The 55,877-nt window shown below is 43.4% G+C and carries 66 protein-coding genes and 2 tRNA genes (1 of these 68 running past the window's edge); 32 read left to right on the top strand and 36 right to left on the bottom strand.

Annotation, left to right across the window (positions count from 1 at the left end; all coding sequences use genetic code 11):
• Window positions 1-892, top strand: the 3' portion of a protein-coding gene (locus tag NWF01_09095; protein ID MCW4025173.1) for an NAD(P)/FAD-dependent oxidoreductase. It extends 590 nt beyond the left edge of the window; only the last 892 of its 1,482 coding nucleotides appear in the window; the start codon falls outside the window, past its left edge; the stop codon is at window positions 890-892.
• Here NWF01_09095 and NWF01_09090 read toward each other — a convergent pair.
• From NWF01_09090 to NWF01_09080, 3 genes are all read right to left on the bottom strand, one after another.
• Window positions 889-1,425: a flavodoxin domain-containing protein gene (locus NWF01_09090; protein MCW4025172.1), complete on the bottom strand. Its 537-nt coding sequence runs from the start codon at window positions 1,423-1,425 to the stop codon at window positions 889-891. The two genes, NWF01_09095 and NWF01_09090, sit on opposite strands and share 4 nt — an antisense overlap.
• 2 nt (window positions 1,426-1,427) lie before the next feature.
• Complete coding sequence (locus tag NWF01_09085; GenBank protein ID MCW4025171.1) at window positions 1,428-1,853, bottom strand: OsmC family protein; 426 nt, start codon at window positions 1,851-1,853, stop codon at window positions 1,428-1,430.
• A gap of 137 nt (window positions 1,854-1,990) precedes the next feature.
• Window positions 1,991-2,350, bottom strand: coding sequence for a hypothetical protein (locus NWF01_09080; protein ID MCW4025170.1), 360 nt, complete (start codon window positions 2,348-2,350; stop codon window positions 1,991-1,993).
• Window positions 2,351-2,466: 116 nt separating this feature from the next.
• Between NWF01_09080 and NWF01_09075 the strand changes: the two genes are divergently transcribed.
• The 3 genes from NWF01_09075 to NWF01_09065 all read left to right on the top strand — a co-directional run bounded on the left by NWF01_09075 (window position 2,467) and on the right by NWF01_09065 (window position 3,807).
• Window positions 2,467-2,805, top strand: coding sequence for a DUF134 domain-containing protein (locus NWF01_09075; protein MCW4025169.1), 339 nt, complete (start codon window positions 2,467-2,469; stop codon window positions 2,803-2,805).
• 106 nt (window positions 2,806-2,911) lie between these two features.
• Window positions 2,912-3,580 carry a peroxiredoxin gene (locus NWF01_09070; GenBank protein ID MCW4025168.1) on the top strand — a complete coding sequence of 223 codons (669 nt, stop codon included), beginning with the start codon at window positions 2,912-2,914 and terminating at the stop codon, window positions 3,578-3,580.
• A gap of 5 nt (window positions 3,581-3,585) precedes the next feature.
• Window positions 3,586-3,807 carry a hypothetical protein gene (locus NWF01_09065; protein MCW4025167.1) on the top strand — a complete coding sequence of 74 codons (222 nt, stop codon included), beginning with the start codon at window positions 3,586-3,588 and terminating at the stop codon, window positions 3,805-3,807.
• Between the two features lie 48 nt (window positions 3,808-3,855).
• On the opposite strand, the gene NWF01_09060 is transcribed toward NWF01_09065, so the two are convergent.
• Entirely contained in the window at window positions 3,856-4,143 is a 288-nt protein-coding gene (locus NWF01_09060; GenBank protein ID MCW4025166.1) for a rubrerythrin, read from the bottom strand.
• Window positions 4,144-4,296: 153 nt separating this feature from the next.
• On the opposite strand from NWF01_09060, the gene NWF01_09055 reads away from it, so the two are divergent.
• Entirely contained in the window at window positions 4,297-4,869 is a 573-nt protein-coding gene (locus tag NWF01_09055; GenBank protein ID MCW4025165.1) for a class I SAM-dependent methyltransferase, read from the top strand.
• A gap of 69 nt (window positions 4,870-4,938) precedes the next feature.
• On the top strand, window positions 4,939-5,355 hold the full coding sequence (locus NWF01_09050; protein MCW4025164.1) for a hypothetical protein: 417 nt from the start codon (window positions 4,939-4,941) through the stop codon (window positions 5,353-5,355).
• Between the two features lie 2 nt (window positions 5,356-5,357).
• Here NWF01_09050 and NWF01_09045 read toward each other — a convergent pair whose 3' ends face one another.
• From NWF01_09045 to NWF01_09025, 5 genes are read right to left on the bottom strand one after another with little or no spacing between them, the layout of a single operon-like run.
• Window positions 5,358-6,233 carry an ATP-binding protein gene (locus NWF01_09045; GenBank protein MCW4025163.1) on the bottom strand — a complete coding sequence of 292 codons (876 nt, stop codon included), beginning with the start codon at window positions 6,231-6,233 and terminating at the stop codon, window positions 5,358-5,360.
• A complete protein-coding gene (locus NWF01_09040; GenBank protein MCW4025162.1) occupies window positions 6,230-7,066 on the bottom strand; it encodes an ATP-binding protein in 837 nt (278 codons plus the stop codon). Before NWF01_09040 ends, NWF01_09045 begins: the two co-directional genes overlap by 4 nt.
• Before the next feature lie 54 nt (window positions 7,067-7,120).
• A complete protein-coding gene (locus NWF01_09035; GenBank protein MCW4025161.1) occupies window positions 7,121-7,495 on the bottom strand; it encodes a NifB/NifX family molybdenum-iron cluster-binding protein in 375 nt (124 codons plus the stop codon).
• 24 nt (window positions 7,496-7,519) lie between these two features.
• Window positions 7,520-7,888, bottom strand: a complete 369-nt coding sequence (locus NWF01_09030; protein ID MCW4025160.1) for a NifB/NifX family molybdenum-iron cluster-binding protein — start codon at window positions 7,886-7,888, stop codon at window positions 7,520-7,522.
• A complete protein-coding gene (locus NWF01_09025) occupies window positions 7,885-8,823 on the bottom strand; it encodes an Mrp/NBP35 family ATP-binding protein (protein MCW4025159.1) in 939 nt (312 codons plus the stop codon). The genes NWF01_09030 and NWF01_09025 overlap by 4 nt, the downstream gene beginning before the upstream one ends.
• A 97-nt stretch (window positions 8,824-8,920) precedes the next feature.
• Here NWF01_09025 and NWF01_09020 point away from each other — a divergent pair, with 97 nt between their 5' ends.
• The 4 genes from NWF01_09020 (at window position 8,921) to NWF01_09005 (ending at window position 13,193) form a co-directional block, all read left to right on the top strand.
• Complete coding sequence (locus tag NWF01_09020; protein ID MCW4025158.1) at window positions 8,921-9,490, top strand: winged helix-turn-helix transcriptional regulator; 570 nt, start codon at window positions 8,921-8,923, stop codon at window positions 9,488-9,490.
• A complete protein-coding gene (locus tag NWF01_09015) occupies window positions 9,491-10,444 on the top strand; it encodes an MBL fold metallo-hydrolase (GenBank protein ID MCW4025157.1) in 954 nt (317 codons plus the stop codon).
• Window positions 10,445-10,614: 170 nt separating this feature from the next.
• Window positions 10,615-11,253 carry an archaeal proteasome endopeptidase complex subunit beta gene (gene psmB, locus NWF01_09010; GenBank protein ID MCW4025156.1) on the top strand — a complete coding sequence of 213 codons (639 nt, stop codon included), beginning with the start codon at window positions 10,615-10,617 and terminating at the stop codon, window positions 11,251-11,253.
• A 14-nt stretch (window positions 11,254-11,267) separates the two neighbouring features.
• On the top strand, window positions 11,268-13,193 hold the full coding sequence (locus NWF01_09005; protein MCW4025155.1) for a beta-CASP ribonuclease aCPSF1: 1,926 nt from the start codon (window positions 11,268-11,270) through the stop codon (window positions 13,191-13,193).
• On the opposite strand, the gene NWF01_09000 is transcribed toward NWF01_09005, so the two are convergent.
• On the bottom strand, window positions 13,180-13,758 hold the full coding sequence (locus NWF01_09000; protein MCW4025154.1) for a cell division protein SepF: 579 nt from the start codon (window positions 13,756-13,758) through the stop codon (window positions 13,180-13,182). The genes NWF01_09005 and NWF01_09000 overlap by 14 nt on opposite strands.
• Window positions 13,759-13,955: 197 nt before the next feature.
• Here NWF01_09000 and NWF01_08995 point away from each other — a divergent pair, with 197 nt between their 5' ends.
• Window positions 13,956-14,507, top strand: coding sequence for a tRNA (pseudouridine(54)-N(1))-methyltransferase TrmY (locus NWF01_08995; protein ID MCW4025153.1), 552 nt, complete (start codon window positions 13,956-13,958; stop codon window positions 14,505-14,507).
• On the opposite strand, the gene thiL is transcribed toward NWF01_08995, so the two are convergent.
• Complete coding sequence (gene thiL, locus NWF01_08990) at window positions 14,504-15,514, bottom strand: thiamine-phosphate kinase (GenBank protein MCW4025152.1); 1,011 nt, start codon at window positions 15,512-15,514, stop codon at window positions 14,504-14,506. The two genes, NWF01_08995 and thiL, sit on opposite strands and share 4 nt — an antisense overlap.
• Before the next feature lie 102 nt (window positions 15,515-15,616).
• Here thiL and NWF01_08985 point away from each other — a divergent pair.
• A tRNA-Thr gene (locus NWF01_08985) sits at window positions 15,617-15,693 on the top strand.
• Between the two features lie 4 nt (window positions 15,694-15,697).
• On the opposite strand, the gene NWF01_08980 is transcribed toward NWF01_08985, so the two are convergent.
• On the bottom strand, window positions 15,698-16,594 hold the full coding sequence (locus NWF01_08980) for a polyphosphate kinase 2 family protein (protein MCW4025151.1): 897 nt from the start codon (window positions 16,592-16,594) through the stop codon (window positions 15,698-15,700).
• A 158-nt stretch (window positions 16,595-16,752) separates the two neighbouring features.
• On the opposite strand from NWF01_08980, the gene NWF01_08975 reads away from it, so the two are divergent.
• Together NWF01_08975 and NWF01_08970 are read left to right on the top strand one after the other, a co-directional pair.
• The gene (locus tag NWF01_08975; protein MCW4025150.1) at window positions 16,753-17,100 is read left to right on the top strand and encodes a hypothetical protein; all 348 of its coding nucleotides are present in this window, start codon (window positions 16,753-16,755) and stop codon (window positions 17,098-17,100) included.
• A gap of 60 nt (window positions 17,101-17,160) precedes the next feature.
• Window positions 17,161-18,201 (top strand): DUF4921 family protein, encoded by a 1,041-nt coding sequence (locus NWF01_08970; protein ID MCW4025149.1) that lies wholly within the window; start codon window positions 17,161-17,163, stop codon window positions 18,199-18,201.
• Here NWF01_08970 and NWF01_08965 read toward each other — a convergent pair.
• The 4 genes from NWF01_08965 to NWF01_08950 all read right to left on the bottom strand — a co-directional run bounded on the left by NWF01_08965 (window position 18,190) and on the right by NWF01_08950 (window position 23,679).
• Complete coding sequence (locus NWF01_08965) at window positions 18,190-20,241, bottom strand: glycogen debranching enzyme N-terminal domain-containing protein (GenBank protein ID MCW4025148.1); 2,052 nt, start codon at window positions 20,239-20,241, stop codon at window positions 18,190-18,192. The two genes, NWF01_08970 and NWF01_08965, sit on opposite strands and share 12 nt — an antisense overlap.
• Window positions 20,242-20,330: 89 nt before the next feature.
• The gene (locus NWF01_08960; GenBank protein ID MCW4025147.1) at window positions 20,331-21,221 is read right to left on the bottom strand and encodes an ARMT1-like domain-containing protein; all 891 of its coding nucleotides are present in this window, start codon (window positions 21,219-21,221) and stop codon (window positions 20,331-20,333) included.
• A gap of 10 nt (window positions 21,222-21,231) precedes the next feature.
• On the bottom strand, window positions 21,232-21,915 hold the full coding sequence (gene tpiA / locus NWF01_08955) for a triose-phosphate isomerase (protein MCW4025146.1): 684 nt from the start codon (window positions 21,913-21,915) through the stop codon (window positions 21,232-21,234).
• A gap of 72 nt (window positions 21,916-21,987) precedes the next feature.
• Window positions 21,988-23,679, bottom strand: coding sequence for a CBS domain-containing protein (locus tag NWF01_08950; GenBank protein MCW4025145.1), 1,692 nt, complete (start codon window positions 23,677-23,679; stop codon window positions 21,988-21,990).
• Between the two features lie 246 nt (window positions 23,680-23,925).
• Here NWF01_08950 and NWF01_08945 point away from each other — a divergent pair, with 246 nt between their 5' ends.
• Together NWF01_08945 and NWF01_08940 are read left to right on the top strand one after the other, a co-directional pair.
• Window positions 23,926-24,297: a response regulator gene (locus NWF01_08945; GenBank protein ID MCW4025144.1), complete on the top strand. Its 372-nt coding sequence runs from the start codon at window positions 23,926-23,928 to the stop codon at window positions 24,295-24,297.
• A gap of 83 nt (window positions 24,298-24,380) precedes the next feature.
• Window positions 24,381-24,647 carry a hypothetical protein gene (locus tag NWF01_08940; GenBank protein MCW4025143.1) on the top strand — a complete coding sequence of 89 codons (267 nt, stop codon included), beginning with the start codon at window positions 24,381-24,383 and terminating at the stop codon, window positions 24,645-24,647.
• Here NWF01_08940 and NWF01_08935 read toward each other — a convergent pair.
• Both NWF01_08935 and NWF01_08930 read right to left on the bottom strand, forming a co-directional pair.
• Window positions 24,644-25,765, bottom strand: coding sequence for a bifunctional phosphoglucose/phosphomannose isomerase (locus NWF01_08935; GenBank protein ID MCW4025142.1), 1,122 nt, complete (start codon window positions 25,763-25,765; stop codon window positions 24,644-24,646). The two genes, NWF01_08940 and NWF01_08935, sit on opposite strands and share 4 nt — an antisense overlap.
• A complete protein-coding gene (locus NWF01_08930) occupies window positions 25,749-25,943 on the bottom strand; it encodes a hypothetical protein (protein MCW4025141.1) in 195 nt (64 codons plus the stop codon). Before NWF01_08930 ends, NWF01_08935 begins: the two co-directional genes overlap by 17 nt.
• Window positions 25,944-26,081: 138 nt before the next feature.
• Here NWF01_08930 and NWF01_08925 point away from each other — a divergent pair, with 138 nt between their 5' ends.
• From NWF01_08925 to NWF01_08915, 3 genes are all read left to right on the top strand, one after another.
• Window positions 26,082-26,948, top strand: a complete 867-nt coding sequence (locus NWF01_08925) for an RNA methyltransferase (GenBank protein ID MCW4025140.1) — start codon at window positions 26,082-26,084, stop codon at window positions 26,946-26,948.
• Window positions 26,949-27,331: 383 nt separating this feature from the next.
• Entirely contained in the window at window positions 27,332-28,387 is a 1,056-nt protein-coding gene (locus tag NWF01_08920; GenBank protein MCW4025139.1) for a hypothetical protein, read from the top strand.
• A gap of 235 nt (window positions 28,388-28,622) precedes the next feature.
• Window positions 28,623-29,786 (top strand): hypothetical protein, encoded by a 1,164-nt coding sequence (locus NWF01_08915; GenBank protein ID MCW4025138.1) that lies wholly within the window; start codon window positions 28,623-28,625, stop codon window positions 29,784-29,786.
• 465 nt (window positions 29,787-30,251) lie between these two features.
• Here NWF01_08915 and rpl12p read toward each other — a convergent pair whose 3' ends face one another.
• On the bottom strand, window positions 30,252-30,563 hold the full coding sequence (rpl12p, locus tag NWF01_08910) for a 50S ribosomal protein P1 (protein MCW4025137.1): 312 nt from the start codon (window positions 30,561-30,563) through the stop codon (window positions 30,252-30,254).
• A gap of 317 nt (window positions 30,564-30,880) precedes the next feature.
• On the opposite strand from rpl12p, the gene NWF01_08905 reads away from it, so the two are divergent.
• The gene (locus NWF01_08905; protein ID MCW4025136.1) at window positions 30,881-33,631 is read left to right on the top strand and encodes a cation-translocating P-type ATPase; all 2,751 of its coding nucleotides are present in this window, start codon (window positions 30,881-30,883) and stop codon (window positions 33,629-33,631) included.
• An 84-nt stretch (window positions 33,632-33,715) separates the two neighbouring features.
• Window positions 33,716-34,033, top strand: a complete 318-nt coding sequence (locus NWF01_08900; protein ID MCW4025135.1) for a hypothetical protein — start codon at window positions 33,716-33,718, stop codon at window positions 34,031-34,033.
• An 82-nt stretch (window positions 34,034-34,115) separates the two neighbouring features.
• Here NWF01_08900 and NWF01_08895 read toward each other — a convergent pair whose 3' ends face one another.
• On the bottom strand, window positions 34,116-35,453 hold the full coding sequence (locus NWF01_08895; protein ID MCW4025134.1) for an OFA family MFS transporter: 1,338 nt from the start codon (window positions 35,451-35,453) through the stop codon (window positions 34,116-34,118).
• A 201-nt stretch (window positions 35,454-35,654) separates the two neighbouring features.
• Here NWF01_08895 and NWF01_08890 point away from each other — a divergent pair, with 201 nt between their 5' ends.
• Together NWF01_08890 and NWF01_08885 are read left to right on the top strand one after the other, a co-directional pair.
• A complete protein-coding gene (locus tag NWF01_08890; GenBank protein MCW4025133.1) occupies window positions 35,655-36,230 on the top strand; it encodes an acetate uptake transporter in 576 nt (191 codons plus the stop codon).
• A 182-nt stretch (window positions 36,231-36,412) separates the two neighbouring features.
• The gene (locus NWF01_08885) at window positions 36,413-36,826 is read left to right on the top strand and encodes a hypothetical protein (protein ID MCW4025132.1); all 414 of its coding nucleotides are present in this window, start codon (window positions 36,413-36,415) and stop codon (window positions 36,824-36,826) included.
• Window positions 36,827-36,843: 17 nt separating this feature from the next.
• Here the strand turns inward: NWF01_08885 and NWF01_08880 are convergent, their stop codons facing one another.
• The 4 genes from NWF01_08880 to NWF01_08865 all read right to left on the bottom strand — a co-directional run bounded on the left by NWF01_08880 (window position 36,844) and on the right by NWF01_08865 (window position 39,154).
• Window positions 36,844-37,335, bottom strand: a complete 492-nt coding sequence (locus NWF01_08880) for a zinc ribbon domain-containing protein (protein ID MCW4025131.1) — start codon at window positions 37,333-37,335, stop codon at window positions 36,844-36,846.
• Window positions 37,336-37,402: 67 nt separating this feature from the next.
• The gene (locus NWF01_08875; GenBank protein MCW4025130.1) at window positions 37,403-37,939 is read right to left on the bottom strand and encodes a 4Fe-4S dicluster domain-containing protein; all 537 of its coding nucleotides are present in this window, start codon (window positions 37,937-37,939) and stop codon (window positions 37,403-37,405) included.
• Window positions 37,940-38,093: 154 nt separating this feature from the next.
• The gene (locus NWF01_08870; GenBank protein ID MCW4025129.1) at window positions 38,094-38,933 is read right to left on the bottom strand and encodes a hypothetical protein; all 840 of its coding nucleotides are present in this window, start codon (window positions 38,931-38,933) and stop codon (window positions 38,094-38,096) included.
• Window positions 38,934-38,989: 56 nt separating this feature from the next.
• Window positions 38,990-39,154, bottom strand: a complete 165-nt coding sequence (locus tag NWF01_08865) for a hypothetical protein (GenBank protein MCW4025128.1) — start codon at window positions 39,152-39,154, stop codon at window positions 38,990-38,992.
• 160 nt (window positions 39,155-39,314) lie between these two features.
• Between NWF01_08865 and NWF01_08860 the strand changes: the two genes are divergently transcribed.
• The 7 genes from NWF01_08860 (at window position 39,315) to NWF01_08830 (ending at window position 45,039) form a co-directional block, all read left to right on the top strand.
• Window positions 39,315-40,379: an aminopeptidase P family protein gene (locus NWF01_08860; protein ID MCW4025127.1), complete on the top strand. Its 1,065-nt coding sequence runs from the start codon at window positions 39,315-39,317 to the stop codon at window positions 40,377-40,379.
• A 129-nt stretch (window positions 40,380-40,508) separates the two neighbouring features.
• Complete coding sequence (locus NWF01_08855) at window positions 40,509-41,666, top strand: 4Fe-4S binding protein (protein MCW4025126.1); 1,158 nt, start codon at window positions 40,509-40,511, stop codon at window positions 41,664-41,666.
• 67 nt (window positions 41,667-41,733) lie between these two features.
• Window positions 41,734-41,904, top strand: coding sequence for a hypothetical protein (locus NWF01_08850; GenBank protein ID MCW4025125.1), 171 nt, complete (start codon window positions 41,734-41,736; stop codon window positions 41,902-41,904).
• A gap of 204 nt (window positions 41,905-42,108) precedes the next feature.
• Window positions 42,109-42,951, top strand: a complete 843-nt coding sequence (locus tag NWF01_08845) for a trypsin-like peptidase domain-containing protein (protein MCW4025124.1) — start codon at window positions 42,109-42,111, stop codon at window positions 42,949-42,951.
• A gap of 136 nt (window positions 42,952-43,087) precedes the next feature.
• Window positions 43,088-43,864: a hypothetical protein gene (locus NWF01_08840; GenBank protein MCW4025123.1), complete on the top strand. Its 777-nt coding sequence runs from the start codon at window positions 43,088-43,090 to the stop codon at window positions 43,862-43,864.
• Window positions 43,865-43,896: 32 nt separating this feature from the next.
• On the top strand, window positions 43,897-44,352 hold the full coding sequence (locus NWF01_08835) for a hypothetical protein (GenBank protein MCW4025122.1): 456 nt from the start codon (window positions 43,897-43,899) through the stop codon (window positions 44,350-44,352).
• A 45-nt stretch (window positions 44,353-44,397) separates the two neighbouring features.
• The gene (locus tag NWF01_08830; GenBank protein MCW4025121.1) at window positions 44,398-45,039 is read left to right on the top strand and encodes a hypothetical protein; all 642 of its coding nucleotides are present in this window, start codon (window positions 44,398-44,400) and stop codon (window positions 45,037-45,039) included.
• Here NWF01_08830 and NWF01_08825 read toward each other — a convergent pair.
• Window positions 45,040-45,113 (bottom strand) — tRNA-Ile (locus tag NWF01_08825). It lies immediately after the preceding gene.
• Window positions 45,114-45,378: 265 nt separating this feature from the next.
• On the opposite strand from NWF01_08825, the gene radA reads away from it, so the two are divergent.
• Both radA and NWF01_08815 read left to right on the top strand, forming a co-directional pair.
• Window positions 45,379-46,425, top strand: coding sequence for a DNA repair and recombination protein RadA (gene radA, locus NWF01_08820; protein ID MCW4025120.1), 1,047 nt, complete (start codon window positions 45,379-45,381; stop codon window positions 46,423-46,425).
• Between the two features lie 5 nt (window positions 46,426-46,430).
• Window positions 46,431-46,877: a hypothetical protein gene (locus NWF01_08815; GenBank protein ID MCW4025119.1), complete on the top strand. Its 447-nt coding sequence runs from the start codon at window positions 46,431-46,433 to the stop codon at window positions 46,875-46,877.
• Here the strand turns inward: NWF01_08815 and NWF01_08810 are convergent.
• From NWF01_08810 to NWF01_08760, 11 genes are all read right to left on the bottom strand, one after another.
• The gene (locus NWF01_08810; GenBank protein MCW4025118.1) at window positions 46,858-47,196 is read right to left on the bottom strand and encodes a hypothetical protein; all 339 of its coding nucleotides are present in this window, start codon (window positions 47,194-47,196) and stop codon (window positions 46,858-46,860) included. The two genes, NWF01_08815 and NWF01_08810, sit on opposite strands and share 20 nt — an antisense overlap.
• Before the next feature lie 25 nt (window positions 47,197-47,221).
• Window positions 47,222-48,463, bottom strand: coding sequence for a hypothetical protein (locus NWF01_08805; protein MCW4025117.1), 1,242 nt, complete (start codon window positions 48,461-48,463; stop codon window positions 47,222-47,224).
• A gap of 562 nt (window positions 48,464-49,025) precedes the next feature.
• On the bottom strand, window positions 49,026-49,481 hold the full coding sequence (locus tag NWF01_08800; protein MCW4025116.1) for a hypothetical protein: 456 nt from the start codon (window positions 49,479-49,481) through the stop codon (window positions 49,026-49,028).
• 152 nt (window positions 49,482-49,633) lie between these two features.
• Entirely contained in the window at window positions 49,634-50,893 is a 1,260-nt protein-coding gene (locus NWF01_08795; protein MCW4025115.1) for a hypothetical protein, read from the bottom strand.
• 27 nt (window positions 50,894-50,920) lie between these two features.
• Window positions 50,921-52,789 (bottom strand): hypothetical protein, encoded by a 1,869-nt coding sequence (locus NWF01_08790; protein ID MCW4025114.1) that lies wholly within the window; start codon window positions 52,787-52,789, stop codon window positions 50,921-50,923.
• Between the two features lie 61 nt (window positions 52,790-52,850).
• Entirely contained in the window at window positions 52,851-53,117 is a 267-nt protein-coding gene (locus NWF01_08785) for a hypothetical protein (GenBank protein MCW4025113.1), read from the bottom strand.
• 147 nt (window positions 53,118-53,264) lie between these two features.
• Window positions 53,265-53,882 carry a hypothetical protein gene (locus NWF01_08780; protein ID MCW4025112.1) on the bottom strand — a complete coding sequence of 206 codons (618 nt, stop codon included), beginning with the start codon at window positions 53,880-53,882 and terminating at the stop codon, window positions 53,265-53,267.
• A 62-nt stretch (window positions 53,883-53,944) separates the two neighbouring features.
• Window positions 53,945-54,352, bottom strand: coding sequence for a hypothetical protein (locus NWF01_08775; GenBank protein ID MCW4025111.1), 408 nt, complete (start codon window positions 54,350-54,352; stop codon window positions 53,945-53,947).
• Window positions 54,345-54,857 carry a hypothetical protein gene (locus NWF01_08770; GenBank protein ID MCW4025110.1) on the bottom strand — a complete coding sequence of 171 codons (513 nt, stop codon included), beginning with the start codon at window positions 54,855-54,857 and terminating at the stop codon, window positions 54,345-54,347. Before NWF01_08770 ends, NWF01_08775 begins: the two co-directional genes overlap by 8 nt.
• Entirely contained in the window at window positions 54,841-55,122 is a 282-nt protein-coding gene (locus NWF01_08765; GenBank protein MCW4025109.1) for a hypothetical protein, read from the bottom strand. The genes NWF01_08770 and NWF01_08765 overlap by 17 nt, the downstream gene beginning before the upstream one ends.
• Before the next feature lie 39 nt (window positions 55,123-55,161).
• On the bottom strand, window positions 55,162-55,515 hold the full coding sequence (locus NWF01_08760; GenBank protein MCW4025108.1) for a hypothetical protein: 354 nt from the start codon (window positions 55,513-55,515) through the stop codon (window positions 55,162-55,164).
• Window positions 55,516-55,877: the final 362 nt, after the last annotated feature.

Here is a 55,877-nt window from a genome sequence, read left to right as displayed (position 1 = left end):
AGGTGCAGCGAATCAGGGAGGCGTATATTATAATGATGATGATTTTGTGGGTTACAGCTGGATTTTCCCCTTAGACATGAACCGCGCCAATGTGGGCATCGGCTTGCTTACTGATGTTACACCAGCAACCAAAACACCCAAAGAATTGCTTATGGAGCACATAAAAAATGATGAAGGCATGAAAAAACGCCTTGAAAAAGCAGAATTAAAAGGCGAACTCAAAGTCTCAGAGCTAAACATGTATGATTCTACAATGCCTCTTGTGTCTGACCGCGTCATGCTGACAGGTGAAGCAGCAGGACTAATTAACGGATTTAACGGTGAAGGCACATACTTTGCTCTGCTCAGCGGTAAATGGGCTGCAGAAACCGCAATAAAGTGCCTCTTAAAAAACAACCTATCAAAAGCTGCTCTGTCAGTATACCCTGAATGCGTTGACGCCGAGTTAGGGTATGGTCTTAAAGTTTCAAATCTTATGCTCAGTTTAGTGCGTAACCGTAGCCTTAGTCCAGTTTGGATGAAAACATTAGAGATTATGGGAGACAGAAGCAGAAAAGACCCCGAATACGCAAAAATTACTGGTGCAATTCTTTCAGGGATGGTTTTTCCAAATCAGCAAGTCACCTACAAAATTTTAGTAGGGGTTATTCAAGAAGCAGCAACATCAACTGGTTTTGAAGCCCTTGCGGAAATGCTCAAAAACCCAGAAACAAGTCCAAACAACATGCTAAAAATGACTCAGGTAGGAATTAACGTTGCAAAAGACGCTATAGAAAACCCAGTTGACTTTATGGAGTGGGGGCTTGGGAGTGCAGTTCGAATGTTTGAGTTTGCAACTGAAGTTTCCAAGAAATTGATTGAGCAGGCAAAAAAAGAAGATGGCGAAGCTTAAAGCTTAGCCGCTAACTTTTTTGTATCTTTTTTAATTTTCTCTAAATCTTCCACGGTAGGTTTACCCCTTATATCACCCATTCTGCCCATTGTACTATGCTCAAGAGAACCGTGAAACTCACCCAACACATACCATTCTGCAATAACCGAGAAGCCTATATGCTCAAAATATTGCCCAATATCTTTGCCAACAGGGGTTGCCTCATCTAAGCCCGTGTGTGGTCCCGAGTAGGTTACGAATACGATGGCGTATTTTCCGGGCACTTTGGGCGCGCAGGGTTTAATCATGCCTTGTTGGCGGTACTGGTTGAATTTTTTCTTTAGAAACTGGGTCATTGGCTCTGGGGGATGCCAAGAATAAGAGGGTGCACCAACGCAGACTAAGTCGTAATCGAAATATTCCACGTCTTGAGCGTCTTCAGGCTTTTTTACGGTTACCGCGTAATTGGCTTCTTTGAGTCCCTGCTCGATGGATTCGGCTACTTTCTGTGTGTTGCCTGTTTTTGACCAATAAACAATAAGTGCCGACTTCACTGTCAGTCGCCTTGGATGATTTTTGATTCTAACTCAACTTTAACTGAAATTTGTTCTTTAAGCAAGAACATTACTGAGCAGAAAGCTTCGGTTCTTCTCCACGCTGCCTCAATGAGTTCTTTTCTCGCAGAAGATTCCACAGAAACCTTCATAGAGATATTATCAACGACTGGAGAATCAGGCACCTTGTCGGCTTCCACAGTTATTTCAGCTTTTTTGAGGGCGATATTGCTTTTCTTGCATACATCTGCGAAAATGGTCATGCCGCACTCTGCCAATGACATAAGACACAACTCCAGCGCGGTTGGTCCAGTGTCGGTTCCGCCTTGAGGTACGGGTAGGTCGCAGACTATACTGTGGTTTCGTTGGTTATCAACAATTGAACGGACATTTTCAAGAAAAACTGCTTTCGCCTTAAGTTTTGCCATAAAGTTCACCAAGACTTGGTTTGCTACAAGTAATTTAAGCATAATGATGCAAAAGAAAAAATTTGCTTATCAGGTTTTCAGCAAATCTTAAGGGGTTAGTCTAAAAAGGGAGAGGTTCAGGTGGTTTGTATACCTCGTTATTGTTGGTCGGGTTGTTTTTTGTCTGCTTCTGCAGCAGTTTTCAGCTCTTTTAGGTGAGCTTCTAAACTGTTGATTTCCTGCTCTAAGCTGGTTTTTTCGTCTTCAAGCTGCTTTTTGCATTCTTCGAGTGTGGCGATTTCGTTTTGAGGAACAGGTAGTGGTAGTTTTTGTGTGGTTGTTGAGTTTGCCCACCACCAGCGGGGGAGCCAGGGGTATCTTGCGCATTGGTTGGGGTTAACGTTGTATCCTCTGCCGTAGCCTCTTCCGCCACAACCTCGTCCTGGTCGTTGCCATGGTGGAAGGTTACTGAATGGTCCTCTGCCGGGGTATTGGTTTTGTCTGTTTTGCCATCCCATTTTTTGTTTTCACCTCTGGATGGGTTATTTTGTGTTTATGCACACAATCAATTATGTGATAGTGCACAAAAATATATAAAAGTTCCCCAACCCATCAAAACAGCAGGGAAAACAAAATGTGGCGAGGAAGACACCGATGCGGAAAAAGAGGCAGATACCCAAAACCAGTCACCCTAACCAACACACCATCTATAACCAGCTTCACCCCAACCCCCACAAGAAACCCAAACCCAATAGTCATTGAAGTAGCAGAACTCGAAGCCTTCCGACTCGTAGACATGGACGGACTATCACAAGAAGAAGCAGGTCAAAAAATGAACATTTCAAGAGGAACAATTTGGCGGCTGGTTCAAAGCGCAAGAAGAAAAGCAGCCCAAGCTCTCAGCGAAGGAAGACCAATCCACATAACCCCATCAAATCCAAACGAAAAATCAGAAAACAACAGTAACCCCTAAGCGTTTTGTCAACCAAAATTGAAGTTTAGATTATAAACTATATATACACAAGATTTTTATTAACTAAACCCTACTATTTTTAGTAACTTTTTAGGAGATAAAATAAATGAGTGAACTCCCAGCTCAAAAAGAAGAAAACACTTTTCCAGTATTAGGTCAAAAAGCCCCTGATTTTGAAGCAACCACCACACAAGGAACCCTGCGGCTATCCGACTATCAAGGAACATGGGTTATACTGTTCTCACACCCAGCAGACTTCACGCCAGTATGCACCACCGAATTCATCGCCTTCTCACAAATATACGACGAACTCAAAAAAAGAAACACCGAACTCCTTGGACTCAGCGTAGACAGCGTATCATCCCACATCGCTTGGATAAGAAATGTGGAAGAAAAAATGGGTATAAAAATCCCGTTCCCTATCATAGCCGACCTCAACAAGGAAGTTTCCAAAAAGTTCGGCATGATACAACCAGGCGAGAGTAAAACAGAAACCGTCCGCTGCGTCTTTGTCATTGACCCTGAAAGCAAAATCCGCATCATGCTCTACTACCCCTTAACCACAGGCAGGAACATGGAGGAAATTCTGCGCATTGTTGTAGCCCTGCAAACAACCGACAAATATCACGTTGCCACCCCAGCCAACTGGAAGCCAGGCGACTCCGTCGTTGTTCCCGCGCCGACCACCATCGAAGGGGTTGAGGAACGCCTAAAAGAGCAAGGTTACGAATGCAAAGACTGGTACCTTTGCAAAAAGAAACTCCCCGAGAGTTGAGCATAATGCCTTGCGTATCCCCTGACGGAAAACCTACCAGCACAGGCAAAGCAACACTGACCGCGCTAAAGGATGGAGCATTGAGCCCTGAGGAAGTCTCAGCTAAAACTGGACAGCCCCTCTTTAAAGTGCGTAGCGGGCTTAGGGAACTGAAAAATGCTGGCTTTGCAGAAGAAGCAGATGCAAAATACAAGCTCACCAAAACTGGAGAAACAATAATCCAGTAATCCTTTTTTCTTATAAAAAATTAAATATTTAAAGAAAAAAAGGCCTGATTAGGCTTCTTCTTTTAATTCTTCGACTTCTTTTTTGCCTGCTTCAAGCTCTTTTGCTTGTTCAGGGTCAGTTTCCAGTAGTAGTGCTTGGAATTCGCCTGTGTGGGTTTTTTCTTCTTTGGCAATATCGAGGAGCATTTTCTTTAGCAGGGGGCTCTGGGCTAGGGCGGCCATTTCTTCGTATAGGTTTATGGCATCCATTTCAGCGATTATTCCTGCACGGATGATTTCTTTGTCTATGTTTTCTTTGCTTATTTTATCTAGGTTTATTGGGATTTTTGACAACATACTTTTAGCCTCTTTCTTGTTACTATTTAGTTCTAAAATATTTTTATTTCTTTGGGTTAAAACCTTAACTGTAGTTTAGAAAATAAACACGATATAACAAAATTATTTAACAATTAAACACCATATAATCTACCATAATTGAGGCAAGTAAACATGACTAAAAACACCAAAGCAGAAATGTTTAACAAAAAAGCCTCTGACCCCAAAAACAAACCCGACCAAGTCCTCAAAGCCTTAAATCTGCAACCAGAACAAAAAATTGCAGACATAGGCTCAGGCGGCGGATATTTTGCCATGCAGTTTGCCAAAGCAGTTGGACCAAAAGGACGCGTGTTCGCCATAGACGTGAACGTGGATTTCTTAAACTACATCAAAGACTGCGCAAAAGAACAAGGACTAACTAATCTTGAAACAGTTCTGATTGCTGAAAAAACCCCGCCTCAAGCAGAAAGAGACCTGGATTTAGTGTTTATGCGTAACGTTTGCCATCACCTTCCTGACCGCGTTGAATACTTTAAGAAACTGCGAATTGCCCTAAACCCAGAAGAGGGAAGAGTTGCAATTTTGGAGTACAACGCCAGCGTTGGATTGAGTTTTCATAAGGTGTTTGGGCATTTTGTAGCCAAAGAAGACCTGATAGCGGAGATGAATCAGGCAGGTTACCAATTGGATAAAGAAGAAACATTTCTCCCTGAGCAGTCTTTTACCATTTTCCGCATCAAATAACCTTTTTGGAGAAAAAGCAGTGTGCCTCAGTTAGTCAAAGGTGGAAAATTTGTTTTCGCTTGGTCAAAGGTGAGCAATAACGGGAAAATCACAATTCCAGACCAAGCCCTCAAAGAGTACAACTTGGTTGATGATGCGAGAGTAATTTTGATGTCGGGCAGTAAGCGTTCAGGCGGTTTTGGCGTAACATCTACCGAGTTGCTAAAGGACACGGTTTTGTGGACAGTGCTGGATAAGTGTCCTCAACTTAAAACATTTGAGATTGCAGAGGGACAAGCAACAAGGGTGGGTTCACATGTTTACTGCTGGGTTAAAAAAATAAGGGAAAGCATCATGGTTCCAATAGATACCCTCAAAAAATTTGAGGTAAACCCACAAGACAACTTACTTGTTATCAGGGGCAGTGGACTAGCAGTTGGCTTTATCGTTAAAGGTCCAATAATTGATGAAGCAAAAAAACACTCAGACATACCCATATACGAGTAGTATTATTTCGTGTCGGCATTTAAGACCTTAAACAGTTGGCTCCACATACCCCGAATTTGCTGTGAAACAACAGATTCAGGCGCGTACTCGACAACGGTTTGCCCATTCACCATTGCCTCAGTAAATTTAGCGTTATAAGAAACCGTGCCCACAATCTCAACGCTGTTTTCTTTGCAGTAGTCCATGATTTTTTTGGTGTTTTCAGCATTTATGTCATGCATGTTTACGCAGATGAAGGGTTGCACGTTGAAGTGTTTTAACAGTTGGAGAACACGGGTTAAGTCATGAATCCCTGAAAGAGTCGGCTCAGAAACCACCAACGCCGCATCCACGCCAGCGATTGAAGCAATAACGGGGCAACCAATCCCAGGCGAACCATCAATAATAACCAAGCCGCAGCCTTCCTTTTCAGCTATGACTTTTGCGTTTTGTCTAACAAGTGTCACCAGTTTCCCAGAGTTCGCCTCGCCAGGGAAAAGCTGGGCATGAGACATGAACCCATATTTTGTTTTTGAAATGAAGGCTTTACCTGAGACCCGGGGCGCAAAAGTTACTGCATCAGCGGGGCAAACAATTTTGCATACACCACAGCCTTCACAAGCAACTGCGTCAACTTCTAAGCTGCTGGTTATGGCGTCAAAGTGACAACTTTTTTTACATAATCCACATTTAACACATTTTTCTTGGTCTATAGTCGCAAGTTTTGAACCAACAAAGTCTTGCTCGCTGATAACTTGGGGATGTAAGAGCATGTGAAGGTCAGGAGCATCCACATCACAATCCGCAACAACCGCATGTTTTGCCAAAACCGCAAAAGATGCAGTAAGCGAGGTTTTGCCTGTACCGCCTTTGCCACTTAAAACGGTTAACTGCTTCATTTCTTAACTGTCTCCTTGATGTTTTTGTAGAGGGCTTGGAATTTTTCTTTCCACTGGGGCATTTCTAAAACAAACGCAGTTCCCCGCGAGTAAAGCTCAGCGATTCGGCGGTCGTAGGGAATCTCAAGCAGAATCTGGATGCCTTCATCTTGGCAGTATTGGTAAAGTTTTCTATCACCTACACCCGCACGATTAACCACGACACCAAACGGGACAGATAAACGACGCAGAACCTCAACAGCAATCGTCAAATCATGCAACCCAAACGGCGTCGGCTCAGTAACCAGAATGCAGAAGTCACTACCACGAACAGTTTCCACAAATGAGCAACTGGTTCCGGGTGGAGAATCAACAATCACGTTAGTCTCTGGATTGAGTTGGTTTTTGACGGCTTTAATAACCGGAATAGCTAACGGTTTACTCACGGTAAGTTCCCCAAAAACAAGCTCTAAACTGTCAGTTTTTCCAAAGTTTAGAGTACCGATTTCGTGTTTTTCCCAAGTGATTGCTTTTTGAGGGCAAACAAGCGCGCATCCGCCACAGCTGTGACAGAGTTCGGGAAAAATCATGACGTTTTTTGCGGCTACAAATAGAGCATGGAACTGGCAGGTTTTGGCGCATTCTCCGCAACCGTTGCAGAGTTGTTGGTCTACTTTGGGGATTTGGGTGTAAACGGGTTCTTTGCGGGTGATTTCAGGGTGCAAAAGCAGGTGTGCGTTGGGTTCTTCAACATCACAGTCTAAAAGTTGAAGGTTCCCCACGGAAAGCGCCATATTCACGGCTACTGAGGTTTTTCCTGTTCCACCTTTTCCGCTGGCAACTGAAATTATCAAAGATTTTTCCTCCACTAAAAAAGAAATAAAATAAGGAAAGATAGGGGTTTGTTTTTATTGATGGTGTGCGTGTTCGCAGCCGTCGGTAAGTGCCAAAAGTTTGCCTTCTTTGTAGGCTGTGACGACCTCATTTACTGTATCTGCGTTTGCTTTTAGAACCTTTATGCCAGCGTTTGCAAAGCTCATTAAACCTCTAGGACCCATCCCGTAAGCTACGATTGCATCGGGTTGTAGTGCTACAATGTGGTCGTGTGCTTGACCGACACCGCCGGCGTGTTCGCCAGTGTTTGCGACTGCTTTAACGTTAGCAACATTGCCGCTATCGTCTAATTCGACAACTGTGAAGTATGGTGCACGTCCGAAGTGTTGTGCTAAGGCAGTGTTTAAACCGTTTTGGTCTTCTGTGGGAACAATAATTCTTTTTGTCATACATTCACCTCCAACAAGGGTACTTTAAGGGTTCATGCCAAAGTGGCCGTCAACTGTTGGCGAACCAGCCTTTTGCAATTTACCGTTTTTGAATTTTTCAACTGCTTCACGGATTGTTCCTGATGCGCCAGTCACTATTTCTATGCCTGCAGCGGATAGGGCTCCAAAAGCGTTAGGTCCAACATTTCCCGTTATAACCACTTTTACGCCTTTGTTTACCATGTTTTGTGCTGCTTGGATTCCTGCTCCGCCTGAGCAGCCTGCAGCCATGTTGGGGATGGTTTCGTGCTGCATGGTTTCAGTGTCTACCACAATGAGGTATTGGCATCTACCAAAGCGTGGGTCAACTTGCGCATCTAAATTGTCTGCTGTTGAGCTAACACATACTTTCATTTTTTACCACCTGAAAATAAAGCTGACAACTTGTTTTTGGTGTCGGCTTTTTGTGACTGAGTAATTTTTGTGATTATTTCCCTGAAGGCTTTAGCGGCTGCCGAATCTTGGTTTTCAACAATGAAAGCTAAGCCTTTGTCTGCATCGGTGCAAACAGTTGGGTCAATTGGGAGGCTGCCTAAGTAGGGTACGGATAGGTCTTGCGCGATCTTTTTGCCGCCACCTGACTTGAAGATATCTATTTTTTTGCCGCAGTCGGGGCAAACAAACCCGCTCATGTTTTCGATGATGCCGATTACTGGAACTTCAGCGGCTTTGGCGAATGAAACGGATTTTTTAACCACTGCCTCGGAAACTTCGGAGGGCATGGTTACTATGAGTACGCCGTCTAGGTCGGGGATTAGTTGGATGACACTTAAGGGTTCATCACCTGTTCCCGGCGGCAAATCCACAAACAAGTAATCTAGTTCACCCCATTCCACATCAGATATGAACTGCTGAATTGCCCGCATTTTGAGAGGGCCACGCCAAATTACGGGTTCCTCATCGTTTTCCAGCAGAAAATCCATGGAAACGACTTTTATGCCCATTTTGCCCACTACTGGAAGGAATTTGCCATCAAAACCTCCGGTTAAGGTTCTGCCTTTAAGCCCCAACATTTTGGGGATACATGGACCGTGGATGTCTGCGTCTAGTACGCCGACTTTTTTGCCGTTTTGTCTGAATGCTGCGGCAAGGTTTGCGGTTACGGTGCTTTTGCCTACTCCACCTTTTCCGCTGATAACTGCGATTTTATGTTTAATTTTGCTTAGGTTGGCTTTTCTTTGTTGGTCTTCTTGTTGTTGCTTCTTTTTTGGGTCGTTGCAGTTGTCTGTTGTGTTGCATGTATCGCATTTGCCGTTGCATTCTTCAGGGGTGGTTGTTTTATCGGTCATTTTTTCATCTTCTAAGTATCTTGAGTTTATAACATAAACCTTATTAATACTTTTTGTTTATTTTATAAACAACTTACAAGTTAAAGATGAACCAACGATGGACGCCATAGACAAAAAAATAATCACCTGCCTCCAAGAAAATGGACGCATTACCCTACAAGAACTATCCCAAGCCATAGGCTACACAAGCATGGGAACCAAAAAAAGACTAGAACGCCTACTAAAAAACGGCACCATCAAAGTTTCCGCACTCATAAACCCAACCGCACTTGGACTACACCCCGCCATTGTCATGCTGGAAATGGAAAGCGCCGAAGCAATGCAAGAACTCTTACACCGATACGAAAAATGCCCACGAGTAATCCAGATGTTCAAAACCGTGGGCGGCTACAACCTTATCGCAATTGTCGTCGCAGAAACCCAAGAAACCCTTGAAAGCATATCCATGGAAAAATGTTCACTTCGGTGCAGCAAAGGCATCCGCCGCTCAGAGTTCTACCCAGTAAGCGAAACATACTTCTCAACATTTTTACAAATACGCGAAAATTTGGCAAGTAAAGAAAAAGAAGGTACTCCCTGCAAGGTTGATTGCAACCCTTGTAGCAGATTTGAATCAAAAAAATGCGTTGGATGCCCAACCACAAACCAGTACAGAGGCACCCTATAGATGCCACAAATCCAAATTAGAGCAGCACGCAAAATCGAAATCGTAAGCTTGGTAGACAATTCTGTAGATCTTCTTTCAGCAAATGACAAAAAACAGGTATTAACGTATAGACGCTGGAACACTGCAAGTCGAAAAGAAGGCGCTCAATTACCAATGGGCGAGCACGGATTTGCATTACTAATCAAAATTTACGCGGGCAAACCCTACACTATCCTTTTTGATACGGGTGTTAGCTCAGATGGTGTAGTAACCAATGCCCTACGCATGGGTCTGGATTTAGGGGAGGTAGATTGGCTGGTTTTGTCTCATGGACACTATGACCATTGCGGCGGCTTGCAAGCGGCAGTTCAAGCCATAAACAACCCCGACCTACAAATAATTGCTCATGAAAACATGTTTAAACTGCACGGATCTGCAATGCCCAATGGCACAATACGAGAACACAAACGCCTACCAAACCCCGAACAACTAAATCCCTGCAAAATCATAACCACCAAGCACCCCAGTTTAATCGCTGATGGCTGCGCCCTTGTCACGGGTGAGATTCCAAGAAAAACCAGTTTTGAAACAGGAAACGCTTCAAACAGAATTTTGGAGAACAACAAATGGCAACCTGACCCTGCTCTTGTTGAGGAGCGCGCTTTGGTTTTTGATGTTGCAGGTAAGGGGTTGGTGGTTGTTTCAGGTTGCGCTCATGCGGGAATTATTAATACACTGCGTTATGCTCAACAGTTAACAGATAGGAGTGTTTATGCTGTTTTGGGCGGATTTCATTTGGCAGGGCAAGAGTACGAAAAAAGAATCGCCCAAACAGTAGAGGAATTAAAAGACATTAATCCTGCATTGATTGTTGCGTCGCATTGCACAGGCTGGAAAGCAATACAAGCAATCGCACAAGCGTTACCTGAGGCTTTTGCGTGGGGCAGCGTTGGGAACCGCTACCAAATAGAATAAACTATTTGTTTCTCCTATTTTTACAGGTGATTAATGTAGGTGCAGAGTTGGAGCACATTTTTTTGTCTTTGCCAAGGGGTGTAAACCGTAATCTTAATTAATATCTCAGAAAAGATTACATGATGCTACTTCCTAGTGGATGGCATTTCCAAGTTTTAGGGAGACTGAACATGTCACAAAACAACACAACTAACCAATTAGTGCTCAAGGGAACAACCACAATAGGTGTCGTTTGTAAAGACGGCGTAATTTTGGCTTCTGACACAAGAGTAACAATGGGCTACTATGTGGCTCATAAAGCTGGAAAAAAAGTCTACAAAATAGATGATCACCTCGGCATGACAATCGCGGGAACCGTCGCCGATGCCCAGCGCGTAGTTGACATTCTAACAGCAAACGCCCAACTCTACAAGATAAGCATGAACAGACCAATGCCCGTTGCCACAGCAGCAAGACTTGTTGCAAACCTACTTTTCCAAGCAAGGTACATGCCACTGGCAACACAAGTTCTTGTTGGCGGGATAGATGACAGCGGACCACACGTTTACAATCTTGACCCATATGGTAGCTTAACTGAAGAAAAATCAGTCAGCACTGGTTCAGGCTCCCTTGTAGCCTATGGTATTTTGGAAGATAAATACAAGGAAGGCATGTCAATTGCTGAGTTGTTGCCAATTATTGTGAAGGCTGTGAATGCAGCTATGAAACGTGATGTTGCAAGCGGCAACAACTATAACGTGACTGTGATTGATGATAATGGCTATAAAGAGTTAAGCGACGAAGAAAAAAGGCAACTTCTCGCAAAATAGGAAGTTAAAGAAGTTTGGCTAGAACACAAGAAAAAGACAAAGACAAAGTAGAAATCAGCCAGTACATTCTGGAGCATGTCCCTCGCGATGCAGAAGTCACCAGAATCGAATACGAAGGACCCATGCTTTCAGTTTACACAAAAAAACCCGAAATTCTAGTAGACCAAGGCAACATTGTGGCTGAAATCGTTGGCGTAATCCGAAAAAGAATTGTTATACGCCCAGACCCATCAGTGAGGCTACATGAAACAGAAGCAGAAAAAATCGCTCGCGAACTAATCCCTGCAGAAGCAGAAATAACCGACATAAACTTTGACCCCAGCCTAGGCGAAATCATCATCGAAACCAAAAAACCAGGCTTAGTCATCGGACGAAACGGGGCAGTTTTGCAGGAAATCATCAAAAAAACCAAATGGAGACCCCAAGTTCTCCGCAGCCCACCAATCAAATCCAAAATAGTAACTCACATGCGCCACTACCTGCACTCAGAAAGTAAAGAACGCGAACGCATCCTAAGAACAGTTGGCGAACGCATTTTCCGACCAAAAACCTACGATGTTGGCGACATCTGTATGACTGTTCTGGGCGGCGCGCAGGAAGTCGGTAGGTCTGCATGGCTAATAAAAACACGTGAAAGCAGCGTGCTTTTAGACTGCGGTATTAATCCGGGTTCACAGCGGGCTTTTGAGTCTTTCCCACGTTTTGATTCACCACAGTTCCAAATTGATTCCTTAGATGCAGTTGTAATCAGCCACGCACACCTTGACCACTGTGGTTTAGCCCCATTCCTCTACAAGTACGGGTATGATGGCCCAATCTACTGCACTGCACCAACCTCTAATCTTATGACTATGCTGCAACTGGATTATCTTGACGTTGCCAGTAAACAAGGCGTCACCCCCTATTATGACCAAAAAGACGTACGTGAATGCGTCCTACACACTATCCCCTTGCGTTATGGTGTTGTCACAGATATTGCACCTGACATCCGCTTAACCCTGCACAATTCGGGGCACATTTTGGGCGGCTCCATGGTACACTTGCACATTGGTGAAGGCTTACACAATATAGTCTATACAAGTGACTACAAGTTTGGCAGAACCATGCTGCTTGAAGCTGCAACTACAGAGTTCCCACGCATCGAAACCGTCATCACCGAATCCACGTACGGTGGCACAGACGATTTCATGCCCTCACGCACTGAAGCAGAAGAAGCCATGGTTAGAATCATGAATCAAACTTTGGAACGCAAAGGCAAAGTGCTTATTCCTGTTCCAGCCGTTGGCAGAGCCCAAGAAATCATGCTCATCATAGATGGGTACATGAAACGAGGCATACTAAAAGAAGCACCTGTCTTCATCGAAGGCATGATAAGCGAAGCAACCGCCATACACACCGCTTACCCCGAATACCTAGGCAGAGAAGTACGCCACAGCATCCTACACGAAGAAGTAAACCCATTCCAATCCGACTACTTCACCATCGTTGAGCACCCAAGCATACGCCAAAGCATCATCGACGGCGAACCCTGCATTGTGCTAGCAACCTCAGGCATGCTTGAAGGTGGACCAGTAATTGAGTACTTCAAAAGCTGGGCGGGTGACGACAAAAACACAATACTCTTTGTAAGCTACCAAATCGAGGGCACAATGGGTAAACGTGTGCAAAAAGGCGTCAGCGAAGTCACAATGATGGACAATGAAGGCAAAATCGCTGCGTTCCAAGTAAAAATGCAGATAGATACAGTTGATGGATTCTCAGGACACTCTGACAGACGCCAACTAGTCAATTACCTAACGCATCTTACGCCAAAACCTGAACGCATCTTTGTCTGCCACGGAGAAAAACAAAAAACCATCAACTTTGCCCACTTCCTAAACAACAAGGCAAACATAAACACGATTACCCCAGCAAACCTAGAAACATTTAGGCTGCTGTAGGTAGCGACTGTTTTGAAATCGGCTCTTTAGCACTTGGCTTTTTTTCACGCCAAACCCGTACATTTTTTGGACAAATAACCACACGTTCTTCACCTAAACGGGCGATGTCTCCTCCATTGGCTTCTGTGAACTCGAAGAGGTCATTGACGGCTTTTTTCACGTCCTCAATGCTTTTGCTTGCAAGAGGTGTTACACGTAAAATCAGGATGTTGCCATCTTTAACGTCTTTTTTGATGGTTTCTACATCGTCTAGTTCACGCAGAGGCATGGCTTTAAGGTACATTTTGCTTGTCACTTCAGCCTCAACTTTAGGCGCTGGCTCTACGGATGGTGCAGGTTCGGGTTCTGGCTGAGGTGCTTCAGGTGCAACCACTGCAGGTTCAGCTGTGGGTTCTTCTTTTGGCGTCTCGGCAGGCTCGGATGTTTCAGTTTCAGCTTCCACTGTCTCGGTTTCCTGTGTAGGCTCTTCTGGTTCTTGTTGTGGAGAAGCTTGCTCGACTACTTCTGGTTGAGCTTGCTCTTCTATTTCGTCTTCTTTCTTTTTTCGGAATAAGTTAAACGGCAAGTTTGCTCGTCTCAGCCAACTAGTATTTCGCTTGCATCAATTAAGCGTTTCTTAATTTCAACTATGAATTTACAGTTAATATATGTTTAAAACAATAAGCAACCGCTCAGTTACATGTAAATAATAAAATTTTTACTCCAAAATTTATAGAAGCACTTTAAAGCTTAAGCGTCAACTATTTTGCTTGTGACCGCACTGTGCCAAGAGAGTTCGTACTGTTCTCAAGAATAGGAAAAACCAGCCCAGACTTTGCCAACCTACATGATGCAGGACGCCTAGACATAGCACACGAATGCATAGTCTCAAGCCTATTCCTGTCTCACGGGCTACGCAGAGACGTAACCTTCCACGCAATCCTAAACGGACCACCAAACCCGCCACTACACATCCAAATCAACGGAGAAACCCTCTACGATGTGCGAACCGATGTCGACACTTGGAAAAAAATTCTAAAAAAAGTCATCGCAGGCAAATCCCACCCCGGAATAACAACCGACAAAACCAGCTTCGAGGCGCTAATTAAAGAAAAAACCAAAACCCACAACCTCTTTGTACTTGAAGAAGACGGCAAAAACGCCGCAGAAACAGTGCTACCCGAAAACTCTGTGTTTATCTTGGGCGACCATGTGGGCTTGCCAAAAAAGGCTGAATCTTTCGCTCTTAGGTTTGGAGAAAAAATCAGTTTAGGCAAGCAACCTTATCTTGCCGCTTCATGCATAACCATAATCAATTACTTGCTTGACCATTAAGGCTCACTTTTGAAGTGTTCCCAACCACCATAAACAATAACTTTTTTCTTCTCGCCCTCGTCTAAAAGGATTTGTTTGTCTGCAGTAGCTTTTCCAATCGGCAGCAAACGACCACCAACGGATTTGACCGCGGACTCCGCTTGCATCCACATTTCAGGCTTAACCGTTAAAACCAGCTCGTACTCTTCCCCACCATACAATGCCAAATCCGCCACATCCAAACCGTTCAACTGGGCAAACTCGGAAGCGTCAACTGAGACAGGTAAATGCTCAATCCTAAAGCCCACGTTGCTCATTTCTGAGAGCTGATGCAGACTTATGGCTAAGCCGTCGCTGGAATCCATGCATGCTGAAATCGCATTTGACTCTGAAAGAGCAAAGCCTTCCTTAAGACGCGCCACTGGCATGAAAACAGAATCCAAAAGTGGCTTGTGCAAGCGTTCGGTAACCACGCATTTCTCGGACAGCAACTTTAACCCTGCTGTTGTGTTCCCAAAAAAACCAGTAACAGCCAAAATATCCTCCGCTTTAGCGCCGCTTCGAAGCATCAACTTGTTTTTCTCTGCAGACCCAAAAAGGCTAATTGAAATTGTGAGGTCGTCAGTTTGGCAGGTGTCCCCGCCGACAACGTATGCCCCGTACTCTTGAGCACCATCATTTAGTCCCATTGCGATTTGCACGATTTCTTCTTGAGATGTTTTAGCAGGCAACCCAAGAGCAACCAGAACCGCCACTGGCTTGGCGCCTTTTGCGGCGAAATCGCTCACGTTCATAACAACGGCTTTTCGGCCCGTTTGATAAGCATTCATGCCCACAGGAATATCAGTTGCTCTGACTAGCATATCTGTTTTTAGAACCGCCAATTCACAGCCAAAATCCACTGCGGATACGTCATCACCGAAAGGAACAGGCTCACCGGGCATTGAGGTTAAGTGATTTTTGATTGTTTGAATGATTTTTCGCTCGCCCAACTCTTCAGCAGTTGAGGTTTTGTTGGTGTTGCGCACTTTTGGGGTTTCTCCTGTTTTGTTGTGGTTGTTTGCGCTTAATAGGTTTGGCGTTTTTGTTTGTGAACCTTTAAAAATGTGGGTTTTTATGTTTTGTTGGGTGCCTCGATAGCTCAGCCCAGTGGAGCGGCTGCCTCGTAAGCAGCAGGCCGCGGGAGCAAAGCCCGCTCGAGGCTCCATCAGTCACTTTTCATTTTCAAGCTGCTGTTTAGCTTTCTTAAGCTCATCCATCTGCGCCGCCGTCAACTTGGGGTACTGCAGGTTAAGGCACTCAATTTTTGATGCTAAAATCTCTGAAACACAAGCCCGCGTAACCCACCGTTTATCCGCAGGGATGATGTACCATGGTGCCCATTTTGTGCTAGTTTTGCTTATTGCTTCTTCGTAGGCTTGTATGTACTTAGGCCATTTCTCGCGTTCCGAAACATCTGATGGAGAAAATTTCCAGTTTTTGTTGGGTTTTTCCATGCGTTTTAGAAGCCGCTGTTTTTGTCTCCCTTTTGAAACATGAAGGAAAAACTTGACCACAATGGTGCCGTTTCGCACGAGGTGCCGCTCAAAAGAGTTGATATCATTGTATCGGTTTTCCCAGAAATCACCGTTTTTTGTTTGGGGCGGCAGTTTCTGTTTCTGCAAAATTTCAGGGTGAATTTTCACGATAAGTACTTCTTCGTAGTAGGAGCGGTTAAAGATGCCGATGCGTCCCCTCTCGGGCGATGCTTTCATTTCTCGCCAAAGAAAAGTGTGGTCTAATTCTTCTTCGCTTGGTGTTTTGAAACTGGTAATTTGGCAACCTTGCGGGTTAACGCCTGACATGACATGTTTGATTGTGCTGTCTTTGCCAGCGGTGTCCATACCTTGAAATATGACAAGCATTGAGTAGGTGTCGCTTGCCCAAAACAGTTCCTGTTTTTCTCTTAAAATTTGTCTGTTAGCGTCCAAAATGGATTGCGCCTGCTGTTTTACTGTTTTGTTGTCTGTGCTTTTAGCCCATTTGGGAACCCAGTTGGTGTCAAAATTTTTCAGTTCAACAGTTTTGCCTGCGGCGACCTCAAAATTTTTTATGGCATCCATTTTCATTTTGAATCAGCCCTGATATTGAGGGTGTTTGTGCTTAATAATTGCTGTTGAGGCTGAGCAGGCTGTTTTTTCTGGGTTTTTGGTATGTATTTGTGTTGTTCGTGTCAACGACAAGCTTTATTAACTCTTAAGTTGCCCGATACTATGAAGTGAAACCAATGGGTTTAGGGTTTAGTCTACGCTCAAACGAGCGACATCTACGTTGCCCCTACGAAGGTTGCGAAAAAACCTTTGACAAACCCACCGTTGTAACCGACACCGTTGGAGTCACACGCGAAACACACTTTGCCTGCCCCTTCTGCATGTCCAAAATTGACATCACAACGGAAAGAGGCGGAAAAATCGTTGACATAAAAGCAGTTGATTACCCAAGAGTTTTTGATTCACCCGCAAAATGCGTACATGTAAACGGTTCATTAGACCACCGACCTCCCGGTGCACCGTTACCAGATGATTGCCTTGTTTGCCCAAAAGTTATGCAGTGCACAATCATCCGCAAAAGATAACATCATAAGAAAATAAGCCTAATATGGTTCAGCGTCCCCTTGTCTTGTGGAGCAAAGCATATGCCTTATAATGAGCTACGCAAAGACTACCTGCTTAACCGCTGGGTAGTAATCGCCACAGAACGAGCACGCAGACCAACCGATTTTGCCAAAGCAAGAGCACAAAACAGCCAAGCATCGGTTTGTCCCATGTGTGTGGGCAACGAGCACATGACCCCACCCGCAGTAATGCTTTACCTAAAACAAGACGGAAAAATAATCAAAACCCAAGACCCAGCGGAGGGTAAGCGACCCAAAAACTGGCTAATACGCACAATCCCCAACCTTTACCCCGCATTCGCCCCACCCAAACAAGCACAAGACACACAGGAAATCTTCAAAAACGAAAGTTTTGGCTACGCGATTGGGGCGCACGAGGTTATTGTGGAGTCACCAAACCATGATGAAGACCCCGCAGACGCGGATTTGCCCCAGCTTGAACTATTAATTCAAGCATACATTGACAGGCTCCATGAATTAAGCGCTAAGCCTTATGTGAAGGGTGTGTCAATTTTCCGTAATTTCGGGCTGGAAGCAGGTGCTTCGCTCTCGCATGCTCACAGTCAAATCATCGCAACTCCTACTGTTCCATCCTTGGTCGCAGAGGAGATAGAGGCAAGCAAAAAATACCATCAAGAGCACGACAAATGCGTGTTTTGTGACTTAATCCAAAAAGAAATCAACAGTCCACGATTAATCATGCAGGACAAAGATTTTGTTACGATAGCGCCATATGCAAGTATTGTTCCGCTTGAGTTTTGGATTTTACCCAAAAAACACGCATCCAACATTCTTGAACTATCACCAGTAGAGATTGTAGCGTTTGCAAGAAACCTAAAAACCATGCTTAAAGCCCTAAAAGACCTCGTAAACGACCCCCCCTACAATTATGGTTTTCACCTCGCCATCAACAAAGACGCGGAGGATTTTTATCATTGGCACTTGGAGGTTTATCCTAAACTTTCAACCTGGGCAGGATTCGAGTTGAGTTCGGGCATGTACATTAACACAGTGCCCCCAGAAACCGCCGCAACAGAACTCAAAAAGAAATTAAACGTCTAAAAATTGCTTCTCGAACTTGGGGCGAATCATCAGTACATCCTCAATGTAGGCGCGCAATGGCTCAGCCACGCTCCATGCTTGGGAAATACAGCCTCTGGGCGTGTTGGGTGATTCGCAGTCGTAGATTTCATTGACTGAGCCCAGTCCAGATTGGGCAACTGCACCTTGGAATAGTGGTTCAACAAAGTTTTTTGAGGCGAACGCTCGGCTTTCTGGTGAGTAATTGTTGACTTTTAGGTTTGCAGTTATGAAGGGTCCCAGTAGCCATGGCCAGATAGTTCCGTTATGGTAGGCTTTGTCTCTGTTGTGTCGTTCTCCAGCGCACATACCCACAAATTTTGGGTCATCAAACGAAAGCGTCCTCAAACCGTAAGGCGTAAAAAGACCACTCTGCACTACCTCAACAACATGCCTGCACCGCTCCTTATCCAGCATACAAAAATCGAGGGACACGGCAAAAATTTGGTTGGGGCGAAGAGAGGGATCGGCACCATCTGAGGCGTAGACGTCAAAGAGGCAGTTAAAGTTAGGATTCCAGAATTTGCTGTTGAAGCTTTGGGAGGCTTTGTTTGCCATTTCAGCGTATTTTTCTTGAAGCTCTTTTTCTTTGAATTTTTCGGCTAAGGCATGCATGATTTGTAGGGTGTTGTACCAGAGGGCTTGGATTTCAACTGCTTTACCTTCTCGGGCAGTAATCGCGTTGCCTCCAACCATGGCGTCCATCCATGTTAACCGTGAACCATGCATCAGCAATCCATCCGAATCCACACGGATTTCATACATTGTACCTTTCTGGTGCCAATCAATTATGCTTTGAAGTTTACCCCATAATTTATCCTGCACAAACGCTGTGTCCGCCGTGTACTTAAGATACTGCCACACTGAATTAACAAACCACAAGGTTGCATCCACAGTATTGTATCCTGCTTGTCCTGAGTGGTCAGCGACAAAATTTGGAATCAACCCCTCGTTTAGGTAATTGCTAAAAGTCTGCAATACCTCTCTTGCATCACAGAATCTACCTCGCACCAGTAGCAGACCTGGCATTGAAATGAAAGTGTCTCTGCCCCAAGGTTCAAACCAGTGATAACCCGCAATAATAGATTTTTCGCCAAACTCATTTTGCACCACAAAAGAGTCGGCTGCCAGTACAATCCAGCTTAACCAGTCACTTTCGGGAATAGAGGAGTTAAAATTGTAAAAGGCATCCAGCAAATCAGTCTGCCGTTTCACTTCACGTTTAAAGGAAGACTCAATTATGTCAAATTCTAAATCAGAAACCTCTTCGGGTTGATTTACTGCGGCTACAACTGCAAATTTGCTCTCGCCAACTGGAACATTAACTTCGAAAAAGCCTGATTGGAAACAGTCATCAATACTTGATTCCCCGTTTGAGGCGTCAACGCGGTAGTTTAGTTTTTCAAGCCAGTTAATGTTCGGGTTAAATTCTCCCTGGGTACATTGGCAAGTGACGGCGACGTGTTGGTTAGGAAAAGAAACCTGGACTTCATGGCTGGTTTGTGTCTGTTGGAAATTCATGGACCAATCATGCTTGCTTGCGACATTGTGGAAGTATCGGCAGCTCATCAGGGGGTAAAGCAGCAGTTTGCCTTCTTGTTGGCTACTGTTTAAAATGTGATAGATTACGTGGACAACGTTTTTGCCTTGAGGCATAAAAATGGTTTTTTCCAGCTTCACACCCCCAACATCAAAGGTGTACTTTGGGAAGGGTGATAGGGAAAACTGGGAAAGCAGCGTGAACCCCTCAGGATAAATTGTGTCACCAAAATCGTTGCTTCCCAAACGATACACTTGGTTGCCAAAAATAAGGTCTTCGTCAAGTTTTGAGAGGCAAACGGTTCGGTTTCCCGGCGGGTTAAGAGCAGCAGTTAGTAGTCCATGGTATTTTCGGGTGTTTACTGCGGGAACTGTGCATGAAGCGTATCCGCCGATGCCGTTGGTTATTAGCCATTCTTTCTGTATTGATTCTTCTATGCGGGAAATTTGTGCTTGAGTCAACGTTATCGACGGTAACTTCATGTAAGAATCACTTGATAGTATCAGGATGGGCGTTTAATATGGGTTTACATACGGCGTATTTCAGAAAAACGGTAAAAAAAAAGAAAGTTTTATGGCGTAGGCATAAGGAGTTTGGCGATGTTTTTGTTTCGTGGAGCAGCAAAATAGTTTGCCACGGGCACGCATTTGGTACGGAACAGTAAAAGGTGTGGCTTAGTGAGTTTGTACTCAGTGAGTGTCTCAGCATAACCCATACCCTTAGCAAAGACAAGTTGCTCTTTTTCGTAAACGTCCAAAAACTCTTTGGAAACCTCTTTTTTCAGCAACCCCACTGCGTCAGTACCTGTTGTGATTACGTCATCAACCATCTTGTCCATGCCTGACAATTCCACGTCTTCCATGGTTGCATCGTTAAGCACCGGTGCACCTTTAACCACGTAGGTAACTTTTAACCCCATGTTTTTGAGTTGCTCAGCCAGCAAAGTGTCAAAAACGATTTCTCCGGCGTTGTCTGCAAGGAAAAGCACACCGTCAGCTTTTTTAGCCAACTCGTAGGCTTTGTCAAGGTCATCTATGAAGAGGTCTTTGGCGGCGTCGTTGAAGGTTTTGTGGAAGTTTTTAAGGGTAAACTTGCTGCCTGGAATGTCAAACTCCATTATGTTTCCAACGATTGCGCAGAGGGCAGCTTTTTTGAAGCGTTCCTGCTGATTGTTGGCGGAGCGCACCATTTTTTTAGCTCCGGGTAGCATCTGTAACGCTTTTTCGTTGGCAAGTTTTTTGCTTCTTGCGTAGGGGTCGTTGCATCCGGTGAGTTGTTTGATTATGCGGTCTCGTTTGGTTCCCAAATCGGCAGAGACAGCGGTTGGGCGGAATTCGCGGTTTATTAGTTTAACAACTTCTGCCATGCAGCGAAAACGCAGTGCTGGGTTAGTTGTTGCGTCGTAGGTTTCGATTTGTGCGCGGCACAGAAGGCACGATGCGCATTCAGGTTCAACCTTCAAGATTTCACTTCTACTTTTTGGATTTAGCAAATTCCATCATGATGCTATATGGGTCTTTCGCCTTGACAATGCCGCTTGCAACAAGAACCCCACTGGTGCCCAGTTTAAGCGCGACGGATACATCTTCGCCTTTACTGATACCTGCGCCACAGAGCACAGTCATTTCTGGGTCGACCTTACGTACCAAGTTAACGGTGTCGGTGATTACTTCGGGTTTAGCTTTGGACACAGAAATTCCAGTGCCGATAAGTTCTGGTGGCTCAAACGAGGTGAAATCTGGTTTAAGAGCAGCAACGGCGGCGCTAACTTGGGGGTTGTTTGCGCATACACAGGAAACTAATCCTTTTTCGCGTGCCAAAGTAATAGTTGCGTCAATGTCGATTAGTCTTAGTTGTCGTTCAGAGTGGTTGATGAGTGTTCCAACTGCGCCTGCATCCAATATGGCTTCAGCGAGGATGTGACCTGTTGAGCTGCCTGGTTTGATGGGGTCAAGGTGTTGGGCTAAAACTGGAATTTCCACGCTGCTTGCAATGGCGGCTAAATCAGTAAACTGTGGGGCAACAATCACGGTGACGCCTGTTTCTTTGTTGACGCGTTCGGCTTGTTTTGCAAGGTCTATGGCGCGTTTTCCTGTTGATTCAAGGTATGTTTTAAAATTAACAATTATTACAGGGGGCGTAAGTTTGAGTTTCAAAGCTGCTTCCTCGCCTCTACAGCTTACACTGGAAAGTTAATATCGTTTACCTTTTTGAGAAAAACAAGGGGGTTATGCAATGTTTATTGGGGTAGCCACCGATTTTTGAGCAACTTCTTCTGTGAGCATTCCAACTAGTTGGCCATTCTTTACCATTGCAATGCGGCTCATTCCGCGTTCCTTCATGATTTTCAAAGCACTGGTGATGGAGCCTTTACTACCTAAAACAACAAGTGGTGTAAACTGTAAATTTTTAACCTGTGTTTTTCTTGGGTCTTTTTGTTTAACCACAATTTCCCGCAAAACATCACGATCACAAATTACACCTATGGGTTTACTGTTCTCCATCAATAACACAGTGTTTACGCTGTTATCGAGCAGGGCATTAACCAACGTTTCAGCTGTGTCTGAAATTGAAACTTCAACACTGGGCAGTTTCATGCCTGCTTGGTTACTGACCTCAGAGATTTCTATGCCACGTTTCCAAATGTCATTGAGCATTTCGGCGACACGTTCAATCTGGCTTGGGTCACTGCTGTAGAAGGTATCTATAAGATAAAATGTTGCTTCGTTGAATTCATTACCTACATCATTTAATGGCGGATTTTTGAACATGAACAAGTGCTTGTTGTCCACAAGCATCATGGTTAAGTAGCTGATTGGCACGTGTTTGATTTGGTAGTTAGCGGAGAGTTTTTGGGCGGGTCCCAGATTGTCCAAATCAATTGATGCCATGATGCGGACTTGCAGGTCTTTTTTTAAGAATTTTATTAAGGGGTCATTTTCTGCCAGACTGTTGATACCTTGTGAGGATGTGATTATGGCAACATCGTCTTGTGCTGATTCCAATACTTGCGTTATTTTTTTCCAAGCTTCCTCTGCATCCTTGATAACCACGGTTTCGCCCATAGGGATTCCTGTTTTTAACTCTTCAATGCGTCTGGAAGCGTCAATGCCGACATGCCACATTTGACCAAAAAACGCTTTCAAAACACTGTTGAACATTTTATCGTTAATCCACAATCCCTCATCTTCCAAGTTAAGAACTGACGCCTCATTGCCAAATGGCGCATAAAGGATAGCTTCTTCCTCATCTTTGATTAGAAAGCGGGGGAAGAATTTGGAGTCTAAGTTGAGGTGGCGGACTTTAACGTTTACTTTGTCTTCAGCTATGCTGCGTTCGAGGCGCTCGGCGACTTTGAGGTTTTCTTGGCTTATTGAAGTGATTATTTGAAGCTGAAGGTTTTTGCCTTTTGTTGTCATTGCAGCATCAAATATGCCAGCAATATCTTCTTGAATTAAACCCAACGCAGTGGTTAAGATTAGGACCTCATTGTTTGCTTCTTCAATCATGCTGAGCATTTTTGAATGAATCTTTTTCTTGCCAGTGATTATGGAAAACTTGGCTAGGGTGTATTCGGATTCTGGAGCACTAATTGATTGCCAAGCGGCAAGTAGCCCCTGTTTTTGCTCGCTCAGGTTGTTTACTTCATTCTTTTTTACGTTAATGAAGCTGTCAACTAAATTTTCAAATGGAACAATAGTGAAGCGTGTTGGCCGCTCAAGTGTTGCTTCGATGAAGCCTTTTTCCTGCAGTTTTTTGAAGGTACGGTAAGCCTGCACACGCTCCATTTTTAGCCGTTTCGCAACAAAACTGGTTGATTGTACGCCACTTTTGGCGAGAAACATGTAAACTTGAATTTCTCTTTTGGAAAGCCCCAGCATCTGCAGAAATTTAGTTATGTCCTTTTCATTGAGACTCAAGTATTTTCGCCCTTAAAACAATAATCACTAAAAATAGATAAGCACGGTTTATATAAAGCTTAAAAATAAGCCATATTTTCGCTTATGCGATAATTTAGCATGTTAACTTTAGGATAGCGTTTATTAATCTCGAAAACTCAAATAGCAATAACGGAAAGGTACAGGGCTAAAAGCCTATTGTCAGGAGAAATTTTATTGTTCACCACTAGTACAACAAAAAATTATGGGGACTGGAAGGAACCAAAATTGGAACACAAAAAAAAGATTCTTGTAGTAGACGATGATAAATCGATTCTTAGAACTTTTACACGTATTCTCCAAAAGAACGGTTATGAAATCGATGTTGCTGAAACAGGAAAAGAAGCAATAGAAAAAACTGAAAAACAACATTACGATTTAACATTAGTTGACATTAGACTTCCAGACATGGATGGAACCGATTTGCTGGCAAAACTGAAAACCCAGCTTAAAAATACTGTGAAGATAATGATTACAGGGTTTCCTTCGCTGGAAACTGGGGTTAAAGCTCTTGATGAAGGAGCAGATGCATACTTAGTTAAGCCTGTTAAGCCTCAGGAACTGCTTTTGTTGCTGGAAGAAAAACTGAAAAACAAGTAGCCCGCCTTAAAGCTTATAACCGCTTGCTTCATTAACTTTCTAATTCATTGCGGGATTTACACAACCTAGTGGGGCTCAATTGATTGAACAAGCGTAATCTTCCAGTGATAGCGGCGATATTGATTATTGCTTTTTTTGCCTTCAACGTCATAGGGGACTTGATGATTTACTTTGAGAAAAACACGATTATTCATGTCTTCTGGGCGGCACTGTTCATGGCGTTAATGGTGCCCTTCATCATTTTCTTGCTGTATGTTCTGGAAGGTTACTTGTATAAACGTAAAATAAGAGAAAGTATAAAATCCGCTAGCTCAAAAAGCAGTCAAGAAAAACCTGATAAAACAGATTAACAGTTCTCCGCCAATTTCTCCAAACCCGCAACTATCTCCTCTTTTACACCGCTCTTTTCAAGAGCTGATTTAAGCTGGTTTATGGTTTCAACAGGCGTTGGGTCAACTCCTCTTAGAACTGCAAGATAAACACTTACAAAATCACCCAAACAGATAACGGAGAGCATTTTTGCCCGCGCTGTTTTGCCTTGGCTTTGGATTTGGAGCATTTTTGCTCCTGAGTTTTTCATCAGTTGCTTGGTGACTGATATGCGGCTTTTTATTGCTTTTGAGGCGTCCTTGTCTTCAATGAAGATAACTGAGAAGAGATGGGCGGTGTCTTTAGCGTTTTCCCATCCTACAATCTCGTTATGATTAAGCTCGGGGAATACTGCCCATTTGGCGGGGTTTTTGCAGTTTTCGTTTATTTGCTGTTTGAATCTTTGAGATACACTGCGGTAAATTTCAAACCCGTAAATTGTTGGAACCGAGCCGTTAAGTTTTAAGGCTAAGGTTTTTGCCAAGTTATCTTTTGAGGCAACTTCGGTGGCGTATTCATCAGCAAGTTGCTTTAGCACTTCTGCAGCTTCCACGACTTCCTCAGAAACACCAGATGCCAAACCCAACCGCTCCATACAAACAAACAGCGGCATCAACATATATGGAAGCGCAACCCGCGGCGGCATCCCTTTAGGAACACACAAAAAGGGCACACCTAACGCTTCAGCATACTTTAACAATGCACCTCCAGAACTGACACAGAAAATCATGCAATCACGTTTTTTTGCGTCAAGAAAAGCACCCAAAGACTCCTCGGTTTCGCCTGAATAGCTACTTACAATCACAAGCGTTTTCTTGCCAGCGTAAGCGGGTAGTTGATAGTCTCGGTTTATTTCGATTGGAACTGCAATTTTGTCTTTTGCCCAATCCTTGAGCAGGTCGCCGCCTATTGCAGAGCCACCCATTCCAGCAACAATTATGCTGCTTGGTTTGGGATAAGATAGTTTTATGGTTTTTGCCAGTTGGTAGGCTTGGAGGTAATTTGCGGAGATGTTTATGCAGAAAGAGAGCATGTTGCTTTTGTCTTGGTCTTGAATCTTTTTGAGGTTATCAAGGGAACTTTCAGTTTGTGGTTTCATTATCTTTATCTCCTATTGCTAAAATCACTAATGAGCCCAAGATTGCGCCGACCACGACTGTTACCTGTTGCAATAAAATATAATCAATCAATTTAAACACGAAGGTTAGAGACAAAACTGCAAATACTGCAGTTACAGCCAAAGCAAGAATTAACTGCACTTGTCTGTCTGCACGCATAAATGCTACATCTCCAGAGGGCTTTGGTAGAGCCGTGAACATTTAAGCTTCATGGGCACCCGTAGTTTTTATATCTCTTCTCCGCCTTTTAAGCTCAACGATAAACCGCGAATTAAAACTTATCTAGGAGCAAAAAATTTGCCCAAAAAGAAACTCTCAATTGCAATTCCAGCCTCAGTCATATCTGACACACCACACCTGCGGGAAAAAACCGCTAAAATTGGCTTAATCGGCAGAGCAGCCGCCATTTTTCGAGTTGACCAAATAATCCTGTACCCCGACAATCCAAAAGCCAACCAGAAAAAAAACCTACAATTCATCGAATTACTGCTCAACTATCTGGAAACCCCACAATACCTACGCAAAACCCTCTTTGGCATCGAACCTGACCTACAATACGCAGGCATTCTTCCACCCTTGCGTACGCCAAACCATCCGTTGAGCGGCAAAACCAAACATCTCAAAGTAGGCGAGTACCGCGACGGCGTGGTAGTTTCAGAAACTAAGGATGGCTTAATGGTGGACATCGGCGTTGAGCATCCTGCACTCTTGCGAGAGCATCAATTCACGGTTAATCAGCGCCTAACCTTGCAAGTGGTTAATTTAGGCGGCAGAGTTGAAGTGCAAACCGTAAACCGCGAGGATATACAGTCATATTGGAGCTACCAAGTTAAGGTTGAACCCAAATCTTTCTCGCGCGTGATTGACGCTGGCGGGTTTGACTTAGTGGTTGCCACAAGCAAAATCGGCGACGTCTTCGCTGATGTTACAGAAAAAATTGGGGCTCGCTGGGCAAATGCGGGACAGGTTCTGGTTGCGTTTGGTGCGCCTTCGCGGGGGTTAGATGAGATTGCAGAATCAGAGGGCAGACGCATTGAGAAACTGGCGGATTTTGTGGTAAACACGGTTCCAGAGCAGGGAACAGTTACGGTTCGCACTGAGGAAGCTCTTTTGGCAACGCTTGCACTCTTCAACGTTTACTTCAACACTGGCGTTATCTCTTAACTGTGCACATCTTCACCGTGAACACTGCTACACCAACGCCCACAGCAACACCGACTCAGAATCAAGAGTTGCCCCCCAATGGCGTTGATTGCGGGAGCCATCATAGCATGTACAGTGATAGTTGCCACAAGCCTATTGCTCTACAGGAAACGCAGACACTAATAGTCAGCATTTCTATTAGGCTCCAAATAGCCAACCCTTGCAGAAAAGATAGAGAGGGATAGCATCTTGCTTGATGAATGTGTTTGGCAAGAAAGTGGAAGTGTTGATTTTTAGGTTGTGTTTGTCGTTGCGTAACCGCATAGGTAGCTTCTGGCAAATGGCGAGATTTAAAAAAAATTTATAAACAAACAAAAACCCACGTTTGAGTGTGAAGAAACAAAATGAAGCTTCGCATGATAGTTACTTGTCTTATTCTTTTAGCAATGTATGGTTTAAGCATAATGATTACAGCAGCAGCCCCAACAGGTGATGTATGGGAAACCAAAACAGCCACCGTCCCACCATTATCTTTCTTTAAGGCCGCTACTGTGGGTGATCACATATTTATTTTCCACATGGTTTCCACTTACAGGTATGACCCGGAAACTGACACGTTGATAAATAAGACTGCTATGCCTACTCCTAGGACAGGTTTTGCTATAGCAGCAGTAGGTGAAAAAATCTATCTGATAGGTGGCAAGAACCTGACCGATAAGCCGACAAATCTTAATGAGGTTTATGATACGCAAACTGATACTTGGGAAACAAAAAAGCCTTTAACATACACATCTAGCAGTGTAGATGCTTGTGTTATAGGCAATAAAATTTATGTGTTAATCAATCAAGAAATCCAGCAGTATGATCCAGCAACTGATACTTGGACAAAAATAACCTCCCTAAGCAGCCTTGATGTGAAACCTGTCAGTGTTAACGAGAAAATATACGTTATAATCCCCACAGCCACCCTCATTTATGATACCAAAACGGGTAATTGGAGCACTGGCGCACAAATACCTAAGTATTACGCCTGCACAGGCATCGTGGCTACGACGGGGCAGTTTGCTCCTGAGAGAATCTATGTTTTAGGCGGGTGCGAGGGGTTTGTTGATAGTGTGTTGAATGCTACTTTTGTGTATGATGTTGCTTCTGATACGTGGAGTTCTGCAGCAAGTATGCCCACGGCACGTTACAGCTTTGCCCATGCAGTACTGGACGATAAAATTTACTGCATAGGCGGTCCAGTTGACTGGTTTGAATACACACAATCAATCGACGTTTACACACCTTTAGATTACAATTTTGTGCAACCATCCACCTCATCGGGTGATAACTCAAACCTATCAGACACTACCACTTTGGTTGCAGGAGCAGCCGTAGCAGCAGGGGTTACTTTGGGGATGGGCGTAACAGTATACCATTTCAAGCATGCACCCGCCAAAACCTCAAAACCCTCCTAAAAAGAGCTAACTGGGAACAACTAAAACCAATGTATCAACATTCCTATTAGGCTCCAAATAGAAACTCATTGCAGAAACGATAGAGGGGAGGCTCCTAATAGCCCAAAGGGCAATTTTTCAACTCAAAAACAGGTTCTTCCAGCCGCGATTGGTGAAGTTAACCCATCATTTGGCATGTTATTTTTCCTTGTTTTTGGTAAAGGGATAAAAACTGCTTTGACCATTTGTGAAGCTTATGCCCTCTATTGATGTTGCCATGCCGATTGCTCTTTTGATTGTCGTGCTAGTTGCAACTGCACTTAACAAGCGCGTAGAAGGCAGATTAACGGCAACAGTGGAAGAAAAAGAGTTCAAAACAAAAGATGTAGCGCTTCTTGTCGTGTTCATCGCAGCAGCCATCTCCGTGATAGCTTACACATCCACGTATGCACCTGAACAAATATTCTCAAACATTTTCCTGCTCCTATTCCTCGGCTCATACACAATGCTACTATACACGTTCTCGTACGTGTTCTCAGGATTAAACAAGACACGCGCACAAGTAGTCTCCATCGGATTTGGCATTGCAGGTATAATCATTGGATTAGTTTGCCTTTTTGCCCCCGTCACAGATAACTTGACAATCGTTCGGGCAATAGCCTTCTTTGCTGCCGCAGCGTTCTGTTTTACAGCTTTAATCTTAGAAAAGAAACACCAAGCAAAAAAATTCCGCTGGTACTTAGCTGCTCAGCCAGCACTGCTGTTTTTGTTACTGTTTGTTTTCTTTAACGTGTTTTATAATGCGTGGACAGCAGCGGTTTGGTCACCGTTTCTGATGGACATGTTCGGCTTCACATTTGCCCTGCTCATCATATTGTACTTGAGCACACTGTTTAACTGGAAAACCGTCGGGATATTCGCGGTTATGCTAACAATTCTAGACATCATTTTGGTTTTCAGCGGACCCATGGTTGCTGCAGCACACACATTCACAAACCTTGGATTGCCAGTGCTGGTTTACTTACCCAACATCCCCGTTACCGTAACATGGGCTGGGTTTGCTTTCCGCGGATTAGGACTGGGCGACTTCTTTTTTGCAGGCGTCCTTGCAGTGCAAACCTACAAAAAATTTGGCAAAAAAACCGCGTACATAGCAATCTTTGCAATGACATTGGCATTTGGCATTTGGGAAGCTTTCTTAGCGGAGATTATATTGGTACTTTCGCCGCTTCTGGGGCATCAACTGGGCGGATTCCCAGGGACACTTATGATTATTAGCGGTTGGGTACCTATAGTAGCGATTAAGCTTTTCTTGGATAGAAACAAGCCAAAACCTGCCGAACCAGCGCCAGAACTTGCACAACCCGACCAAACTATGGGAACACCGCAAGAGCCAGCTCAGCCAACCCAAAACGCTTAACAAAAATTTCTTGGAAACAATAACGTCATCGTTTGTGCCAAAAAGTCTATTGTTGTGGCGATAGGGCGGCATTGATGTTTGCTCTTTTTCGCCTTTTTTGTCTGTCAGAATCAAATGATAAAACTATAACTGAAATAATCAGGACTGCGAAGTAGCTGGTGGCTAAAAGCCCGTTATTAAAGACTGAAAACATCTTAAAAGATATGGCAAATATGGAAAAAACTGCAAACAAAAATAAAAAGAAACAATCAATACCCGATAATTTATCTTTAATTTCCATGAATAAATAAATTTAAAATAATAACTTTAAAAAAGTTATCCACCATTTCTATATTTAATCTATAGACAAATGATGACTCTTCTAACGAAGCATTTCTGTTGCAAATTAATCAAAACAGATTTAACACTAAATCAATAAAGAATTAGAAAATAAAAATAAATTAAAAAATGGTTGAGGTTAATTTATTACCCGAACAGGGCACCTAATCCTTCAAGCGCTGCTTCTTCTTTGGCTTTATCGTCTTCAGGCTTCTTCTTTTCTTCTGCTGGAGCTGCTGGTTTTTCTTCTGCTGGAGCTGCTACTGGAGCGGCTGCCATCATTGTTGGCGCGGCTTTGATTGCATCCTCAATGTTTACTTCACTAAGAGACGCAACTAGAGCTTTAATTTGAACTGCATCAACTTCGAGTCCTGCTGCTGAGAGAACTTTTGTTACTGCATCTTCGTTGATTTCTTTTCCTGCCTTGTGAAGGAGCATTGCAGCGTAAATGTTTTCCATACCTTTTCACCTCTTCATTCGGGTATTTTAACCTTTTTGGGTTGGTTACACCAGCCTGTTGAGCTGGAGGTTACCTTGAAATTGGCAGAATGATTCTGCATTTCTTGCCGTTAGAAAGAATACCCAATTACTTAATAACCTTTCGTAGCTCCAAAGCATGATTAATTCTTAAGTTAACAATTCATTAAATAAAGAAAACACACGTCACAGTTGCATTTTTAAGTAGAAGCAAAATAAGAAAACAGTTTCTAAGCAAAATAACAACAAACAAACTTATCCTTAATTAAAGAGTCACGTGTATTTAATGGAGATAGAAAATGGCAAAACCGTGGCACAGCAAAACCATTCAAGAAACACTAAGTGAACTTGACACTTCTACCGAAGGGTTAACCACTGTACAAGCTCAAGAAAGATTAGAAAAGTATGGTTCTAATGAGCTTAAAAAAGAAAAAGGTAAATCACCATTAACAATTTTTCTCCACCAATTCAAAGACATCCTCATGATTATCCTAATCGTCGCAACAGCGCTTTCACTTGTCATGGGCGAATTTGTTGATGCCACCATCATTCTTGTAATTGTTATTGTCAGTGCTCTTCTTGGTTTTAGACAGGAGTATCGTTCAGGAAAAGCCCTTGAAGCCCTCAGAAAAATGACTGCACCAATGGCAATGGTTTTGCGTGATGGAAAAGAAATACAGATTCGCGCAAGCCAACTTGTTCCAGGCGACATAATCATGCTTTACACTGGCGATAAAGTGCCAGTTGATGCCCGCCTTATTGAAACCTTCAGTCTTAAGCTTGAAGAAGCAGCACTAACAGGTGAATCAGCGCCAGTTGACAAAAACACTGCACCACTTCCTGATGAAACCCAGTTAAACGATAGAAAAAACATGGTTTTCACCGGGACAGTTCTTGTTTACGGCCGGGCAAAAGCAATTGTAACTGACACGGGCATGAAAACAGAATTTGGAAAAATTGCCGAAATGGTCCAAGTAGCCCCACAAGAAACAACACCTCTAGAAAAACGCATGGCAAGCGTAGGCAAATGGATAGGCATACTTGTTATAGGCATTGCAATCACTGTGGGTATCATTGGGATTTTGCAGGGACGCCAGATTCTTGAAATGATTCAATGGGCGATTAGTCTTGCCGTGGCAGCTGTGCCTGTTGCGTTGCCAGCTATAGTTACAGCGGCGCTTTCTGTGGGCATGTACAGAATGGCAAAGGTTAACACGATAGTTAAACGGTTACCCGCGGTTGAAACTCTTGGAAGCACCAGCGTTATATGCTCAGATAAAACTGGCACGATGACTAAAGGCGAAATGACAGTTCAGAAAATATACGCCGATAATCAAATGGTCAAAGTGTCAGGTATCGGTTATGAGCCTAAAGGCGACTTTTTCCTTGAGGACAAAAAAATTCAGCCTAATAATGCACTAAATGTGCTACTTAAGGCAGGTTCATTGTGTAATGATGCCCTAATTGAATTTGACCAGAAAACAGAGAAATGGGTTGTTAAAGGCGACCCCACTGAAGGTGCATTAATTGTTGCCGCGGCAAAAGCTTACCTGCTAAAAGAAGACCTTGTCAAGCAGGAGCCGCGAATATCTGAAATTCCATTCTCGTCTGAACGCAAACGCATGACCACCATCCATCAGGCGGGCTCAAAAAAGATTGTGTACATGAAAGGCGCACCCGAAGTTGTTTTGCAAAAATGTTCTCACATTATGCTTAATGGGGATATTGTCAAGCTTTCTGCTGAACATAAGGCAAACTTGATGAGAGTTACTGAGGACATGGCGTTGCAGGCGCTTAGAAACTTGGGTTTTGCATACAAAGAACTGCCCAAAGATTTGAAACAGTTTGAGGAAAGCATGGAAGAAGGCTTCATTTTTGTGGGCATAACTGGCATGATTGACCCGCCCCGAGGCGAAGTGAAAGATGCAATAAAAGTCTGCAAAAACGCTGGCATAAACGTTGTAATGATAACAGGCGACCATAAACTCACCGCCATAGCTGTAGCCAAAGAACTAAACCTCATCAGCAAAAACGAGGATGACAAGGTTCTAACAGGCGCCGAACTTGATAAAATGAGTGATGAGCAGTTAACTGAAAAAATTGCAGACATCTTTATTTACGCTCGTGTTTCGCCTGAGCATAAAACCCGAATAGTGAAAGCTTGGAAAACTAAAAACCAAGTAGTAGCCATGACAGGTGACGGCGTAAATGATGCTCCAGCACTAAAAATAGCTGACATTGGGGTTTCAATGGGCATCACAGGCACAGAAGTAACCAAAGAAGCCTCAGACATGGTTCTGGCAGATGACAACTTTGCATCAATAGTTAAAGCCGTAAAGGAAGGCAGAGAAATCTATGGAAACATCAAAAAATACCTCACCTACCTTCTACGCTGCAACATCATGGAGATTATGGTGGTTCTGATAGCAGTTGTTTCAGTACCAGTAATAGCGCAAATCGTATCGCCAAACTCTGATGTTGCATTAATTGGTCAAGCAGGTATAGCCTTAACCACTATTCAGCTTCTTTGGATTAACCTCACAACTGATGGCTTGCCCGCTATTGCTTTGAGCGTTGACCCAGGGGACCCAGATTTAATGGAGCAACAACCAAGAAACCCCAAAGAAAGCATATTCACCAGAGACGTCAAAGTTTACTTGACCGCAGTGCCGGTAATGATGACTATTCTCTTGCTTATCGGCTACTTTATGTATAAACCATGGGAAAGCATGTCACAACTCACAACCGCAAGAACACAACTATTCACAACGCTTATCTTAATGGAGTTAGCTAACGCGTTAGCCGCACGGTCACTTAAGTACCCAGTATTCAAAGTTGGGTTCTTCAAGAACAAGATTCTATGGTACGCGCTACTATCATCACTTGCATTACAGCTAATCATACTTTACGTGCCCGGATTACAAGGCGCATTTGACATAGCCCCGCCTACCCTTGAAATTTGGGGTGTTGCAGGAATCTCTGTTGCACTAGTGTTTGGCTTACTTGAATTAGGAAAATACGTTGCGGGCAAAAGACGAGGCGACATGTAACCACACCTCTTTTTTGTTTTTCAAAAGAGTTTAAATCTGTTGAATGATACGTGTGCTGATAAAATTACACAGAGGAAATTGTAAATGTATGTATTACAGGTGTATTCACATTCTCCTGAAAGCTGCCCTATAGGCAACCAAAAAAACCTTCAGACATCCATGATTTGGCTCCAAAAAGTTGATGAATTAGCCGCTAAACACGGCATCAAAGTTGTGGGAATATGGACTGACCGTTGGGGACACAAGTCTTGGGCAGTTTATGAAACGCCAAACATGGAGGCTTTTGAAAAGTATGAACAGGAACCTGAAAACATGGAAAAAGTCACCTTCACAGATGTTGAGACCCGAATCGTAACGGTTCCAGCTCAGACATTGGCGTTTTTTGAAAAAATCAAAAAATAAACATCACAAATTCTCACATTTTTTATTCTATTAAAAACGCGGTTTTTAAAACAAAAAAAAGAAAAAAGGATAGTTTTTGGCGTTAATGCTTGATTTCTCGGTAGACGAATGCAAGCCCTGCCGCAGCTAAGCACATTACGGCTGCTGGGATGAACGCGTACAGGAAGCTCATGCCTGCGTCTTGCACTACACCTGCCAGAATTGGCCCTACAATACCGCCTATACCATAGGATGTAAAGAGGAAACCATAGTTTAACGCCAAATTCTCTGATCCAAAGCAGTCTGCGCAACTAACTGGGAACAACGCAAAGTTTCCGCCGAAGTTAAAGCCGATTAAGGCTGCAACAACATAGAACACTATCGGGTTTGAGGTAGTGTAGAAGAATGCTGCCATCATTGCTGTTTGGAAGATGAACATGCCGATTAAGGCTTTGCGGCGTCCGATTCTGTCGGAAACTTGTCCCCAAGCGATTCGTCCTGCACCGTTGAAGATTGGTAGACACACTGCTGCACCGATTACTGCAAAGTCTGCTGCTTCAGTTAAGCTAAAACCGTACGCCATGAATCCGTCAGTTGCGCTTTTAGCAAAGTTCTGAACGTTACCGATTACCATGAGTCCTGCGAGGGCGCCGACAAGGAACATTGTCCAGAGCAGATAGAAGTTTCTTGTTTTTAGCATCTCTTTGGGTTTTAGTGAAATAACGGATGGTTTTCCAGATGTTACCTGTGGGGGATTCCAGCCTTTTGGTTTATAGCCTGCAGGTGGATTCCTCATGGTAAGTGAGCCAGTGAGCACCAGAACCAAAAAGATTATGCCGTAAACAAGGAATGCAAAGTCAACGTTTGCAACGGTATATGCGTATGCACCTGCCTGTTTGCTGATTAAGCCAGTAAATCCAAGAACACTTGGTGGGTTAGCTAAGAGTATCCAGATGAAAGCGCCAAAACCAAAGCCTGCTACTGCAAGTCCGCTAACTAAACCTTTTTTGTCAGGGAACCATTTAACCGCGGTTGCGATAGGCACAACATAAGCTAAACCGATACCTGCGCCTGCCACAACTCCGAGGAAGATTAGTTTTCCAATAAAACTTACGCCCATAAAAGAGGCAAGGATATATCCCAAACCCAGCAGGATACCGCCTATCATCGCCACTTTCATTGGTCCAAGTTTACTTTGGAGCCTCCCACCAATAATGGTGAAAATAGCGAAAACCAGAAGTCCTACACTGAAGATTGCTTGGGTTTCTGTCTTTGTAAAAGCAAATTCACTTGGAAAGCCAGATGCACCTTGTAGGGGACCGGTAAATGCAGACCATGCATAAATCGCTCCTAAAGCAAGCTGTATGAGTATGCCGCCTACAACGATGACCCAACGATTCATAACTTTTGCTTCAACATTTGATTTATCAGACATTGTCATATTTTTCACTTAGCGCACATTTCCACAATCATTAATTAAATCTCTTTCGCTTCATTTACTAGCGCTTGAGCCTCATTTTAAACCATTAACACCAGTGATGCATCAGCTTCAAAGTAATTCTTTGCCAACATGCATAAATTACCAACCAAAAGTATTTGAGACAAAATTACACGTTTTTGTCTTAAACGGAGAAAAAAGCGCATGAGCATAAAATTAGCTAACCCTGCTCCTTTAGGACTTTTAGGCTTCGGAATGACAACGGTGCTACTCAACTTACACAATGCGGGCTTATTCGGATTAAGTAGTATGATTTTGGCGATGGGTCTTGCTTACGGTGGACTTGCACAAGTCATAGTGGGTATTATGGAGTACAAGAAAGGCAACACTTTTGGCACAGTAGCTTTTAGTTCTTATGGACTTTTTTGGTGGTCTCTTGTAGCGTTAATTCTGCTTCCAGGCACCACATTCTTTGGCACTATAGGCGCAGCAGACAACGCAGCAATGGCAGCATACTTCCTAATGTGGGGACTCTTCACCTTTGGAATGTTCTTTGGAACCCTAAAAACAAACCGAGCACTGCAATTCGTCTTCATGAGCTTAGCAATACTGTTCTTTATGCTAACAATACGTGAAGTTATCGGCAATCCAGCATGGTTCAACACAATCACAGGCATAGAAGGCATCATCTGCGGTGGCAGCGCATTTTACCTTGGCATAGCAGAAATCATAAACGAACAAAACGGAAAAACAGTCCTCCCAATCTGCCCAGTAAAATAACAATCACCCCCCTTCATTTTTTTATTTTTCCCCTTCTCCACCCACAAGAAGCCACGCTGGAAGTCTAGGAATAAACAAAGTCATTCTGCTCTCAGACCTACGCATCTTGTTTTGTTTTTTGCTATAAATTTAAAAGGCAAAACTATCAAAGAGCATTTGGTAATTAGGCAGGCGAGAGAAAAGTGAAAAACAAAAAGCTACTCTTAAGCGTGTTAACATTAATTATTATTTTAGGCATTGTATCGGGCTTTACACTTTACTATTTTTTTGCTACCCCAGCAGTCCATGTTGACCAACCCGACACGTTGCCCGCTGGATGCATCTCCTCTGATAAAGCCATTGAAATTGCCATGCCACACATAACTCAGCACGCCAACGAAAACAACTTCAAAATAGCAGAAATATACGTTGCCTTCCACAATGCAACCCTTGACACACTGCACACAAGAAGCAACAGCACCATGGCTTATCCTGAATGGACAGTTACCGCCGAATTTCTGTACCAGCAATCCACCGAAGACTGGGAGGTTTCAGTGTGGGCAGACACTGGCACAATTGCTTCACAGTATGCACCCAACCAGCATTACTACGGCTAACAACAACCTACCAATTTTTACGCGATTCTTTGGTGGCAATACGTGCAGATGCTTTGGTCGCCGCGGACAGGATGACCACAATATGGACAAGGAATCATGGAAGTAGCGTATCGCCCGTACTGATTGCCCACTGCCCCATAACTTCTTTGAGGAACATATTCTTCTTCGAACATGTCTTCTTCACACATCATCGGCTCGTACTCGCATAGCTCAGACATTTCAGGTTCATAATAGGAACCAAAATAGTCAGGAGGATAAGCACGGTGCCGCCTGTTTCTGCTTCTTGTTAGGACAACGGCAACTGCCACTATCAAAACAACAACCAATATACCAACAGTAATTTGTAAGTAGGAAGGGATAAAATCCAAAAATGGGATTTGAAATGTTGCCGCAGGCATGGAGTATTGTACGTATGCGCTGGTAATCTGTTTAGGGCTCAAAGTAAAAGACAAACTGCTTGCTGTCAAAAACCAGAGAAGAAACCCCGTAACTGCCGTGAGCCTTTTCATAGGTAATCCTAAGAATTTATGGAGTTGTTCACCTTAAAAACCTTAGCAAACAATTTAAACTGAAAAGTTAAGGGTTCTTTGATTGAGCTATTTCTTCAGGGCGAAATATGTTTTTAACTGCTTTCTGACGGCTTTTTTGCGCCAATGTTTCCGCAGTAACCACAGATAAGGCTTGGTCAGGGCACCATTTTACGCATTGGGGCTCTTTTTCATCGGTTTCGCTGCAATTGTTGCAGGTAAACACGACCTTCTTGTCGGGATGCAAGTTAATTGCGCCAAATGGGCACGCCGCAATACAATATCCGCAGCCGTTGCAGGCTTTTTCATCAACACGGATAATGCAGGTGTTTTCTTCTTGTTTTAGCGCGTTTCTGGGGCAAACAGCGACGCAGTCGGGGTCTTCACAGTGCCGACACGTAATTGCTATGTTCGCTAACTGGTTTACTCGCATGGTGCGGATGCGTGACTTGTAGGGGTTAAAAGCCTTCTCGTTAGCCAAGCTGCAAATGTACTCGCAAATGCCACAGCCACTGCATTTGTTTGGGTCTGCTATTATGAATTTTCGGTCTTGCGCTCGCACCATGTTTGGTTTCCCCTCGGGCATTCTTAGCGCCTATCAAAAAGAGCGTTAAAATCAATATTTAAGTTAACGGCTCATTTTTCACCAAAAACAAGGTCTTTTAGGGGTTTGACTAAATATAGTTCTTTCTGGCTCTCTTGGCAATTTAGAGCCCCCTTATATAAAGCCGACAAATTCCTTAACGGGGTGTATACCTAAAATTGTAAACGGTAGCGCCTGTAATTGCAATAACTGTAACTGCAACAGCTACTCCTGCAATTATGGCGGTTGTATCAGTCCAGATTGGCTGGCTATTTTCAGAACTGTTAGTTGGCGGCGGTGTTGGTTGAGGCGTTGTAGATTCTTGGAGTTGATAATAAACCATGTTTGATATTCCTGAACCATCACATATAGTTGCGGGGTCCCATGGGAGAGGGTTTGGAGTTAAAAAGCTGGTTTTAGCGAGAACATATAGGCTATGATTTCCATTCTTAAACATCGTTATTGGCACCAATGAGTTCAATTGGTAAATTGCCCCAGATTCTAGGACAATGCGTACCCAGCTTATGTTAGGAACAGGAATTTTATCCAAGTAAAGGGTGACATCATAAATTTCCTTAACTACTGTGTAGGGGGCTCTACTATTTGTTATGTTGAAGGAGACAAGTAAATCATCGTCAGTTCGCATAGGCTGCGCCATAGCTACAGAAATATCGTTAAGGGCGCTTCCGCCAGCCCGAAATGCGGCTTTAATTGTAATTGAAGAGGTAACGCAGATTTCAAGTGTTTTAGGTGCAGTAAAGCCCCACCCGCTAAAAGCAATAAGAGGTGACAAATCCGTTGGCGTTAAAGTTACATTAGTTCCAAAGGGAAGCACCCAACTTTGTGTTTGTCCTTGGTCAACAATTACTGATTGCCCATTATTGATCGCTGACGAATTGACGATAACTGAACCTCCTGGATTTGAAAAGACAGTTAAGACAGGGTTTGCATCTTGAGAAGTGCAATAAACGGTTGTTAAGAAAGAAATTTGAACCAAAAGCAAAGCCATTAGCACAAACAATATTTTATTTATTAATTTTTTTGTCAGTTAACTCACCCATCATTAAGTATGTTGTTTACTGCTACAGATTTTACACCGTGTGCTTGGGGTATGGGTGTTTTGGTTTTCCAAGTGTTCTCCACTTCAGCTTCGGAAGCGGTAACGCTTGAAAACAAAACAACACTTGAGGATAACATCAGAACAAGGGAAAAAAGCATAGCGCAGACCTTATTCACGGCATATTCCTGAAGTGGGGGTTATTGTTTTGTTCTTATATAATTTACTTATAAACGCGTAAATCGGAACTACTTTTCAGCAATCGAAAACTTTAGCATAAACTTAAACCAATCAACCCCAATCATCATTTAGGCGAAACCGATGAACAAAACCCAAGCACTGCAACAAAAAATCAAAGATACCGACATAGAAAATTTTGCAGTCTTCAACCCAGCAAACATCACCTACTTTTCCCAGTCACAATGCCCAGCAGCCCTACTCATATCTAAAAGCGGCGAAAAAACCCTCTATGTTTACCCAGTAAACCAGCAGCAAGCCGCCCAAGAAAACCAAGACTTCCAAGTCGAAATCATGAAACGAGGAGAAAACCTGCTAGAAAAAATCGCCGCCCAAGCAGCCACAAAAAAGGGAAAACTTGCCGTTGACACAATGGGCATTGAAAGCTGGCAGGCTCTTGCCAAAATGGTTGGAGAGAACAAAATAGAAGTTGCAAGAGGTATGATTAGGGAGCTTAGGGCGGTTAAGGATGAGGAAGAAATTGGGTTTATCAGAGAAGCCTGCAAGATGGCGGATGAGGCGGTGAATCTTGCAAGCCAAATTATTGTGCCCGGCGCAAGTGAGCAAGAAATTGCTGCTGAGTTGGAATATACTATGCGTGTGATGGGTTCGGAGGGAGTAGGGTTTGACACCATTATCGGCTCAGGCGTCCACTCAGCACTACCACACTGCCCACCATGCAGAGACAGAATAATTCAGGAAGGCGATTTTGTTGTGGTTGACTTGGGAGCGATTTTCAAGTTTTACCGCTCAGACATAACCCGCACCTTCATCGCAGGCAAACCCACACAAAAACAGCTAAAAATCTACGAAACCGTCAAGCTGGCACAGGATAACGCGTTTAAAGCCCTAAAACCAGGTGCGTTAGCCAGAGATGTGGATGCAATTGCAAGGAAAACTATTGCGGATGCTGGGTTTGGCGAGTATTTCTGCCATAATCTTGGGCACGGGGTTGGTTTGGAAGTGCATGAGGCACCCACATTGAGCACTAATAGTAAAGATGTTTTGCAGACGGGCATGGTTGTTACGGATGAACCGGGGATTTATTTGCCGGAGTTGGGCGGTGTGCGAATTGAGGACACCGTGCTAATCACAAAGGATGGCGCAGAGAAGCTCACCAATGCCTCGTACACACTGGATGGACGCTAAAATCCAGCCACAAAAATTCGGGAAATCATCTGAGGTAAGTGTCAGATATGTTTTTATTTTCTGTACATCATAACTTTGTAAGTGAACTTCTCATCAATTAACCCGCTATCTTCCAAGAGAGGGGCTATTGTGCAATCTAAAAAGCGTAACCAAAAAAAATACATACGTATATTCCGATGGACGGTCAAAATCTCACTGCTGCTGCTTTTTGTCATACCCCTCACTTTCTTGGCTAATGTGCCAACAGCCAAAATCTACAGTTTCACCACAGGCGGCTTAAGCCAACCTCCAATCACCATTGTACCGCTAAGTGAGTCCGTGTGCAGTCTGTGGACTACGGGACGATTTAGCAGCATTGACCCACTGGGATGGATTTTGTGCCCATTGGGAGGCATACAAGCACTCATAACTGGACAGGTGGGCTCAGTTTTTTTCTACCAAGTAATTATTGCTATCTTACTTTTTATCATCCCAATTCTTTTGGTGGGCAACATTTTCTGCGGCTGGATATGCCCACTGGGAACCATGATTGACGCTTTTGACTTATACATCCGAAAATTCCAACCCAAACTTGAAGCTAAACGTGAAGAACGCTCCCGCCTAAACAGAGAATGCCTCAGCAACAACTGCAAAACCAGCCCTATTTGTCCAGTGTGCCCAATCGACAGAATCCTAGTTAACAAGTACGGCGCAGTAGGCAACGGCGTTCTGCTTGGAACCGTGGTGGGCTCCACGGCGTTGGGATTTAACGTGTTCTGCACCATCTGCCCCATCGGAATCAGCACCCGAGGATTCTTCCACCTCAAAGCAACCACGTTTGTCACCAAAGTGGTTAACCCCTTCTTTTTAGAACTCCTAATCCTGCCAGCAGCCGCCATCCTAATGAGCCTGCGTGAGAAAAGATTCTGGTGCAACAAAATCTGCCCCATCTGGGCACTACTCACCCTTGGCGCATACCTCAGCCCGTTCCTAAAGCCAACAATTGACCCCGAGAAATGTATCCGTAAAGGCTGCCCCAAAGACTGCCCAGATGCCAAACTGGGCTACTGTGGTGCCTGCCGAGCATCTGACAGACGCAACTGCGAAATCGTTTGCCCATCAAACATTAACCTGCTGGATTCTGCCTCACGGGTTAAATGTACCAAATGCCTTGAATGTTATTGCGAATGCGAACGGGGCGCCATAAAAATCAAGTTAATTGGTAAGCCAGAAGCATTTGTGGCGGTTTCAGAATTTTTTAGGCGCAGAACCCAAAAGAAAGAGACAAAACAGAAGCAGGCGGCATAGATTTTTGCTCTTGATTTGGGATTCATAAGGGATATATCAATTTTTAACCGATGAAATCAGGATTAAAATGGTTAGCAACGAGCAATTTCCATGCAACACCTGCCACCGATGGGACGAAAACCAAAAGTACAATTGTAACCCGGAAAAATGCAGGCTACTCTCAGATTGGCTACTGGAAACACAAAAACACGTTGAATCAACGCAAGTTTCCGAAAACACAGTAAGCTGTCAACCATGACTTTTCAATGAGAATATAGGGCTTATTTTGGGTAAAAATATGGCGTAATATTGGAAAATGCCTTAATTGCAATTTTCACAGAATGCATATTGTGCCGAATTGAAACTCTGAGTGAGCGAAGAAGAAGCTAAAAGGGGGATTAAAAAAATCCCTTTTTAGCCCAAAAATTTGCTTCAGAGTTTGCGATAAAAGGTGAAAAAAGAAATGGAAGAAGCGGAAAATAGGCAGGAGCACAAACGCTCTGTCACTTTGGTTGTCATAGCACTTTTAATGATTGTCAGCTTAGTCAGCACAGCGGGCTTGTTCATATTGAGCGGTCAGGTTTCGTCGATGCAAACGCAGATAGACAATTTAAAAACGGTGTCAGCCAGCACTACAACTTTTGTTTCAGACACAGAAACGGTTTCGCTATCCAGCCTCTACAGCGCAGTGGAAAATTCTGTTGTTACAGTAAAATGCAGCATCACCCAATACTACACTATGCCTTTTGGTAGGCAAGCATCCACAACCGCGGAATCCCAAGGTTCAGGCTTCATCTACGAGTACGAAGGGCAAATGGTGGTAATTACAAACAATCACGTGATAGAAAACGCAGACAGCATAACCATAACATTTGCTGACGGAAACACTTACACTGCAACGACTCTGGGAGTAGACATCACAACGGACTTAGCGGTACTCTCAACAAGCGCACCCTCAAGCGAATATTACCCGCTACAAATTGCTAGTTCAGCAAGCGCCCGCGTTGGCGACTCCGTGGCAGCTATAGGGAGCCCCTACGGGTTAGCGGGAACAATGACAACAGGAATAATCAGCGCATTAAACCGCACCATAACCATAACACAAGACACAGGCGGCAGCTACGAAATGACCGGGCTCATCCAAACCAGCGCACCCATTAACTCAGGCAACTCTGGCGGTCCACTAATAACTTACAACGGACAAGTCATCGGAATAACAACAGCAATCGTTGAGAACTCGGACGGATTAGGCTTTGCCATACCATCTGACACCATCCTTAACGTTATAGAAGCTTTGATGCAGTAACAGCCAAATCAATTATTCACCCTTTTTTGTTCTGTTAGTCAGCGGTGAACTTCTTTTATGTGTTCTTTTGGAGAACAGTTTTGTTCCTAAGAGAGAAATATATCCTCCCAGAGACTTTGGGAAAAGCGGTGACTAAATGAAAATCGAGAAAAAACTAATCCTATGCAGCATCTTAGCCATATCCATCGGAATAGCATCAGTCATACCTTTAGCGTTCTTTATGTCAACCGCGAAAGCTCAGACAAACAATGACGTACCTTGGTTCAATGCTGAAGTACCCTGCGCTTGGTTTAGAGCAGTCAGTGAAAACTCAAGCACATACATAGAGGGCACTGGAACACTTGATACAATAAGGTACGAAACGAGCTGCTTTATCGATTTAAACTATACCTTGAACCCAGCAGCAGAAGACAACCTTGAAAACGCCCGCGCAGAATATTTCCAACTGCAAATCTACTCAGACATAGGCCAGATAGCTAACGAGACAACGTATTTTGGAGCCAACTGCGGAGACAACTTTGACTATATGAAGTCTTTCGCATTTTCGCGTGAAGATTGGTTTAACTCTTCAGGAATCACTGGCGGCGGTTGTTTCGTAACCAAGTTCAATGGGACCATGGCGGAAAGGTTAGCTATCGGCTGGACCAGCGGCGTGGGTCGCTGTTCAGGCAGCAGTTGTTGGGTAAACGATATGCTACCTCAGGAATTCTTAAACGCGCAGAATGCTCAAACAATATACATTGATGTGTACAGAATCGGGTCCATAATATTTGGCGCTAACACCACTACTGTAACGCTTGCGGATAACACTGCAGTCATTGACCACATAGAGCTCACAAGAGTTGGTGACCGGTTCATCTTTGGCGAAGTACCTGCAGACCAAATGGAAATTCCAGTACCCAGTCCTTTGTAAATGCCTGAGTTAAAACCTTAGGTGCAACAAATGTGGAAGAGTTGGAAGGCAACACCTTAATCGTCTACGCCTATATCGTGCATGCGGATAAGCCAGTGGGAACCAGAGATGTAACCCGCGGCGCAAATCTAAGCAGCACCAGCGTAGCGCACAGGCACCTGCAGAAACTCGAAAGCTCAGGCTTAATTGAGAAGGACTCCTACGGCGATTACGTGCTAAAGCAGAAAGCCAGCATCAACGGGCATGTGTGGGTCGGAAAAAGCCTCGTGCCGCGGTTGATGTTTTACTCCTTCTTTTTTATAGGTGCATTCACCGCAGAAGTAGGAATAATATTGCTTAGTTTTATAATTAAGGGTTTAGTGATTCAAACCAGTTTCTACTTTTTGATGAGCATAACCATTATAGCTATGGTACTGTTTTTTGTCGAGGGCATGTCGCTTTACCGAAAAACCACGCCCAAAAACCACGACAACGAAATCAAGGCTTAACAAATTTTTTATATTTACTCCACTGCTGTTATTAGTGGTGTAGTGATGGAGCACGAAATTTTTCAGTTACTTGCAGCCAAGAAAATCAACAAATCTCAACTGGTAAACATAGTGGAAGCGGACTTTAACCTAATTCCCATGCTACTGGAAGGCACAAAATCAGAAAAAGCATCAATACGTTACGGCTGCGGGAACGCCCTGATTCCTTTAAGCGAAAAGCATCCCCAACAGTTTTACCCACATTTTGAGGTTTTCACTCAAATGCTTGACTCCAAACACCGCATCTTAACCTGGACAGCCATGACTATAATTGCAAACCTCACAGCAGTTGACGAGGAGAACAAATTTGACCAGATATTTACCAAATACTACGGCTTCCTTGGCAACGAGTACATGGTTACGGTGGCAAACGTGGTTGGCAACTCCACCAAAATCGCAGAGGCAAAACCGTACCTTACCCAAAAAATCATCAACGAACTGCTCAAAGTGCAAAACCTCAAAGTAACACCGCACTTAACTGAAGAATGCAAGCTGGTTATAGCCGAAAAAGCCATACAGACTTTTGATGCATTGCAGAAAAACGCGGATGACAAACGTCAGATGCTGGTTTTTGCCCGAGCATACACTAACTGTCCAAGAGCAACTCTTAGAAATCAAGCCCAACTTTTTGTTAAGAAGTGCCAATAGTGGGCCCGGTCGGATTTGAACCAACGACCAACAGATTATGAGTCTGGCGCTCTACCTAGCTGAGCTACGGGCCCAAACTATATTCTGCTATATTGCTGACGTGGTGATTTAAACATTTTCCGCATCTTTCATAGTAACCAAGAGGCACATCGCTTTTCAGTTTAAAAATAGCAAGTTAAAACAAGAGACAACAATCGTGGCTTTTGTAGGGGTTACTGGGTTTTTACAGATTATCCGCTTGTTTCTTTAACTTACCCCTCCCCAGTCTACAATACACTATTTCTAGTTTGTTTTAAATATACCTAATTATACATCAATCCCATTCAAGCGTGAATTACAATGACTGAAGAAGATGAAATTTCCGAGACCGCAGTAGAAGAGGAACCAAAAGAAGAACCCGAAGTTGAAGAATCAAAGTACAAGTTCATAGAGGACTTGCCCGGAGTCGGGCCTGCTACAGCACAGAAACTTCGAGACCTCGGATACCACACCGTTGAGTCCTTAGCAATGGCGACAGCACGCGAACTTGAACCTGTCGGCATCAGCGAGAAAAAAGCCTTCTCCGTAATAGATGCTGCACGTTCAGCTATAGGTGTCTCGTTTATCCGCGCTGATGAACTCATGAAACAGCGTGCAAAAGTTTTACGTTTAACCACAGGCAGCAAAGCCTTAGACAAAATCATTGACGGCGGATTGGAAACACAAACAATCACCGAGTTCTACGGCGAGTACGGCAGCGGCAAAAGCCAGATGTGCCACCAACTCTGCGTTAATGTTCAGTTGCCTCCTGAGAGGGGTGGCTTAATGGGCGGTGTTTTGTACGTGGACACTGAGAACACTTTCCGTCTTGAACGTATTGTACAAATGGCTAAGCATTTAGGTTTAGACCCCGAGCAAGTAGCTAAAAACATTATTTACGCAGAAGCCTACACATCTGACCACCAAATGTTTCTGCTTGAGAACGCTGACACAATAATCAAGGAAAACAACATCAAACTAATCATCGTTGACTCATTAACAGCTCATTTTAGAAGCGAATACATTGGCAGAGAAATGCTGGCGTCAAGACAACAGAAACTCAACAAGCACATGCACAAACTCATCGGGTTAGCCCGTGCTTTTAATGCAGTCGCAGTTGTCACAAACCAAGTTATGGCTAAGCCTGACCAGTTCTTTGGTGACGCAACACACCCCATCGGCGGACACATCGTGGGACACACAAGCCACACCAGAGTTTACCTAAGACGCGCCAGTCATGGTCCAATCCGCATCGCAAGACTTGTTTCAAGCCCATATTTGCCTGACGGAGAGGAAATACTTAAAGTAACAGAAAACGGTATAGAAGATGTCTCTGAAGAGGAGAAAGCATCCAAGCGTGGTCGCTAAAAAAAATGCCTGTATCCCAAGCTTTAGTAACACGGTACTTCCAATTAATCGTTAACAGACAATTCACTGAATCAGAACGCGAACTTGAACGCGTCAAACAAAAAATGCAGAAAACAGACTGGAACCGCGGATACTTCCGTGCACTGTACGGAATGTATCTATCACGTAAAAACAATCAAGACAACTACTCTTTCTTTTCAAAACTTGACCTAACCGACAAAGTAGCCCTGCACAATTACCGCAAAGAATTCCTAGAAAACATGCAAAGCAGCTTGCATGGCGATTTTGACCGTGGATACTTCTCAGCGTGGGCGGATTGCATGAGAATCATAGCACGCATGAACATTCCATCACCCAACGACAAAGCAGGTTCAGGACAAAAAGTTGAAACAGTACGAGCCGATAAAAAGCAGGCTACAATGTCTAATTTTGTTAAAGCAGGGAAAGAATAAAATCGGGTTTCATTACTTCAAAGGCTATAGTGTAGAATAGCACCATGAATGTAAGCCACATGAAGAAAAACATGCCGACACCCATAGTTTTTACTTGTGAGGGTTTCTCTAGCTTGCCTTGGAATTTAGCTCTCAATATGTAGTAGGAAGCAAAGTAAAAGATTACGGCTGTAGTTAACGAGTTTAAGAGTGGAGTTATCTGGTCAAATGAGCTTGCTGCAGGGTCAACTGGTAGAGCTATCGCAATTGCTGCGCCTACTGCACCTGCAACTATACCTAGAACAGCGCGTATCCAATAAATTTGACTTGAAGGTCTCATTTGATGTTTCTCCGTTTTAACGTATTTAATAATTGTTGGATATAAATGATTTCTCTAAGGTTTCACTGTATCCACTAGGGTTTTTAACGGCTTCAAGACCTGTCTGCTCCAGCTTTTCACGTTGCCCGACAGGAGTACCCGCAAGGGCAATCCGCTTAGCACGCCTAAACCAAGACGCGCCAAACTTGTCGATAACATGCTGATAACCGCCAAGCAATGCAGCTTTTAACTCTTCAGGCGTAGTGACTTCCATGTACTCATATTGAGTTTCAGCTTTGAAAGACAACTTCCAAATATTGATGTACTTCATGCTACTGTTAGGGCTACTGTGACGAAGATACTTCATCACTGAAAACAGGTTCCCATTTGACAACTCCGCAATCTGTGTACCGCCCCAATGACGGAACGAACGCAACTCAACAGCTAAGAACCTATCGTTTTTATTGTCTTTAGCAACCCGCTTCTTGAGATTATTGAACGCAACAGACATAGCTTTGTAACTACAGGAAAACACCCGCTCCGAATCATGAGGCAACACAGAAAGCATTGCCATTAACTGTTCAGATGCTTCATAACCGCCTGTCAAATGGTCTTTTACTGGATGATTAATGTTCACGATTTTGCCCGCTATCTCTTTCCACTCTATAGCTAAGGCTTCGCCTGGGTCTGCGAAAGTTTCTTTTAAGGTTTGTAGGTAAGCTTTCATGCGTTTGCTCTGTGCCGCAACAATCAACTGTTCTAGTTCGCTGGTTTCAGGAATAAATGGTGGCGCATTTTCAGATTTTTCTTTTTTGTAACGTGGACGCTTCCACGTCATATCATTCATCGTTAGAAAAGCTTCATAGCTATAGGTTAGGTTTCGTTTCATTTGCCGTTTTACATTGTGCACTGCAATTTTTTCTTTGACATCTTCAGGATTCATAAGGTCTGCGCCTAAATACGCCAGTGTTTTAACGTTTTTTGGGTAGCAGTTAGGTTTGTAGCCTTCTTTTTTGAGCCAGCCTTCAAATACCGTTAGCATTGCTTGGATTTCAGGTGTGACTTCTCCCGTACCAACGTGTTTACGTGGACGAAAACCCAAATTTTTCGCTTCCTTTGCGCATATTTGGCTATCCTTAATACCTGTACAACCGTTATTTAGTTTTTCACTGAAACGGTAACCACAATCAATGCATTGATAGCGTTGTATTGAACCAAAATCAGTTTTTCTTTTGCCATCTTTCCAATTTTCTGTACTATGACAAGTAGGACATTCTATTTTTGCCATTTCACCCCCGTCTCTTTGAAACACCAACCAACAAACACCAAACAGTAGCAGTAGTGGTAGTCAGTTGTATAAGAAGGTTGTTTTAGGGGAAAAAGCAAAACGGCATTATTTGTTATGTGCTAACAAGGAAAGGCGTGGCGGGCTTCGCCCGGCCACGCACCACGCCTACGGCTTTCTTTAGAAAAGAAAGCTAAGCAAAGAAAACGCACAGTTGCAATTCTAACCCCCAGACTACACCAAGGGTGTTGGTCTGTGGGGGTTGCGGAAAGGACACTCCCCTCACTTCGGGGGTTCTTGGTTTACCGCCACGTAGGTTTAGCGCCCTTGCCTTAGTCGAAAAAAGAAGCGGTAACCGTCTCACGACCCCTTTGTTTTAGTACCAACCCCTAAAAGGGGCAGGCACTTTTACCTATTGGGCTTCTTTTTTCGCCGTTAGGCTTGGCGATTAAAACCATAACTCAGGGGTAAACTCTGCAAAACCCCACTCGGAGGGGCAACCTTTCCGCCGAATTGCCGAAAAAAAGAATAATGTGCTATGGGGGGTTATTTATGTGAAAAATCGTCAACTATTTAATCTATCATCAATTTTCTTTCTAACAAAATAACCAATAATAAAAACAATGCCTGAAATTATAGCCCAAAAAATCAGGAACATCACTATTATTGGAATTGAAGGCACTCCCAGAGCCATCAAACTATTATTGACCCATGAATAAGCCCCATTAATGCTGAATAAACCTAAAACAAGCAAAGCGGAGCCATACGTTTTAGAACCGAATAAAACATAAACTTTCCTCCATCTTTTCTTTGCACAAATCAACCCAGCAACAACATAACCAGATAAAGCAATAATAACGAAAAGGTCTAAATCAAGGGTCGCAAAAGTCAAAATCAAACCAATTACATTTCCACCTACAGACCACCAACTAACATAACGTTTCTCCATTATTATACCAAAGAATATTAAAATCGCCAAAGAACCGATTATTTGACCTTCTAAAAGTCCTAATAATTGCACTTTTCACACCTTTTTTATATGTTTATGTTAACATTGCATAAATCCAAGTTTTCTAAGCAGGTTATTGCTAATTGAGCACTTTCAGCTTTTATATTTTACTAGTTTATCCAGCATTACATAACCTTCTCATGTAGCTTTCAAAAAAGAAGAAATTAGTGGCGTCTTATTAGATTAAAAATACTTAAAACCACCACAACAGAAACCACCCCATAAATCAAGGTACTTTGGTTTTCTGAATTTTGAGGAGTTGTTAGTGTTGGTGAAGGTGTCAACGTTGGTGTTGTTTCATAGCCAGTAACGTTTACGCTGTAAATTTCTGTGCTGTTCCAGTTATTTGATGTATCATTGAAGAACCATTGATAGGTTATTGTGCAGTTGTTTAAGGGTAAGTCGTATGCGATGCTTACAGTTTCGGGGTTCTCATAGAAGGTTTGTGAGGTTACATTTTGCATGGTTCCAGTGATGTTGTGGGCAAATATCCATTGACTTAAGGCGGTTTCATCGGTTACGGTTATGTTGAATCGGCAGCTTTCCCCTGATGTTTCGGTGCTATGGGTTACGTTGCTATAGGTTGGCGATGTTGTATCGGGTTCGGGTCCAGCTTCAAAGACGTTGAAGGTTTGTAGGTCGGTGTTGTTCCAGTTATTTGATGTATCATTGAAGAACCATTGATAGGCAACGGTGCAGTTCTCGGATGGCAAAGTGTAGTTTAGGCTTATTGTTTCAGGTGTGGTTGTGAATTGGGTGGTTGTGTTTTGCCAGCTGCCTGTAATGTTTTGGCTAAAGGTGTAGTGGCTTAGTGCGATTTCGTCATTGCAGGTTATGTTAAAGGTGCATTGAGCGCTCGCTGTTTCGTTGCTATGTGATAGGTTGCTGTAGGTTGGCGGGGTGGTGTCGGGGTCGGGTTGGTTCACTATTAGGGTTAAATCATCCCAGATAGGATTTCCCGAACTTGTTTGTTTTACCTCTACACCTGTTACACTTTTGGCAGTGTTAATGTGGCTTAAAATGTTCGATTCGGCATAAGTAATGGTGGTGCTTTGTTGGTACGTGTCGGTTGATTCATCAGAGTAATAGATTGTTATGGTTAAAGAGCCAGCTTGATTGTAATAACGCACCCACACAGAACAGCTTAAAATGTCTGTACCTGCAATAGCTTCTGCAAAATCTTGTCTTAGCCCATAACCCGCACTTCCAGCGTAAACATAGCCCTCGCCCGTATGTGCATAAGTAGCCCCAGTGTTTACGTGTCCACTGCCTACACGGGTCCATCCTGTTTCGCCGTTTTCAAAGCTTCCGTTAACAATTATGTCAACGGGGGATGCTTGAACTTGAGGCAAAACTGTTAGGCAAACTGCCAAAACTGATAGTATTAATGCCAGTGTTAGGGTTTTTTTGGTTTTTTGGTTCATTTCAAGCACTCCTAAAAAAGAGAGGGGTTAGCGTCTGCCCCTTCCCCCTTTACTAAAGGAGGAAATCATTGAAACCATAACCACCACAATCATCATGGTGACTAACAGGTTAGTCCATTCAAAGCTTGGAGTGGTTGAGAGGTCTAAGGGGTCATACCCAGTAACGTAGTTGTAGCTGTAGCGGTTTAGGTCGGTTATGCTGATGGCTACGCTTTGGCGCTCGGTTACGGTTCCATATTTATCGCGTGTGTAGAGGCGTTCAATGTTAACAGCATCATTTTCGTTTAGCATTGCGTAGGTGATTTTTCCTGTTTCGGCGTCTTGATAGACTGCTTGCACACTTTGCCCCATTCTTACAGTGCTGTTTTTAGTTAAGGTCAGGCTTGAGGTTAAGGGTTGGAGCCAGATGCTACTGCAATTTGCGGTTGTTGTGTCAGTTTGGTTAAAGTGGATTGTTCCAGTGCACCAGACGGGCAGGTTTGTAAAGCTAATGTCGGTGAAAGTTACGTTTTGAATATTTCGGGCAACTGTTTCGTTTTGGAATAAATCATAGAGGCTTTGCATGTAAGCCGCGAGCATTGCTTCACGTTCCGCTGTTCCTATTTCGGTACTGCTCCAAAATGTGCTGTCTGTTGGTGGCATAAGTAGATCGGGGGTCGGAATCAGTGTGGGTATGTCTGTGTAGTCATCATATCCAAGAGCTTTTAGGTATTGCCAGTATGCGATGCCGTTTTGCATTGCGCTAAATAGTTGTGCTTTTACAGCGTTAACGTATTGGGATTCTTGGTTATAGAGGGGTACTAAATCAATTTCTGCTATTGTGCCTGTTGGTGTTGCTGTGGCGTTGTTAAATGCGTATCTGCCTATGATTTGGTTGTTGTAGGTTAGCACTGGGATGAATGGGTTGGCATCGTCTGCTACAGGGAACGTGTCGGTTACGATTCCAGAGGTTTGTATGTGCATATCTCCGTTTTCGTGTGATGTTGTTTTTAGAATTAGGTAAACTAAGCCTTGTTCTGGATTTGTGACCGCGAATGCAAATGTTTTAGTGCCTATAAAGCCCAAGTTTTGGGTGTCGCTGTCTATTAGTGTATCATCTGTTGCATTGCGTAGCTCTAAAATCACGTTTTGTGTTGCTTTATTGCCCCAGACTGTACCGCTAAATGTTACTGTGGTTGCGTTGTTGAGCACAAAGTCGGTAGATGTACCTGTAAATATGCCTGAGCCTTCGTCTATGATATAGTCATGGATTGTTGCGTCACCTGTAAATGTCCAGTTTAATGCGTTTGCTACTGGGTAGGTTGTCCAATGGTTAGGTATGCCGTAGAGAACTGTTAAATCGTTTTGTTTTAGGCTTGTATGTGCTTGCAGTGACAGGTAATAGGCGTTTATGTCGTAGATACTTAAGTCTTGTTGGAAGGTTGTTTCGGCGAATCCTTCAGCAACATTATTTACAGCTTCAAGATTAGCTTTTGTACCGTTTAGAAGGTTGAAGTATTCGTTTTCAAGTCCTGAATTGGTAAAGACTTTTGCGTATGGGAAGGTTGTTTCGTTTATGTAGTATTGACTTGTTGATTCTGCTCGGCGCATCCAGTAGTAGCATGCTCTTGGAATGAGTTCAGCTTCATTGGCGTACTCTTGCATTGTTGCCGTCATTAGGTTTTGGAAGTTTAAACCCGTGTGTTCAACGTATTGATAACCCGCGTAGGGATTTGTCATTTGCGTTGTTAGGGCATCCATTACGAACCAGCCAGCAACGAAGGCACTTAAGCCAATGACAACCCCAACGACAATGAGCGGTATGATTGCTTCTACGGGTACGCTTAGGTAGGTGACTGTACCTACAAGTAGAAAAACGCAGAATAACGCGATTAGTGCCATTTTTGGTTTTGTCATTTTATTTCACTTCTCTAAATTTGATGTTTAAAAAAAACTAAGGGGGACTGGAAAGAGAGGCTTAGTTCTTTCTTTTTCCAGTTAAACCGCTGAACACATCAAACAGCAAGAACAAGGGCAAAATTCCCGTTATTGCTGTTATCATGGTGTCCGTAGTCTCGTTACCCGTAGTCGCAAGACCTGTGAACATGGACATAAAAATCGGAATCATGATGACTATAATCATTACATCCATTAATTTTTTCATGTCCATCATGGCTCTTTGGTTACGGGCAAACTTTTGTAAACCCGTTTTAAATTTTTGGTTGATTAGGTTTAGGTTTGGCATTTGTTTCACTGAAAAAACCACTGGGCAAAATCTAGATATAAACCACTAAGTTAGACTAAGTTAGAAAATCAAAGTACGAAAACCGCACATGGCCAGTACGAAAAGGGCTAGTTTATCAGCTCTCCTGGTTCCGAAAAACGCAAAAAATCAGTTGCGGGTTTTTAGGTTTGCCATCCATTTCCTTTCCTGCTCGGTGGTTGCTGGACGGGTTGAGTACTGTGTTCTTGTTTTTTGTCCTTTCCGTTTGGCTATGTAATAGTCATATTGCTCTTTGAGGTCTTCAATGTCCAATGTTAGAGGTGGTTCTCCGCTATCATAAAAATCGTAAAGGTTAGGTGCATAGTAGCTATCCTCATCAAATAGATACCCTTCTTTGGTGTAGTAAGGTATGTAAATAAACTCGGTAAAATCATTGTACATGGGCTCACTCCATATTTCAGTGATGTAGCGGATTCTTAGGTCAACTTGGGTGTAATATTGTTCAGTCAGGCAGACCCACCAATCCAACTTTCGACTGTTAATCATTAGCATTCCGAGAGTGTCATTTAGTACTGAGGTTCCTTTTCGGCTGTCTGCCATGTGCCAAGCTTCATCTAAACCCATAAAGCATGAATGGTTTATTTCAAAAAGTTGTTTGGCGCTGGTTAAGGGTACAAAGTTTTTGATGCCTTTTAGAGTAATGTTTGCATAAATGGGGTTATCTGGAAATAGGTGTTGGTAGATGTGGGCTTCACGGACTAAAAGAAGGGTTTTTCCAGTTCCCAAGCCACCACAAAAGCATTGGCGCATGCTTTTGTTTTTGACAGCCCAAAGAGGAAATACGCTTATTATGTACCCCCGCCAGTTCTGGAAGAAATAAAGTTTCTAATGCGGTCGGTTAAGCCTTGTTCTTCTTTGTTTCCTGATACGGTGGCTTTTAGGACTTCTACAAGGTATTTTAAGCCTAATCCGTTCTTGGTTGAAACTGAAAGGGCTAAGTATCTGTCTCCTTCTTTTTCAAGCCAAGCAAAATCATCATCAACAGACCCATCAAGGTTTGTAGATAGTGAGTACATTACTCTTGGTTTGTCGAGTTCTTCAAAGTCTTTGAATACGCCAAGCCTTTTTCCTTCATGGCTTAATTCGTGCAGACCACCCGCTATAGCTTGGTTAGGTGAGAGAAAAAGACCCATTGCTTTTGAGCCTTGCAGGTATGCGGGTATCTGTTTAGGTTGCGGTTGGGGTTGTTCAGACAAGGCATAGCACCGCTTGAGTGATTATGCCGAAATCTTCGGGTGACCCCCAGCCTAAAACGTATTTGAGTATGCCAGCGCAGGCAACAAAGCCTATTACTGCACCGCCAAAGACGAATAGGAGTTTTTTCCAGAAGGGTAAATCTACAACGCCAAGCCATTTCCAGAGGCTTTCTTGACAACAGAGCATCAGCACTTTTTTGAGGTTCGGATCTTGAGCTACCGCTTTTTGTATGTCTATAGCTACTTCTTTTTCAGCGTCTATTATCCAGCAGATTAGTGTAGAGCCTTTTTTGTCGAGGAAATAGTAAGGTTCGACACCTTCAGGGATGGCATAAGCTTTTACGGTTTGGTTTTTGTGTTTAAAAGCGTCTTTTTGGCGGTCAATAGATGAACATAGAATTATTTGTCGGCTTATGTTGCAATATCCTTTTATTGGATTTGAAAGTTGCCGACCGTTAAGAGTTAGAACCATACAGGGTGCAAGGAGGTTAATGTTTTCGGACATCATCAACCCTCAAATGAAGCAAAGCTAAGCCAATGTCCAAAGCGTTATCAAGAACAAACTCAGGAGATTTATTGCAGGTTTTAGCAACGGTTTTTATCCTTTCCACATCGGAGTCTTTTAGGATTAAGGGCGCTTCAAAAAAATCTCGGAAGCCAACGATTACAATTTCGTTTAGTATTTGACGTTTAGTTTTTCCAGTGACGGAGGCATGTTTTTGAATTTTGTTTTGTTCTTCACGGTTAAAATAAATGCTTTCATTGCTCAATTTTTTCACCACTCACCCAAAAAAGAAAGGTTGGTTAGGCTATTTTGTCCTAACATAGACCATTTCGGCAGGGTAGCCAGCATCAGCGAAGCGTTGAGCACACTCGGTAAATTGTTCCTCGGTCAGCAACACATAGCCTTTAGTGCGGTTTGGGAGCCACTTGCAGGGCAGTTTGAAGTATTTTACATCAAAACTGTATGGCTGATTGTTTTTTCGGCTAATACCTTCTCGGTGCTCGGTTACTTCTTCATACTCAGAATAGATAACGATGCAGCTTTGTCCTACCATTAGGGAGCGTGGTTTTTCTTCTATTTCGGTTTTTTTGTTAGACCAATTAAAGCGGTCAAGGGTAGTTGTTGATTTTTGGGTTTTTTGTTCGGATATTTGACTCATAGCTTTTACACCCCAGCTTTAAACGCTGACAAGGTTGATGGTAGTAGTGGCAGTAGTCAAATAAATAGTTTAAGGTAGCAGTAGCGGTAGCAGTAGTATGTATTAATGTTTAATAAATGATAAATACCTCAACTGCCACTTCTACTACTACCAACATAAGTATGCACAGGAAGATAGCAAAATTGCCAAACGCAGAAACAGAAAAACAAACTCGCCATGTTGTATGCACTCATTGTGGTTATGAATGGGATACAGAATCGAAATTAATCAGAGTTACCTGTTCGAGTTGTGGCTATAAAGTTACTTTGAAACCAATGCCTAAGAAACCTTAAAAATTGTAGAGTTTTTCTAAGCGGGTTTTT

It is taken from the genome of Candidatus Bathyarchaeota archaeon, from assembly GCA_026014585.1.
Taxonomy (GTDB): Archaea; Thermoproteota; Bathyarchaeia; order Bathyarchaeales; family Bathycorpusculaceae; genus Bathycorpusculum.
The sequence above is the reverse complement of the archived record's forward strand: the minus strand, read 5'-3'. Positions and strand labels throughout refer to the sequence as shown.

Excerpts from the sequence above, each read along its gene's own strand:
- NWF01_08790 (MCW4025114.1), bottom strand. The coding sequence starts at position 52,789 with ATGACAAAACCAAAAATGGCACTAATCGCGTTATTCTGCGTTTTTCTA.
- NWF01_09080 (MCW4025170.1), bottom strand. The coding sequence starts at position 2,350 with ATGGGATGGCAAAACAGACAAAACCAATACCCCGGCAGAGGACCATTC.
- NWF01_08865 (MCW4025128.1), bottom strand. The coding sequence starts at position 39,154 with ATGCTTTTTTCCCTTGTTCTGATGTTATCCTCAAGTGTTGTTTTGTTT.
- NWF01_09065 (MCW4025167.1), top strand. The coding sequence starts at position 3,586 with ATGCCTTGCGTATCCCCTGACGGAAAACCTACCAGCACAGGCAAAGCA.
- NWF01_09085 (MCW4025171.1), bottom strand. The coding sequence starts at position 1,853 with ATGGCAAAACTTAAGGCGAAAGCAGTTTTTCTTGAAAATGTCCGTTCA.
- NWF01_08935 (MCW4025142.1), bottom strand. The coding sequence starts at position 25,765 with ATGAAACCACAAACTGAAAGTTCCCTTGATAACCTCAAAAAGATTCAA.
- NWF01_09045 (MCW4025163.1), bottom strand. The coding sequence starts at position 6,233 with ATGAAGCAGTTAACCGTTTTAAGTGGCAAAGGCGGTACAGGCAAAACC.
- NWF01_09035 (MCW4025161.1), bottom strand. The coding sequence starts at position 7,495 with ATGACAAAAAGAATTATTGTTCCCACAGAAGACCAAAACGGTTTAAAC.
- NWF01_08860 (MCW4025127.1), top strand. The coding sequence starts at position 39,315 with ATGAACAAAACCCAAGCACTGCAACAAAAAATCAAAGATACCGACATA.
- NWF01_08965 (MCW4025148.1), bottom strand. The coding sequence starts at position 20,241 with ATGAAGTTACCGTCGATAACGTTGACTCAAGCACAAATTTCCCGCATA.
- rpl12p (MCW4025137.1), bottom strand. The coding sequence starts at position 30,563 with ATGGAAAACATTTACGCTGCAATGCTCCTTCACAAGGCAGGAAAAGAA.
- NWF01_08845 (MCW4025124.1), top strand. The coding sequence starts at position 42,109 with ATGGAAGAAGCGGAAAATAGGCAGGAGCACAAACGCTCTGTCACTTTG.
- NWF01_08905 (MCW4025136.1), top strand. The coding sequence starts at position 30,881 with ATGGCAAAACCGTGGCACAGCAAAACCATTCAAGAAACACTAAGTGAA.
- NWF01_08920 (MCW4025139.1), top strand. The coding sequence starts at position 27,332 with ATGAAGCTTCGCATGATAGTTACTTGTCTTATTCTTTTAGCAATGTAT.
- NWF01_08850 (MCW4025125.1), top strand. The coding sequence starts at position 41,734 with ATGGTTAGCAACGAGCAATTTCCATGCAACACCTGCCACCGATGGGAC.
- NWF01_09020 (MCW4025158.1), top strand. The coding sequence starts at position 8,921 with ATGGACGCCATAGACAAAAAAATAATCACCTGCCTCCAAGAAAATGGA.
- NWF01_09055 (MCW4025165.1), top strand. The coding sequence starts at position 4,297 with ATGACTAAAAACACCAAAGCAGAAATGTTTAACAAAAAAGCCTCTGAC.
- NWF01_08785 (MCW4025113.1), bottom strand. The coding sequence starts at position 53,117 with ATGCCAAACCTAAACCTAATCAACCAAAAATTTAAAACGGGTTTACAA.
- NWF01_08770 (MCW4025110.1), bottom strand. The coding sequence starts at position 54,857 with ATGTCCGAAAACATTAACCTCCTTGCACCCTGTATGGTTCTAACTCTT.
- NWF01_09030 (MCW4025160.1), bottom strand. The coding sequence starts at position 7,888 with ATGAAAGTATGTGTTAGCTCAACAGCAGACAATTTAGATGCGCAAGTT.
- NWF01_09070 (MCW4025168.1), top strand. The coding sequence starts at position 2,912 with ATGAGTGAACTCCCAGCTCAAAAAGAAGAAAACACTTTTCCAGTATTA.
- NWF01_09025 (MCW4025159.1), bottom strand. The coding sequence starts at position 8,823 with ATGACCGATAAAACAACCACCCCTGAAGAATGCAACGGCAAATGCGAT.
- NWF01_09015 (MCW4025157.1), top strand. The coding sequence starts at position 9,491 with ATGCCACAAATCCAAATTAGAGCAGCACGCAAAATCGAAATCGTAAGC.
- psmB (MCW4025156.1), top strand. The coding sequence starts at position 10,615 with ATGTCACAAAACAACACAACTAACCAATTAGTGCTCAAGGGAACAACC.
- NWF01_08895 (MCW4025134.1), bottom strand. The coding sequence starts at position 35,453 with ATGACAATGTCTGATAAATCAAATGTTGAAGCAAAAGTTATGAATCGT.
- NWF01_08975 (MCW4025150.1), top strand. The coding sequence starts at position 16,753 with ATGGGTTTAGGGTTTAGTCTACGCTCAAACGAGCGACATCTACGTTGC.
- NWF01_08810 (MCW4025118.1), bottom strand. The coding sequence starts at position 47,196 with ATGAGACCTTCAAGTCAAATTTATTGGATACGCGCTGTTCTAGGTATA.
- NWF01_08795 (MCW4025115.1), bottom strand. The coding sequence starts at position 50,893 with ATGAACCAAAAAACCAAAAAAACCCTAACACTGGCATTAATACTATCA.
- NWF01_08875 (MCW4025130.1), bottom strand. The coding sequence starts at position 37,939 with ATGCCCGAGGGGAAACCAAACATGGTGCGAGCGCAAGACCGAAAATTC.
- NWF01_08890 (MCW4025133.1), top strand. The coding sequence starts at position 35,655 with ATGAGCATAAAATTAGCTAACCCTGCTCCTTTAGGACTTTTAGGCTTC.
- radA (MCW4025120.1), top strand. The coding sequence starts at position 45,379 with ATGACTGAAGAAGATGAAATTTCCGAGACCGCAGTAGAAGAGGAACCA.
- NWF01_08915 (MCW4025138.1), top strand. The coding sequence starts at position 28,623 with ATGCCCTCTATTGATGTTGCCATGCCGATTGCTCTTTTGATTGTCGTG.
- NWF01_09060 (MCW4025166.1), bottom strand. The coding sequence starts at position 4,143 with ATGTTGTCAAAAATCCCAATAAACCTAGATAAAATAAGCAAAGAAAAC.
- NWF01_08840 (MCW4025123.1), top strand. The coding sequence starts at position 43,088 with ATGAAAATCGAGAAAAAACTAATCCTATGCAGCATCTTAGCCATATCC.
- NWF01_08980 (MCW4025151.1), bottom strand. The coding sequence starts at position 16,594 with ATGAAAATGGATGCCATAAAAAATTTTGAGGTCGCCGCAGGCAAAACT.
- NWF01_08880 (MCW4025131.1), bottom strand. The coding sequence starts at position 37,335 with ATGAAAAGGCTCACGGCAGTTACGGGGTTTCTTCTCTGGTTTTTGACA.
- NWF01_08830 (MCW4025121.1), top strand. The coding sequence starts at position 44,398 with ATGGAGCACGAAATTTTTCAGTTACTTGCAGCCAAGAAAATCAACAAA.
- NWF01_08815 (MCW4025119.1), top strand. The coding sequence starts at position 46,431 with ATGCCTGTATCCCAAGCTTTAGTAACACGGTACTTCCAATTAATCGTT.
- NWF01_08970 (MCW4025149.1), top strand. The coding sequence starts at position 17,161 with ATGCCTTATAATGAGCTACGCAAAGACTACCTGCTTAACCGCTGGGTA.
- NWF01_08760 (MCW4025108.1), bottom strand. The coding sequence starts at position 55,515 with ATGAGTCAAATATCCGAACAAAAAACCCAAAAATCAACAACTACCCTT.
- NWF01_08805 (MCW4025117.1), bottom strand. The coding sequence starts at position 48,463 with ATGGCAAAAATAGAATGTCCTACTTGTCATAGTACAGAAAATTGGAAA.
- NWF01_08900 (MCW4025135.1), top strand. The coding sequence starts at position 33,716 with ATGTATGTATTACAGGTGTATTCACATTCTCCTGAAAGCTGCCCTATA.
- NWF01_09075 (MCW4025169.1), top strand. The coding sequence starts at position 2,467 with ATGTGGCGAGGAAGACACCGATGCGGAAAAAGAGGCAGATACCCAAAA.
- NWF01_08930 (MCW4025141.1), bottom strand. The coding sequence starts at position 25,943 with ATGCGTGCAGACAGACAAGTGCAGTTAATTCTTGCTTTGGCTGTAACT.